Here is a 42,713-nt window from a genome sequence, read left to right as displayed (position 1 = left end):
CACCCCCCCCCCCCCCCCCCTAACCCCCCGCCGCCCCCCCCCCGCGGGGCGCCGCGGCTTCTGCAGTGGTACCCCCCAATGACCCCACACGCCCCCGCTGTCACCCGGCTGGCGGTCGCGCTCGCCCTTGCGCTGGCTACCCCTTCGGTAGCGGCCCACGGCGTCCCCGCTGGCTTTGAGGATCTGGTTGAAGGCCAGACCGAACAACTCGACATCCAGCTGTTCGGCCGCTCGGCCGGGCTGTCACCGGTGCGCGTGACCCTGGAGCACGTGCAGCTGGAAGATCCCGCGCGCGTGCTGCAGGCGTTGGACCTGCCTGCAGAAGCGCAGGCGGCGTTGCTGCCGGCGCTGTCGCAACCGCTGCCGCGCAACAGCCACCTGGCCTGCCGCTTTGGTGGCGCCACCGCCGGCTGCGGCTATCTCGACCCACCCGAAGACCCCGCCGTCGCGCGCGCGCTGTACGACGAAGGCGAGGGCGCCGTGCGCCTGTTCGTGGCGCGGCAGTGGATTCCCGGTGAACCGGCGGCTGAGCGTTACCACAAGGTCACGCCCAATGCCGAGAACGCCTTTCTGCACCAACAGACACTCAACGTCAGCGGCGGCCGCGACTACCAGGCGCTGTCCGCGCGTGGTGTGGGCACGCTGGGCCTGTTCGATCGCGGCCATCTGTCCGCCGACTGGTACTACACCCAGCAGCGCTACCGCAGCCGTGGCAGTAACGACGACTTCCAGTTCGACAACGTCTATTACCGGCATGACATGGGGCCGGCGCATTACCTGCAGGCCGGGCGCATGGACCGCCGCAACCTGTCCAGCCCGCAGGGTGGCACCTTCAGCTTCAGCATGCTGCCGCTGGACCGCTTCCAGGGCGCGCGCGTGGGCACCACCCAGGCCTATGTGGACACCGATGCCGCCGTGCAGGCCACGCCGCTGACGGTACTGCTGGCGCGCGATGCCCGCGTCGATGTGTTCGACGGCGAGCGCCTGCTGCAGACGTTCTACCTGCAGGCGGGCATCAACCAGATCGACACCCGCAATTTCCCGTTCGGCAACTACCTGGTGCGCATGCGCATCTACGAGGACGGTGTGCTGGTGCGCACCGAGGAGGCGCCGTTCGACAAGGGCGGCGACTGGACCAACAGCCAGTGGCAGTGGTTCGTGCAGGGCGGCCGCCGCAACGAGCGCCGCAGCGACCGCTTCGATGGGGAGAGCGTGGCGATGGCCGGCGTGCGCGTGCCGCTGGGCCGCGATGCCGCCCTTACCGCCGGTGCCGCCAACCTCGGCGGCCACAGTTACGGCGAGCTGCGCGTGGACCTGCGTCGCGTGCTGGCCACGCATGAGATGCGCGCCTCGCTCAGCGGCATGCGGGGCAGTGATGGCAGCAATGGCCAGCAGCACCAGCTGTCGTACCGGCGCAAGGCGTCGTGGAATCTCTACCAGCAGCGCATGCGTGGCAAGGCCTGCCAGTTCGAGGCCGATGCGCGCGACCAGCTGGGCTGCACCAACTCGCTCAGCGGCTCGATGTCGCTGCCGTTGGCCGGTGGCAACGCCTACGTGGGCTACACCCGGCGCCAGACCTGGCGCACCGGCTGGCATCGACCCGGGCTCGAGCAGGATCCGTTCTTCGGGCTCGATCCGCTGCTGCCGCCCGGCCCGCTGGAGCCGCGCCGCGAGCCCGTGCTCAGCCGCACCTGGCAGGCCAGCTTCAGCCGCAGCCATCGCTGGCAGGACTTCAGCGTGTCCACGCGCGTGGGCCTGTGGCAGCAGCGCAGCACCGACAGCGTGCGCGGCAGCAACGAGCGCGATCGTGGCATCTACTTCAACCTGAGCCTGACCCGCCTGCAGCGCAACCATGACAGCAGTGGCCAGCGCCGCTATGCGGTGGACGTACGTCAGCCGCAGCATCAGCGTCCGGCCATCGATTACAGCGTTGGCCAGAGCCTGCGCCAGGAACGGGACACGCACTATCGGGAGCTGAACGCCGAACTGCGTGCCAACAACAATGACCGCTACAGCGCATCGCTGAGTGGCCAGCTGCAGAACAGCATCGGCAACACCACTGCCAGCATTGCGCATTATCAGCAGCGCGGGCGTGGTGAGACAGGGTACAGCGGCAGCCACAGTTCCGGCTTTGCACTGGGCCGCCGCGGATTCTACTGGAGCGGTGCCAACGGCGCCGAGGCCGGCCTGGCCGTGCACGTGGACGGCACGGACGACATCGACCTGCGTGGCGTGGCCGCCGAACTGCAGGTGGGCGGGCTGCGCCGACAGCGCCTGCAGATCGGCGAGCGTCGGCTGCTGCCGTTGTCGTCGTACCAGTCGCATCGCGCCGAAGTGCAGGACGCCAGCACGCTGGACAGCATCGCCGCGATCCGCGTGACCGGCGTGGGCGGCGCACGGCCGATGTTCCTCACGCCCGGCAAGCTGATGCGCATGCCGGTGCCGATCGAAGTGACCTACACCTTCATCGGCAGCGCCAAGGATCTTGCGGGGTCTCCATTGGGCGGCGCCCGCATCCTCAACGCGCCTGTGCCCGGCACCAGCGCCAACGGCAGCTTCGTTGCCGATTTCCCGCGTCGCGAAACAACGCTGTACCTGCTGCAGGACGACCGCCTGCTGCATTGCCCGTTGCAGGTGCGCGAGCGCCGCCAGGTAGTGCTGCTGGTCGGCGCCGTGCACTGCGAGCCGCTGGCCGTGGCCCAGCTGCCGCCCGAAATCCGCCAGCAGGCCCGCGTGACCCGCCTGCTGCAGGAACGCGCGTTGATTGCCCCCACGCCCCAGACCGCTGCTGCAGGAGGTACGCCATGAGCCGGCGTTGGATGTGTGTGTTGATGCTGGTGTGTGCGCTGGTGCTGGTGATGCCACGGGCGTGGGCGCAGTGGCCGCCGGAGACGCATCCGACGGACCAGAGCAGGGACATCGTGATGAGCTGGGATCGCTCGGCGGTGCCGGGTGACGTGGAGCTGTGGGCGCCGCGGACGGTGCTGGGGTTCAGTCACGATCTGGCGATGAAGTATGGGCAGATCCATGTGGTTTGCGGGTCTGCTTCTGATAGTGAGTTTGGGCGGTGCCCGATGGACGCTGATCTGAGCTCATCAGGGGGGGCGACAGAGATAACGTTGCGTCTCGTTGAACTCAGAACTGGCCTGCGTACCGAGATTCGTGCAGTAGGAAACCTACAGCGAGCTATGTCGGGGTACCGCTGCACTTTAGATTACTGGGACTCAGTACCGCGTGTTCTGAATTCAGCATTCTGGTACACATGCGGCATAGGGAGTGGGGCAGATCAGCCGCTCGGAACCGGCATCCAGATGATCCTGCCTCAACGCGAGATCTCGCGACTCGTGGCAGGCCACTGGAAGGCCACGATGCGCCTGAACATCAAGGCCGATCCCGCTGCAGCACCCGTCGCCACGGCCACTTTCAACTTCGACTTCACCGTCACCGACTACGACGCGATCTCGATCTACTTCCCCGGCTTCGATGGCATCTCACCGCTGGTCAACATGGACCTGCGCTACGACCCCATCCGCAAGATGGTCGGCGGGCGCAAGGAGGTGGACATGTGCCTGTACGACGGCGTGGGCTCGCAGAGCGAGTTCCTCGGCGTCACCGTGCGCGACAGCGGTCCACGACCACCTCCAGGGCGTGACTATGCGGTCTGGCACGGAGATGGCGGCAGTGACGACACCCAGCGCCTCGACTACCAGGTCGGCCTGAAGTACGGCGGAAACCTGCTGGCCATGAAGCACGGGGAGGAACAGCTGCTGCGCGGTATCGACAGCGCGCAGCTACGCCTGGTGATGCTGCCGGGCATCAGTCAGCCCGTGTACTGCGTGCCCACGCCGTTGACGCTGGAAACGCCGCCTACGCCCATCGCCAGCAAACGGCCCGGCCTCTACGACGGCGAGCTGACGGTAGAGCTGCGCGTGCCGACCGCCAAACCCTGATTCCACGGAGCCTGATCATGAAGAAGCTGCTTTTCTGTCTGTTGCCGTTAAGCGCGCTGCTGGCCCCACCGGCACATGCCAACCTCTCCATCCATCCGATGCGCGCGGCCGTCGATGGCAAGCGCGGTACGCAGATCCGCGTCTACTCGCACTCCACCCAGCCGCAGTACGTGCAGGCGCGCCTGCTGCGCATCTCGAATCCCGCGCAGGTTGGCGAGGAAGAGGTGGAAATGGAGGCGGCCGATGCCGCGGTCGCCATCACGCCTGGAAAGTTCGCACTCAGTGGTGGTGGCAATCGCCTGATCCGGGTCATTCCGCTGCGTACTGTCGAGAAGGAAGCGGCGTACCGAGTCTATTTCGAGGGGGTAAGGGGCCCGGATGGAACCCTTCTCGAAGATGACGAGCAGGCTGCCCAAGCCAACGTCGGCGTCAGTCTGGTATGGGGCGCGCTGGTGAACGTGCTGCCCACCAACGGCAGCGTGGATCTGCAATTGCAGGGCGACACCCTGCGCAACGTGGGGACCCTGCGGGTCGGCATCACAGGGCTGGCCGAATGCAGCGCCAGTGGTGCCTGTACGACCCACGACTTTGCCAAAAGCCTATACCCCGACGCGGAGTTGAAGCTGCCGTTCCTGCCTCAGCCGGGCAACACCATGCAGCTGCATTACCGCCTGTCAAAGGACGGCTACCGCGAGCACACAACCACCCTGGCGCCGAGCGCCTGAGTGTTCTGGCCCTGCGCCATGCGCAGGGCCTCATTTCAATGTCCTGTTAAGGAGGGAGAGCATGAACCACGTCTACCGTCGTATCTGGAGTGCCGCCAAGCGTTGCTGGGTGGTTGGAAGTGAGTTGACCAAGCGCGGACCGGCCGCGAGACGCTCTGTCAGCGTGGCGATGAGTGCCGCAATGCTGGCGCTGTCTGCAAATGCCATGGCGATAGAAGGTGCCGAGAAGGAGAATCCAGGCGAGGAGACTGAAACGATTTGGAATGAGCAGGAGGACTCCAGGTACTCAGGCATGCCTATGGATCTCTTTGCGATGACTGGCGGACTGAATGCAGGGCTCTCGTTGACGTCGATTGCCCCTCAGTCCACGCATTACCAATTGGCGATTGTGAACGATGTGGCCTATCGGGATTCCACCGCGACCGGTGATGACACGGTCGTGGTGGGTTCGCGCTCCACCATCTCGGGTAAACGATCAGTTGGCTATGGCAACGGCATCCGTTCAACGGGAGAGCGCAACGTTGCGATCGGCACGAACGTGAAGATCGAACATTGGTACGCCACCGCTGTGGGTGACGGCGCGTATGCCGGCGGCGGCTGGGGTGCCACGGCTTACGGGAATGATTCACGAGCCGACGGCGGCAACGCGATTGCCATTGGCAGCGGCTCGCGGGTGGCTACCGGCGGTGGTATCGGTGGAATTGCGTTGGGTGGTGATGCCCGTGCCGGCACCAGCGGCTATTCGGGAGCCATCGCTGTAGGCAACAAGTCCAATGCATCATATGACGCGATGGCGATAGGTTATGAGTCAAGCGCTTCCGCATCGGGGGCGGTGGCATTGGGCAGGGGCTCAGTTGCCAGCGAAGCGAACAGCGTTTCTGTGGGAAACAGCAGCACCAAGCGTCGAGTCGTCAATGTGGCGGACGCGCGGCTCAACAGCACGAGTTCAGACGCGGTAACGGGCAAGCAGCTGAATGCCACCAATAGCAATGTAACGGCCGCACGCTCCGTCGCCGACTCAGCCAAGACAAACGCTGACAGTGCGTTGGCGAAGGCCAATACGCTCTCCGGCCTTCTGAGCCAGACGTCTGCTTCGGGAAATGTCCGTATAGGTGCAAGCAACAGCGGGACCGTACTGGACGTCCGCAACAGCGCCAGCGCGAATCGCAAGGTCACGGGCGTGGCGGATGGCACACTGAGCACGACCAGCACGGACGCTGTGTCAGGAAAGCAGCTGAACGCGACAAACAGCAATGTCACGGCCGCGCGATCCGTCGCCGACTCGGCCAAGACAAGCGCTGACAGTGCGTTGGCGAAGGCCAATACGCTCTCGGGCCTTCTGAGCCAGACGTCAGCTTCGGGAAATGTCCGTATAGGTGCAAGCAACAGCGGCACAGTACTGGACGTCCGCAACAGCGCCAGCGCCAATCGCAAGATCACGGGCGTGGCAGATGCCACACTGAGCACGGCCAGCACAGATGCGGTGTCAGGCAAGCAGCTGAATTCCACCAACAGCAATGTTGCGGCCGCGCGCGCCGTCGCCGACTCCGCGAAGACCAATGCTGACAGCGCACTGGCAAAGGCCAACACGCTTTCGGGCCTCTTGAGTGAGACGTCTGCTTCAGGAAGCGTCCGTCTGGGCGCGTCCAACAGTGGCACTGTCCTGGACGTGCGGAACAGTGCCAGTGCCAACCGCAGGATCACGGGTGTTGCGGACGCGACGTTGTCCTCGACGAGTACCGATGCGGTGACCGGTCGGCAGCTCAACGCCACCAACAGCAACGTCAGCACCGCGATGAGCGATGCGAGTTCCGCCAAGACCGCAGCGAATACCGCGCTGACCCAGGTGGGGACGCTCAACGGACTGCTGAATCAGGTCAGTGCCAGTGGCAATGTGCGGGTCGGTGAGAAGAACAGCGGCACCGTACTGGATGTGCGCAATAGTGCGAATGCGAACCGGAAGCTGACCGGCGTGGCCGATGGCGTGGTCAGCGCCAGCAGCTACGAGGCGGTCAATGGCAGGCAGCTCAGTGCCACCAATGACAAGGTGACCACGGTGGAGGGTATGGCCAGGTCTGCGGGCGCAGATGCTGCCGTGGCGAAGACGGATGCGACCAAGGCGCTGGCCGAAACAGCGGCGCTGGGCGGGCTGGTGGAGCAGGTTTCCGCGTCCGGCGATGTGCGCCTGGGCGGGAAGAATAGCGGTGCGACGTTGGATGTGCGCAACAGCGCCAATGCCAATCGGAAGATCAGTGGTGTGGCAGATGGGATCTTGAGCGCCAGCAGTGCTGAGGCTGTGTCTGGTAGGCAGCTGCATTCAACCAATTCACGCGTCTCAGATCTTGAGGATATCGCGCAGTTTGTGAATATAGGCTCAGCGCCCTTCAGTGAACGCGCCGAAGCAGGTGTGGCAGGTGTTGCGGTGGGGAATTCAGCAAAGACGGGACTGGAGGGAGGAACTGCGGTAGGGACATTTGCGGAGGCCATGGGAAAGAACTCGACCGCAATTGGTAGAGCGGCGACTGTCTCTGTGGATTCCGAGAATGGGTTCGCATTGGGAGTCGGTGCACAGGTAGGCGGAGACACTGGCGGTGCACGTGGAGGTGTAGCGATTGGTGCTGGCGCAAGCGTTGAAGGTGGAGCTCTCAACTCGCTAGCACTTGGAATGGGTTCCCAAGCTGATGAAGTTGGGGTTGCGTCATTCGGGAGTGTCGGCATCCAGCGCCGCCTTGTAAACATCGCCCGTGGCACTGCCGACCACAACGCCACCACTGTCTCTCAGCTTAAGGATTCCCTCGCCACCCTCGGCGGCGGCGCAGGCATGGATGCCAATGGCAACATCATCGCTCCGACCTACGCGATGCAGGGCGGAACGCAGAGCAACGTCGAGGACGCGCTGATGGCACTCGATGGCGCTGTCGTCACCGCAGGCCGTCGCGCGGACAAGGTGGAAGTTCAGCTCAGCTCGATCTTCCAGGACTCACCGTCGGCCCGCGCCGACGGCATGAGCCAGATCGCGCTGAATGGCGTGAATGGCATGGTGCTGACCAACCTGGCTGACGGACGAGTGGCGCCAGGAAGCCGTGATGCCGTAACCGGCAGTCAGTTGTACGCCGCCGAGCAGAAGATCTCGCAGAATCGGAATGATCTGGAGGGGATGCGCAAGGAGCGGGAGATGGGCGAGCAGGTAATTCGTGGATTGGATGCGAGCGTCATCGACTACGGCGGTGCGCGTTTGACTGGTGTAGCAGAGGCGATGCTGTCGGCCGATAGCTCGGACGTTGTGCGCGGAAGTCAGCTCTATAGGACCAACAGCCGTGTTTCGGAACTTGAGGATGTCGCACAGTTTGTGAGTATCGGGTCAGCCCCTTTCAGTGAACGCGCAGAAGCAGGTGTTGCAGGCGTTGCGGTGGGAAATTCAGCAAAGACGGGACTGGAGGGAGGAACTGCGGTAGGCACGTTTGCGGAGGCCATGGGGAAGAACTCCACCGCAATTGGTAGAGCGGCGGCTGTCTCTGTGGACTCTGCGAATGGATTCGCAATGGGGGTCGGTGCACAGGTCGGTGGAGGCGCGGGCGGTGCGAATGAAGGTATCGCGATTGGTGCTGCCGCAAGAGTTGAAGGCGGAGCTCATGGCTCCCTGGCACTTGGAAACGGTTCCCTGGCAGATGAAGAAGGAGTTGTGTCATTTGGCGGTGTGGGCATCAAGCGCCGCCTCGTAAACATCGCCAACGGCACCGCCGACCACAACGCTGCCACCGTCGGCCAGCTGCGCGGTGCACTTTCCGCTCTCGGCGGCGAAGTCGATGCAAACGGCAACATCGTTGGCCCCAGCTTCAACGTGCAGGGCCAGTCCCAATCCACCCTCAATGGTGCATTGGAAGCGCTCGACGGCGCAGTCGTCAGCACCACCTCGCGGGTGAACCAGGTCGAATCCCAGCTCCGCTCCGTGTTCCAGGAAACCCCCTCGGTGCGCGCAGACGGTACCCACCAGCTCACTCTGGCCGGTGCCAACGGTATGGTCATCTCCAACGTGGCCAATGGCCTGATCGCGGCCGGCAGCCGCGATGCGGTCAACGGTGGCCAGCTGCACTCGATGCAGCAGCAGCTCAATGGCCGCATGGATGGGCTGGAGCAGCGCATTGACGATCAGCCGCAGGCCCGCGCCATGGCGGCAGCATCCACGCCTTCGCCATCCACCGAAGAGATCGCGCCGATGCCGGAAACCAGCGGTTCGCCGCAGATCGCCTCTACCGGTGAAGGTGACAAGCCGACGCCGCAGCCGAAGTCGAAGCAGGACGACACCCCCAAGCCGCAGGTCGACACCGCGGACCTGGAAAAGATGCTGGCCCGTGCCAACGAGTACACCGATGGTGCGATCAGCACTTTCGAGCGCCGCCTGGACAAGATGGACAAGCGTTTCAACCGCATGGCTGCGATGAGCAGTGCGCAGGCGGCGATGGCGATGAACACCGCCGGCCTGGCCACCTACAACCGCCTGGGTGCGGGCGTGGGTTACAGCGAGGGCGAGTCGGCGATGGCCGTGGGCTACCAGCGCGTGCTCAACGAGAAGGGCTCGGCCACCTTCAGCCTCAATGGTGCGTTCACCAACAGCGGTGAGCGCAGCATGGGCGTCGGCGTGGGCATCGGCTGGTAAGCCATGCAGCCCCGGCGTGGTGCGCGTAATGAACCCCGCCGCGCCGGGGTCCTTGCCGAGGAGATGGCAATGTACAGATGGGTACGCGGAATTATCAGCTATCGCACGTTCTATATCTGGCGGGCGCGCTTTCGCTACTACACCCGGAATCTGGACCTGTGGACGCTGATGAGCGGGCTGTGCATTGCAGGTCTGTTGCTGGTGCTGTGGTACCTGTGGCAGATGCTGGGCGTGCCGCCGCCGCGCGTGCACCCTCAGGCGGCGGCGCTGCGCATCGACGGCGTCACCAGCGAGGCGATCCATCGCATCGTGCTGGTGCGCCACGCGGGGAGCACGCCGGGGGCCCCGTTCACTACGCCGGAAGAGGTGCGGGCAAGCACGTTACGCACGATGCGGGTACGCCAGGTGATGGACAGCGAAGTGGTGTGGCGGCTGAAAGCCGACATGCTGGCGGATATTGCTGACTACATCACCGCCACGGGCGGGTGCTTCCCGTACAACTGCCGGCGGGTCCTCGACCGATTGGACTACGTGCGCCAGGCGGGGGTTGAGAACGCGCAGATCAACGCGGCACTGTCGACAGTCCTGGAGGTGCCGCTGGACCAGATGCCGCCGTTGGAGGCAGACGAGCATGAGCGTGTGAAGAGCGGGTGGTCGGATGGATTCGACGACATCTACTACCAGTCCTGGTTGCTGCGGGATCTGCAGGTCATGCACGCGCAGATGATGCGGGAGTATCCGCGGCGAGCTCCTGCCCCGTGGTTGCCGCGGTTGTTCAGCGATCCGCTGCGCGATACCCGTTTTGTCTGGTAGCGGGAGCATGATCGGCATCATCTGCCAGGGCAGGTAACACCGCTTTTGTAGAGGCGAGCTTGCTCGACTGCTCTCCGCTCAGCCATCGAAATGCCCGAAGCACAGTGCGGACCAACGGTCCGCACCCACCCAAGGCAGGCACCGCTGCGCTACCGTCACCCGCCGATATACGCGGTGATCTCCGCTTCGGCCAGCACCTGCCGCAACTGCGCCACCGACGCGCGCCGCATGGGCTTCTCATCCACCGGCGACAGCGGTGCCTGGCGCAGGGCATCGTAGGGCAGCACGGCCAGGTCAAAGGTCAGTTCCTCGGCACTGAACACCCACACCGGCACATCCAGGCTGCGCTCGCGATCCATGCGCAGGCGACGCGTCCGCGATTCGGCGGGAATGCCGTGTTCGTCCAGGAAGCGGTGCACGGCTTCCGGGTCGTCGCTGTGCAGGTGCAGCTGCACGGGGCTGTTGGCGTCGGCGGTGCCCTCCAGCACCGGGCCGGCCAGGCGCGGCGCGAAGCCGTGCAGGAACTCCAGCGCACGCATGGCGGCCTCGCGGCGGCGCTGCAGTTCGTTGCCGTGTTGGGGTCCGGAGAACAGCCGCTGGTACTCGCGTAGGGCGTCTTCGATCTCGGTGTTGCGGGGCAGGGAGGCATCGTCGTGGATGCCGAGCCGGCTGGCGGCCTTCAACTTGGCCTGGTGGTAGTCGCGGATGCCGCCTTCGGCCATCAGGCGGGCGGCTTCGTGGGCGAGGCGGTGGCGCCGCTCGCGGGTCTGGCTGGCAGCATGCTGACGGGCGCGGTGCATGCGATGACTCCCTGTTGCGACCTGGCTACAGATTAGCGCACGGATGTGACATCTGCGTGGGTATGGCGCGGAGATGCCAACCAACGGTTGGCACCCACCGATGCTTTGGCAGGTGCCGACCTTGGTCGGCACGGGGCGCCAACCAAGGTTGGCAGCTACCAGAGCAGCGCGGGGCTGTGCCCGGCGGATGCATCGATGCCAATCAACGGTTGGCACCCACCGACGCTTTGGTAGGTGCCGACCTTGGTCGGCACGAGGCGCCAACCAAGGTTGGCCTCTACCAGGGTCGCATCGGTGCCAACCAACGGTTGGCACCCACCCATACCTGCCTCTTAGAAGATATCGAACGCGGCGGCGTCGGCCTGCGGCGTATTGAGGTTCAGGTCGTAGTCGGTCAGGCGGTCCATGTCTTCCACCTTCACCCACTCGGTCGCGCCGTTGAGCGTGGCCTGGACCATGCCGCTGGGCGGCTCGTTCTGCGCGATCGGGGTGTCCTTCAGCGCGGTGCGCATGTAGTCGATCCAGATCGGCAGGGCCGCCTTGCCACCGTACTCGCGGTAGCCCAGCGAGCGGAAGTCGTCGCGGCCCACCCACACGGTGGTCACGTACGGGCCGCCGAAGCCGGAGAACCAGGCGTCGCGGTGGTCGTTGGTGGAGCCGGTCTTGCCGCCCACGTCCTCGCGGCCGAGCACCTTGGCCTGCACGCCGGTACCGCGCTGGACGACGTCGCGCATCATCGATACCAGCTGGTAGGCGGTGCGGGCGTCGATCGCACGCGGAGCGGTGCGGGCATCGGGGTTGGCCGGCGCGGCCGGGGTTTCGGTCTTGGCTTCGGCCTTGGCCGCAGCGGCCGGGTCCACCTTCGGGGCCGGGGCGCCGAAGTTGAAGCCGTCCACCACCTGGTTCACCGGCTGGTCGCTGCTGCCGGCGCAGTCGCGGCAGGCCAGCGCCGGGTTTTCCTTGAACACCAGGTTGCCGTCGCGGTCATTGACCTGGTCGATCAGCCAGGTGTCCACGCGCGAGCCGCCGTTGGCGAACACCGCGTAGCCACGGGCCACCGACAGCGGGGTCAGCGAGGCGGTACCCAGCGACATCGACAGGTTCGGCGGCAGTTCGGATTCGGCGAAACCAAATTCGCTGATGTACTTGCGCGCGTAGTCCACGCCCATGCCATCGAGCAGGCGCACCGAGACCAGGTTGCGTGACTGCACCAGCGCTTCGCGCAGGCGCATCGGGCCGCGGAAGCCGCCACCGTCGTTCTGCGGGGCCCAGGTCTTGCCGCGGCGGTCGCGGAACACGACGGGCGCGTCGAGCACGATCGAGGCCGGGTTGTAGCCCTTGTCGAAGGCCGCGGCGTAGATGAAGGGCTTGAAGCTGGAACCCGGCTGGCGTCGGGCCTGGGTGGCACGGTTGAACTTGTTGCCGGAGAAGCTGAAGCCACCGACCAGCGCCTTCAGGGCGCCGTTGTGGGCGTCCAGCGAGACCAGCGCGGACTGGCCGCGCGGGATCTGGTCCAGCAGCCACTCACCTTCCTTGGCACCGGCACGCACGCGCACGATGTCGCCGCGCTGCACCAGCTTGCCCGGGGTCTTGTTGGTCCACTTGGCGGCACCGGCCGGCAGCACGATCTCGCTGCGGTTGGCCAGCACCACGGTGGCGCTGCCATCGGCGCCGGTGCTGGCGACGATCGCCGGCAGCAGGCCGGCCTGGCCGTACATGCCGCGCAGGTGCTCGGCCAGGGCGGCGGCGTCTTCGCCGGCACCCACCTGCACCTGCTTCTCCACGCCGTGCCAGCCGTGGCGGTGGTCGTACAGCAGCAGGCCGTCGCGCACCGACTGGTTGGCGGCGGTCTGCAGGGTGGAGTCGATGGTGGTGGTGACGTGGTAACCCTTGTTGACCACATCCCCGCCGAAGCGGGCGATCATTTCCTGGCGCACCAGCTCGGCCACGTACGGCGCGTCGACCTGCACCGGCGGCTCATGGGCGGTGGCGTGCATCGGCACGGCCTTGGCCGCGTCGGCCTCGGCCTGGCTGACGAACTTCAGGTCGGCCATGCGCTGCAGCACGTAATTGTCGCGGCGCTGGCGGGCGCGCTCCGGATTGGAGATCGGATTGCCCGAGGACGGGAACTTGGGGATGCCGGCCAGCGAGGCCATCTCGTCCAGGTCCAGCTCGTTCAGCTTCTTGCCGTAGTAGAACTCGGCGGCGGCGGCCACGCCGTAGGCGCGGTTGCCGAAGAAACTCTTGTTCAGGTACAGCTCGAAGATCTCGTCCTTGCTCAGCTCGGACTCGATCTTCCGTGCCAGCAGGATCTCGGCCAGCTTGCGGGTGTAGCTGTACTCGGAGCTGAGGAAGAACTGGCGGGCCACCTGCTGGGTGATGGTGGAACCACCCGGCACGCGCTTGTCGTTGGTGGTGGCCAGCAGCCACACCGCACGGCCGATGCCCATGTAGTCCACGCCGCCATGCTCGTAGAAGCGGGCGTCCTCGGTGGCCAGGAAGGCCTGCTTCAGGCGCTCGGGCACGTCCTTCATGGTGATCGGGGTGCGCCGGGTCTCGCCGAACACCGCCATCAGCTTGCCGTCGGCAGCATAGACGTACATCGGCTCCTGCATTTCCACGTCGCGCAGGGTCTGCACGTCGGGAAGCTTGGAGGACACAGCGTAGTACAGACCGCCCACGGCGGCCGCGCCGATCAGCGCCAGGACCAGGACAATCAGGAAGATCCAGCGCAGCCAGCGGCGGAGTCGAGTCATCGGGTTCAGATTCCGATTGCGAATTTCGTGGTCGCAGAGTATAGATTACGCAAGGTGGCGGCTGGGGTCGGCACCGGGGAGCGCAAGGGGAACAGTCAGGGGCTGCATCGTGAATCCGTGAGGAACTTCACAGCAGGGCCGTTGCCATTTGCTAAGAATACGTTATTAATGCTCGGGCGCAGGTCTTGCGTCCAAGTGCCCGTCGGCAGGGGAGAAACCGTGGGGCTCATCCCAAAAAGTCAGTCGCCGCTTGTAGGCGTCGATATCAGTTCGACTGCGGTAAAGCTTTTGCAGCTGTCCCGCAGCGGCAATCGTTTCCGTGTGGAACATTACGCTGTGGAACCTCTTCCGCCGAATGCGGTGGTAGAGAAGAACATCGTGGAAGTGGAGGCCGTGGGTGAGGCCATCCGCCGTGCCATGAACCGTTCAGGCAGCAAGGCCAAGCTGGCCGCTGCCGCCGTCGCCGGGTCGGCGGTGATCACCAAGGTGATCCCGATGCCGGCCGAGCTCGACGAGAACGACATGGAAGCCCAGATCGAGCTGGAAGCGGTCAACTACATTCCGTACCCGATCGAGGAAGTGAACCTGGACTTCGAGGTGATCGGGGCGATCCCGAACAACCCGGAGATGGTCCAGGTGCTGCTGGCCGCGTCGCGTTCGGAGAACGTGGAACTGCGCCAGTCGGCCCTGGAACTGGGTGGCCTGCAGGCCAAGGTGATGGACGTGGAGGCCTTCGCGGTCGAGAACGCCTACGCCCTGGTCGCCAGCGAGCTGCCGGTGTCCATCGACGGCGTGGTCGCGCTGGTCGATATCGGCGCCACCATGACCACCCTCAACGTCCTGCGCGGCGGCCGCAGCCTGTACAGCCGCGAACAGGTGTTCGGTGGCAAGCAGCTGACCGACGAGATCATGCGCCGTTACGGCCTGAGCTACGAGGAGGCCGGCCTGGCCAAGCGCCAGGGCGGGCTGCCGGAAAGCTACGAGATGGAAGTGCTGGAGCCGTTCAAGGAAGCCACGGTCCAGCAGATCAGCCGCCTGCTGCAGTTCTTCTATGCAGGCAGTGAGTTCAACCGCGTTGATCACATCGTGCTGGCCGGCGGCTGCGCCGTGCTGGGCGGGCTGCCGGAAATGGTCGAGGAACAGCTGGGCGTGCCGACCGTGGTCGCCAACCCGCTGGCACAGATGACGTTGGGCCCGAAGGTGAACGCGCATGCGCTGGCCCAGGATGCCCCCGCGCTGATGATCGCCACCGGTCTGGCGCTGAGGAGCTTCGACTGATGGCACGCATCAATCTATTGCCCTGGCGCGCCGAGCGGCGCAAGCAACGCCAGCGCGAGTTCTACGCAATGCTGGGCATGGCCGCGATCGGTGGCCTGCTGCTGTCGCTGCTGATCTGGTTCTATTACGACCGGCAGGTGAGCGGCCAGATGGACCGCAATGCCTATCTGGAAGCCGAGATCGAGAAGGTCAAGGAACAGAACAAGGAGATCGATCGCCTCGATGCGCAGAAGGACCGCCTGCTGGCCCGCAAGAAGGTGATCGAGGAACTGCAGGCCAAGCGCTCGCAGATGGTCCACCTGTTCGACGCGTTGGTGCGCACGATTCCTGACGGCGTGGTGCTGACCGCCCTGCAGCAGGAGGGGGACATGCTCACCCTCGAGGGACGCACCCAGTCCAATGCACGCGTGTCGGCTTACATGCGCAACCTGGAAACCTCCGGCTGGATGACCAACCCGGAGCTGTCGATCATCCAGGCCAGTGCCGGCGACAAGAGTGCAGCCGGTCCGGTATCGGACATCAAGGCGCTGCCGTACATGTTCAAGGTCACGGTGAAGCTGCCGGCGCAGAGTGAAGAGACAGGCACTGCCGGTTTGAACGCGGATGGCAGCGTGGCGGCCGCCCCGGCTGCGACGCCCGCCGTGGCGCCGCTTGCCGCCGGCCCCGATGCTGCGGCCCCGGCTGCTGCACCAGCACCGGCCCCGGCCCAACCGGCGGCGGCCCCGGCCGCAGCACCCGCCAGCGCACCGGCGCCTGCACCGGCCAAGCCGAACCAGCCCGCCGCACCGGCTCCGGCCGCCAGGCCTGAGGGCAGCCGCCTGGCGCAGCCGCCGCAGGCCTCTTACGCCCCGCTGCAGGGGGACCGCGCATGAGCCAGAAAATCGATCTGAAGAACCTGGATTTCAACGACATCGGCAACTGGCCGCAGAAGGCCAAGATCGTCTTCTGTTCGTTGCTGGCCCTGGTCATCATGTTCGTTGCATGGATGCTGCTGATCAGCGGCAAGCGCGATGAACTGGCCAGCCTGGAATCGAAGGAAAGCGATCTGCGTACCGAGTTCTCCAAGCAGCAGGAACGCGCGGTGAACCTGGGGCCGCTGAAGCAGCAGCTGGCGCAGATGGAGCAGGTGCTGCAGCAGATGCTGCGGCAGCTGCCCAGCAAGACCGAAATGCCGGACCTGATCATCGACATCTCGCAGACCGCGCTGTCCAGCGGCCTGACCAGCCAGCTGTTCGAACCGGAACAGGAGCAGGTCAAGGAGTTCTACGCCGAGAAGCCGATCAAGCTGAAGATGGTGGGCAGCTACCACCAGTTCGGTGCGTTCGTCAGTGGCGTGGCCTCGCTGCCGCGCGTGGTGATCCTGACCATGCACGACATCAATCTGAAGCCGGCGGACAAGGCCGGCGGTGGTTCGCGTGCCGGTGCGCTGGAATTGTCCGGCACGGTCAAGACCTACCGGTATCTCGACGAGACCGAGGTGCAGGAACAGCAGAAGGCTGAAGCCGGCAAGGAGGGCAGCAAGTGATCCGTTCCTTCTTTGCACGCTGCGGGATGGCCGCTGCCGTGTTGCTGCTGGCCGCCTGCGGCCGTGGCGTGACCAGCACGCCGGGCGATGCGCCGAATCTCGAGAAGTGGGTGGAAGGCGAACGTGCCCGGCCGGCGCAGCCGCTGGAACCGTTGCCTGTGATGCAGCAGTTCGAGACCTTCGAATACTCCGCGCAGGGCCTGCGTGATCCGTTCACCGATGCCTGGACCAATCCGCAGGGGAATGGCGGATTGCGGCCGGATCCGAACCGGCGCAAGGAGCCCCTGGAGGGCTTCCCGCTGGACGCACTGGACATGGTCGGTACCATCGGCACCGGCGGCGGCACCGTCGCACTGGTGATGGGGCCGGACAAGGTGACCTACCGGGTGCGCCCGGGCGGTTACCTGGGGCAGAGCGACGGGCGGGTCACTGCGGTCTTCGAAGACCGTGTGGAGCTGATCGAACTGGTGCCGGATGGCGCGGGTGGCTGGCTGGAACGGCCGGCAACGCTCTCGCTTGAAGATCAATGATCGTTTACTGGGGATAGCACGATGACCTTTCACCAAGCCAAGGGGCTGCGTCCCAACCGGCGCTCTACCTTGAACCGTGTCAGCGCGTTGGGAGTCGCGCTGATGCTGGCCTGCGCTCCGGCGCTGGCCGCCGCACCGGCGGAGAAGCCGGTGGGCACCACCGTCGCACCGGCCGCGGCACCGGCCGGCCTGTCGGTGGCCAAGATCGATTTCAAGCGCGGCGATGATGGCGCGGGCCGCCTGATCGTGCAGTTTGACGGCCAGGGCGCGATCCCGGACCTGCGCACGCAGGGCAACAGCGTGGTGGTCGACGTGGGCAATGCCCGCCTGCCGGCCAACCTGCAGAAGCCGTTGAACGTCGTCGACTTCGCCACGCCGGTGCAGCGCATCGACGCCAAGCCGTCCGGCGCCGGCACCCAGCTGGTGCTGAGCACCGGCGGTGCGGTGGAGTCGCTGGCCTACCAGAGCGGCAACGAATACGTGGTGGAGATCAGCGCGCGGCAGGCTCCGGCCGCCGTCGGTGCAGTGACCGCCGGCAGCGTCACCCAGGCCGCAAAGGCCGTCGGCCAACGTGGCTTCACCGGCAAGCCGGTGACCTTCAACTTCCAGGACGTGCCAGTGCGCACCGTGCTGCAGTTGATCGCCGAAGAGTCCAACCTCAACGTGGTGGCCTCCGACTCGGTGCAGGGCAATGTGACCCTGCGCCTGGTCAACGTGCCGTGGGACCAGGCACTGGACATCGTGCTGCGTGCCAAGGGCCTGGACAAGCGACGCGATGGCAGCGTGATCTGGGTCGGCCCGCAGGCAGAGCTGGCCAAGTTCGAGCAGGAGAAGGAAGACGCGCGCATCGCCATCGAGAACCGCGAAGACCTGGTGACCGATTACGTCCAGATCAACTACCACAGCGCCACCCAGATCTTCAAAGCCCTGACCGAAGCCAAGGGCATCGGCGGGGGTGGCGGTGGTGGCGCAGGTGGCGGTGGTGGTGGGTCGTCGCAGGAGGAGAGTGGCTTCCTGTCCGGCCGTGGCCGCATCGTTGCCGACGAGCGCACCAACACGCTGATGATCAGCGACATTCCGAAGAAGATCGCGCGCATGCGTGAGCTGATCAACGTGATCGACCGCCCGGTCGACCAGGTGCTGATCGAAAGCCGCATCGTGATCGCCACCGATACGTTCGCGCGTGAGCTGGGCGCGCGGTTCGGCATCAGTGGCAGCCGCGACAACGCCTACTTCAGCGGCAATCTGGAAGCCAACGAGGCAACCCGCAAATCGCAGGTCGAAGCCAATGCGACCAACGCCAAGGCCTACCGCGACTGGCTGGCCGGTGGCAGTACGGGCCCGGCGCCGGTGCCGGTCGGCTCGGCAATCACCCGTGGCCTGAACTGGGCCATGCCGGCGGCGTCCACCAACCCGGCAGGCTCGCTTGCGCTGTCGATCCTCAATGCCGGCTACCTGCTGGACGTCGAGCTGTCGGCCATGCAAGAGGAGTCGCGTGGTGAAGTGATCTCCAACCCGCGCGTGGTCACCACCAACCAGCGCGAGGCCCTGATCAAGCAGGGTAAGGAAATCGGCTATGTGACCATCAGCGCCGGTGCGGGCGGTGTCGCTACGCCGAACGTGCAGTTCAAGGAAGTGGTGCTGGAACTGAAGGTCACCCCGACTATCACCAACGACAACCGCGTGTTCCTCAACATGCAGGTGAAGAAGGATGAAGTGGACCGGCTGATCCAGCTGGAAGGCTATGGCACCGTGCCGTCGATCAACCGCCGCGAAGTGAACACCGCAGTGCTGGTCGAGGACGGGCAGACCGTGGTCATCGGTGGTGTGTACGAGTTCACCGACCGCAACAGCATCAGCAAGGTTCCGTTCCTGGGCGATGTACCGTTCCTGGGCAACCTGTTCAAGAAGCGTGGCCGCAGCAAGGACAAGGCCGAGCTGCTGGTGTTCGTTACCCCGAAGGTGCTGCGCGTAGCCAGGCAGAACTGAGCCAGCGCACCCGCGACACGAAGAAGGGCCGCCATGTGCGGCCCTTCTTCGTTCATGCCGGACGTAATCCGCGGATGATCCGGTAGATCCACGCCCTGCGTGGAGGAGAGGCCCGTTCAGCCGTTCTTGATGCCAATCGCAGGGCACCCTGCGATGATGTGGGGAACCCGTGCCGTCCCGCGCCGGTCAAAGGCCCCCATGAACCTGCCACCGCCGATGCCCGAAACCGCCTCGCCGCCGCCCGCGCCGGCCGCCTCCCGCCTGCATGGCGCCTTCAACCAGTTGCGCGACGCGCTGTCGGCCGAAATCGTCGGCCAGGCGGCTTTGGTCGAACGCCTGTTGATCGCATTGCTGGCCGACGGGCACCTGCTGGTGGAGGGCGCCCCGGGACTGGCCAAGACCACGGCCATCCGCGCACTGGCCTCGCGCCTGGAGGCGGATTTCGCCCGCGTGCAGTTCACCCCCGACCTGCTGCCGGCCGACCTGACCGGCACCGAGATCTGGCGCCCGCAGGAAGGGCGCTTCGAATTCGTACCCGGCCCGATCTTCCACCCGATCCTGCTGGCCGATGAAATCAATCGCGCGCCAGCCAAGGTGCAGTCGGCACTGCTGGAAGCGATGGGCGAGCGCCAGGTCACCGTTGGCCGCCACACCTATGCGTTGCCGCCGCTGTTCCTGGTGATGGCCACGCAGAACCCGATCGAGCAGGAAGGTACCTTCCCGCTGCCGGAAGCGCAGCTGGACCGTTTCCTGATGCACGTACGCATCGGCTATCCGGACCAGGCCGCCGAATCGGAGATCCTGCGGCTCGCCCGCGAGCGTGCCCGTGGCGCACTGGGCGAAGCGGCACCCGCACCGGCGAAGCTGCCGATGCAGGATGTGTTCGACGCCCGCCGCGAAGTGCTGGACCTGCACATGGCGCCGGCGCTGGAACGCTACCTGATCGAGCTGGTGCTGGCTTCGCGTGATCCGGCGCGCTATGACGCTGGCCTGGGCCGCCGCATTGCCTGGGGCGCCAGCCCGCGCGGTTCCATCGCACTGGAACGCTGCGCGCGTGCGCGCGCCTGGCTGGCCGGCCGCGATTTCGTCACCCCTGATGATGTGCGTGCGGTCGCTGCCGACGTGCTGCGCCATCGCGTGCTGCCCAGCTACGAAGCCACTGCCGAAGGCTGGGATGGCGAACGCCTGGTGCAGGAGCTGCTGGCCCGGGTGCCGGCGCCCTGAGCCTGCGCATGACCGATCCATCCCTGGAAGCCGCATCCACCGTCAGTGATGGCGACGGACTGCGCCCGCACCTGTCCGAACTGGTGGCCCTGCGCCGGCTGGCACAGCGGCCGCCGCCGCCACGCCGTGGCCGTGCCGGCAACGCCGGGCAGGCGCCGTCGCCGCTGCGTGGGCGTGGCATGGAGTACGCCGAGTCACGCGAGTACGTGGCCGGTGATGATGCACGGCATATCGACTGGCGCGTGACCGCGCGGACCGGCCGTGCCCATACCAAGCTGTTCCAGGCCGAGCGCGAGCGGGTCAGCCTGATCGTGGCCGATACGTCGCCGGCGCTGTATTTCGGCACCCGCGTGCGATTCAAGTCGGTGCAGGCGGCCCGCGCGGGCGCCGTCGCCGCGTGGTCGGCGCAGCGCCGCGGTGATCGCGTGGGTGCCCTGCGCGGCAGCGACCGCGAAGCGCCGATTGCACCCGCGGGTGGGCCGCGTGGTGTACTGCGCGTGCTCGACGCACTCACCCGCTGGTACACACAGCCGCCCGCCGACGATCTCGGCCTGGAACGCGCGCTGGACCATGCCGCCCGCGTGCTGCGCCCCGGGGCGCGCATGCTGGTGCTGGCCGATCCGCAGCAGGCCGCGCGGATTCCCGTCGTGCGCTGGAGCGCGCTGGCCCAGCACCATGACCTCAGCCTGGTGCTGCTGGTCGATCCCCTCGAACTGCAACCGCCCTCGGCGGCCCTGCAGTTCCAGACCGCGCAGCAGCGCATTGGCCTCGACCTGCGTCGCAGCGAGGTGCAGGCGCACTGGCAGGCGCATTTTGTCGAACCACTGCAGGCGCTGCGCCGCCAGCTCGGCGCACGCCGCGTTGACGTGCAGGTGTTGTCCACCGATGCGCCCAGCGACGCCTGGTTGGCACCACCGGTAACCGAGGTGCCGGCATGAGCGCCAACCTTCCGCTGCGCGATGTGCAGTTGCCGCCGGCACCGTCGTGGTGGCCGCCGGCCCCCGGCTATCTGATGGTCGGGGGCGCGGTGTTGCTGGTGATCCTGGCGCTGGCCCTGCTGTGGTGGAAACGCCGCCGTCGTCGCCAACGCTGGTTGCAGGCGTTCGACCAGGAGCTGACCACCACCGCCGATGCCACCGCGGAACTGGCGGCGATCGCCGGCCTGCTGCGTCGCGCCGCGCGACAGGCACAGCCCGGCAGTGAATCCCTGCGTGACGATGCCTGGTGGCAGCGCGTGGATCCGAAGGGCACGTTGCCGGATGCGCGCCGCAACCTCCTGGCCGAAGGTGCCTATCGTCCCCGCGTGGACGCCAGCGAAGTGGCGGCCGTGCGTAGCTGGGCGCGCGGGCGCTACCTGGCGATGCTGCTGGAGCGCCGCCGATGAACCTGCTGGCAAGTTACTGGCCGTGGCCTGACCTGCAGCTGGCGTGGCCGCTGGCCCTGCTGGCGTTGCCGCTGCCACTGCTGATGCGCTGGTGGAAGCGTCGTGCCGATCCCGGTGCTGCGCTGCGCGTGCCCTATGCGGCGACGGAACTGGAAGCGCTGGCCGGTGGCGGCCGCGTTGATGTTTCGTGGCTGCGTACGCTGCTGTTGTGGCTGGGCTGGTGCGCGCTGTGCGTCGCACTGGCTCGCCCGCAACAGCTGGGTGAAGCGATCACGCCACCGCAGCAGGGCCGGCAGATGATGCTGGCGATGGACGTGTCCGGCAGCATGGGCGAGGGCGACATGGTGCTGGGGGGGCAGGCGGTGGATCGCCTCACCGCAGCCAAGGCCGTGCTGGCCGATTTCCTGGATCGTCGTGCCGGCGATCGCATCGGCCTGCTGATCTTCGGGGACCGCGCTTATACGCTCACGCCACTCACTGCGGACCTGGCCAGTGTGCGCGACCAGCTGCGCGACAGCGTGGTCGGCCTGGCCGGGCGCGAGACGGCCATCGGTGATGCCATCGGCCTGGCGGTGAAGCGCCTGCGCAGCCAGCCGGAAGGGCAACGTGTACTGATCCTGCTGACCGACGGCGTCAGCAATGCCGGCGTGCTGGAACCGCTGCGTGCGGCCGAAGTCGCGCAGGCTGAAGGGGTGCGCATCCACACCGTCGCGTTTGGTGGCGATGGCAGCATGCGCTTCCTCGGTATTCCGATTTCCGCTGACCAGGACCCGGTCGACGAGGCCACGTTGAAGAAGATTGCCAGTCTGACCGGTGGCCAGTTCTTCCGCGCACGCGATACCGCGCAGCTGGCCGGCATCTACGCCGAACTGGATCGTCTGGAGCCGATCGCTGCGAAGGGGCCGAGCCTGCGCCCGCGCGAGGAGCGCTATGCGTGGCCATTGGTCCTGGCCTTGCTGCTGGGGGCATTGGCATGGGTGTGGCCGGAGCGCCGTCGATGATCGCGTTGGCATCCCATCTTCCCGACTGGAATGCACTGCACTTCCTGCGCCCGGAATGGCTGTGGGCCTTGCTGGCCTTGCCGGTGATTCTCGCCGTGGCACTGTACCGGCAGCGGCGCAGCGATGCGTGGCGGCAGGCGGTGGATGCGCACCTGTTGCCGCATCTGCTGGCAGCCGGTGCTCGCCGTCGCGTGCGGCTGCCATTGGCAGTGCTGCTGGGGTGGACGCTGGCAGCACTGGCGATGGCGGGGCCGAGCTGGCGGCAGCAGGCACAGCCGATGTTCCAGCCCAGCGCACCGCTGCTGATCGTGCTGGATCTGTCCAGCCGCATCACTGCCACCGACCTGCCACCGTCGCGCCTGCTGCAGGCAAGGGCCAAGGTCGGCGAGCTCCTGCGTGCACGCAAGGGTGGGCAGGTGGGGCTGGTGGTGTACGCCGAAGATGCCTACACCGTCGCGCCGCTGACCGATGACGGCAGCAACGTCGCGCTGTATCTGGATGCCTTGTCGCCGGATGTGATGCCGCGTGATGGCCAGCGTGCCGACCGTGGCATCGACTGGGCCACGCGGCTGATGCGGCAGATCGCTGCAGCGCAGGGACAGATCCTGCTGGTCACCGATCAAGCCGATGGTGAAGCTGCATTGGCGGCCGCGCAGGCACGTGGGCTCGGCCTGCAGGTGTCGGTGCTGGGGCTCGGTACACCGGCGGGTGCGGCGTATCGTGACGACAGCGGACAGATCCGCCAGGCTGCGCTGGACGAAGGTCGCCTGCGTGCGGTGGCCACGGCAGGTGGCGGTCGCTATGCGCGCATCACCGCCGATGGCAGTGACCTGCGCGCACTGGGTGTGCTTGATGCACGCGAAGGTACTGCGGCGCAGCGGCCCGACGAGGGCAGGCAATGGCGCGATGAAGGATTCTGGCTGCTGCCACCGGTGATGCTGCTGGCGCTGCTCGCCTTCCGCCGCCGCGCGCTGCTGGCCGCAGTGCTGGCGGTGGGCCTGCTGCCATGGATGGGGGATGTGCAGGCGCAGGCAGCTCCAGCGCCCGCTTCGCCGCCATCGCAGGGCACGCTGTGGAAGCGCGCCGACCAGTTGCAGCACCAGCGCCTGGCCGACGGCGTGCAGGCCTATCGCGCGGGCGACTTCGCCACTGCGCGCAAGCAGTTCGAGGGCATCGACAGTGATGCGGGCTGGTACAACCTGGCCAACACGCTGGCGCGCCAGGGCAGCTACGACGAAGCCATCGCCGCCTACGACCGCGCGCTGGCGCTGCATCCCGGCATGGCCGATGCGGTCGCCAACCGTGCCGTGGTTGATGCCGCACGCAAGCGCAAGCAGTCGGGGGGGCGGGGCCAGGACCAGCAGAAACCGCAGCAGAACGGGCAGCAGAAGCAGCAGAACAATTCACAGGGCCAGCGGAACCCGCAGGGCCAGCAACCGCAGCAGGGCCAGAAGGATCCAGGACAGGGTCAGCCACCATCTCAGCAGGGCCAGCAGGGGCAGCCCCAGGCGGGTAACGACGACGCGCAGTCGGCGCCTCAGCCCGGTGAGCGTGGCCGCGATGGACAGCAGGCGCCACCACAGGTGGAGGATGCCAAGGCGCAGGCCCAGGCTGATGAGCAGCAGCGCCAGCGCATGCAGCAGGCGATGCAGCAGGCACGTGAGGGCAAGGGCGAACAGGATGGCAAACCCGTGCCAGGCAGTGACGGCACTACTCCGCGCCAACGCGAGGAGCAACAGGCGGTGGAGGCGTGGATGCGGCGCGTGCCGGATGATCCGGGCGCATTGCTGCGGGCCAAGTTCCAGCTGGAAAACGAGCGCAGGAAGAGGGAAGGGCGATGACGCGGGCGATCAACATGCACGGGCATTGGCCCCGACAGGTACTGGCGGCGCTGCTGCTGTGGCTGCCGCTGCTGGCCTGGGCGCAGCCGCGCGCGTGGCTGGACCGCGACCGCATCGCGATGGGCGACACGGTCACGCTCAATGTCGAGAGCGACCAGGGCGCCCCTGACTTCACACCGTTGCGTACCGACTTCGACCTCAGCGGGCAGACCAGCAGCCGCCAGGTGGAGTGGAGCAACGGCAGCATGCAGCAGCGCAACCTGTATGGCGTGGCGCTGACGCCACGGCGTAGTGGTGCACTGGTGGTGCCGGGCCTGCAGGTGGGCAGCGTCCGTACCGCGCCGCTGACCCTGCAGGTGGATGCCGCTGCCGTGGCCGGCCCCGACAGCAATGCGGTGGCATTCATCGAAACCGTTGTCGATGACGAAACGCCGTATGTGCAGCAGAGCGTAGGCGTGGTGGTGAGGCTGTTCTTCGCCTCTCAGCTGGCCTCTGGCGAACTGGTGCTGGATACCCCGGCGGGTGCGTCGCTACAGCGGGTAGGCGATGACCGCACCGATGTGCGGCAGGTCAACGGCCGCCGCTACAACGTGGTCGAGCGCCGCTTCCTGCTGATCCCCGAGCGCAGCGGTGCACTTCGGCTGGCCGGTGCGCGCTTCAGTGGGCGCAGTGCCGGTGGCTTCTTCGACGACTTCTTCGGCGGCGGCGACGGCCGCATGAATGCCACCGGCGCCGATCGCACGCTGAAGGTGCAGGCGCAACCGGCACAGGCGCCGCAGCCATGGCTTCCGCTGCAAAGCCTCCAGCTGCGCTACACCAGTGCGCCGACCAGCGCCCGTACCGGTGAGGCCGCCACTGTGGTGGTCGAGGCGATTGCCGAAGGGGCAACCCGCGCACAGTTCACCGACCTGCCGGTGCCGGATCTGGGCACCCATGCGCAGGTATTCGCCGAACCTGCGCAGTACGAAGAATCGTTCAATGGCAGCACGCCGCGGCTGAAGATCACCCGCCGCTACTCGATCGTGCCGCGCCAGCCAGGCTCGCTGGTGGTGCCGGGGCCGCGCCTGCCGTGGTGGGATGTGCGCGCAGGCAAGGCGCAGGAAGCGAAGCTGCCGGGCCTGACACTGGCTGTCGCAGCCGGCAATGGCGGTGGCAGTGCTTCACCTGCGCCGCTGCCGCCGATCGACACCGATGCTGCGCTGCCGGGTGGCGATGGCCAGGACAGCCGTATCGCCGCGACCGATCCGCGCGCCAGCGGCCTGGCCGAACGCCCGTGGCCGTGGATGGGCGCGGCCATCGGCCTGGCGCTGCTGTGGCTGCTGACCCTGTTGTGGGGCTGGCAGCGAGGCCGCCGACCGCGTGCGGCGACGCCTGCAGTCGGCAGGCCCTCTGTGCCGACTGTGGCGCGCGGACGTGCCGGCCTGACCGAGCTGCGCCGCACGCTGGATGGCGAAGGCTTCGATCAGGTGGAAGCGCAGCTGTGCGCGATGGCCGGGGTTGAGCGCATCGAGCAGGTCATCGCGCGGTTGGATGACCCTGGCCAGCGCCAGGTGCTGCAGGACCTGCAGCAGGCACGCTGGGGCGGGCAGGGCGATCTGGCATCGCTACGCGCGCGTCTGCGCGAGGTCTTCCGTGACGGACCGCACTGGTCGGCGGCTACCGGCGCCGCTGACACTGGCCTGGCGCCGCTGTATCCAACGCGGCGAACCTGAACCGGCGCCGCTTGCGCGCTTTGTTAGAGTGCATTCATTTTTCGAGGAAACCCGCGCATGACAGCAGCTGCTGCCGACAAGAAGAAGTTGCCCCTGCATTGGAAGATGGGCATCGGCTTTGCGATCGGCCTGATCCTGGGACTGATCGTGCACGCCCTGGGCGGCAGCGTCGATGGTCTGCAGGCCGGTGCCAAGTGGGTAATGGACTACATCACCACCCCGGCGTCGGGCCTGTTCCTCAACCTGATCTTCATGCTGATCGTGCCGCTGATCTTCTCGGCGCTGATCATGGGCGTGTCGGAGATGGGCGACATCCGCGCCCTTGGCCGCATCGGCTGGAAGACCCTGGCGTATACCGTGCTGCTGTCCGGCATTGCCGTGGGCATCGGCCTGGTGCTGGTCAACCTGCTCAAGCCGGGTGCCGGCGTCGACCCGCAGGTCGCTGCGATGATGCTCTCGGAGAACGCCGAGCGCAGCAAGGAAATCGTTGCTGGCATCCATGGCACGCCGAAGGGCATGGACATGCTGCTGTCGATCGTGCCGAGCAACGTGCTGCAGGCCGCGTCCGACAACGGCGCGATCCTGTCGCTGATGTTCTTCGCGCTGATGTTCGGCATCGGCATGGTGCTGACCGACAATGAGAAGGTCGCGCCGCTGCGCCGCGCCATTGAAGGCGTGTTCGAAATCTCGATGACCCTGATCAACCTGGTCATCCGCCTGGCCCCGTATGCGGTGGCCTGCTTCATGTTCAACCTGGCCGCGCTGTTCGGCTTCGAGCTGATCATCCGCCTCGGTGCCTACGTGGGCGTGGTGGTGCTGGCACTCGGCCTGCACATGATCGTGACCTACGGTACCGCCGTGTGGCTGTCCGGCCGTTCGCCGCTGTCGTTCTTCCGCGATACCCAGGAAGCGACGGTGATGGCGTTCTCCACCGCCTCCAGCAACGCCACCCTGCCGACCGCGCTGCGCGTGGCCGACCAGATGGGCCTGCCGCAGCGCGTGTCGCGCTTCGTGCTGACCGTGGGCGCCACCGCCAACCAGAACGGCACCGCGCTGTTCGAGGGCGTGACGGTGATCTTCCTGGCCCAGTTCTTCGGCGTGGACCTGAGCATCGGCCAGCAGATCATGGTGATGGCGGTCTGCATCCTCGGTGGCATCGGCACCGCCGGCGTGCCGTCGGGCTCGCTGCCGGTGGTGGCGATGATCTGTGCGATGGTGGGCGTGAACCCGCTGGGCATTGGCCTGATCCTGGGCGTGAACCACTTCCTGGACATGTGCCGTACGGCGCTGAACGTGACCGGCGACCTGGCCCTGACCACCCTGGTGGCCAAGGGCGAATCGCACGACGGCCCGGCGCTGGGCCCGCAGCAGGACTGAGTCCAACGCCACCGCTGGCGACCTGATCGGGGTCGGATTCCTTTCCGCAAGGAAAGGGCTCCGACCCCGCTTCACATGCGGAATCCGGGGGAGATGACGACGTTGCCGGCCAGCGGCCGGCACGACCGGGCAAGGTGAACCGACCCCCCGCCCGGCGACTATGGGACAATAGGCCGCCCGCACGTCCGCGGCCGCCTCCCGATTCCGACAGAACCATGACGCAGCCTACCCGTCGCCAGTTGGCCAACGCCATCCGCTTCCTTGCCGCCGATGCGGTTGAAACCGCAAAGTCCGGCCACCCCGGCATGCCCATGGGCATGGCCGACATCGCCGAAGTCCTCTGGAACGACTATCTCCGCCATAACCCGAGCAACCCGCACTGGTTCAACCGCGACCGTTTCGTGCTGTCCAACGGCCACGGTTCGATGCTGCAGTACGCGCTGCTGCACCTGAGTGGTTACGACCTGCCGATCGAGCAGCTGAAGCTGTTCCGCCAGCTGGGCAGCCACACCGCCGGTCACCCGGAGCGCCACGAGACCCCGGGCGTGGAAACCACCACCGGCCCGCTGGGCCAGGGTTTCGCCAATGCCGTGGGCTTCGCCCTGGCCGAGAAGCTGCTGGCACAGCGCTTCAACCGCCCGGAGCTGGAAGTGGTCGACCACCGCACCTGGGTGTTCATGGGCGATGGCTGCCTGATGGAAGGTGTGTCGCATGAAGCGGCGTCGCTGGCCGGTACCTGGGGCCTGCACAAGCTGGTCTGCTTCTGGGACAACAACCACATCTCCATCGACGGCAATGTCGAGGGCTGGTTCACCGACAACACCCCGGAGCGTTTCGAGGCCTATGGTTGGAACGTCGTGCGCGATGTCGATGGCCATGACCCGGAGAGCATCAAGGCCGGCATCGAGGCCGCGCTGTCGCAGAGCGACAAGCCGACCCTGATCTGCTGCCGCACCACCATTGGCTTTGGTTCGCCGAACAAGGCGGGCAAGGAATCCAGCCACGGCGCACCGCTGGGCAAGGACGAACTGGAAGCCACCCGCAAGCAGCTGGGCTGGGAATACGGTCCGTTCGAGATCCCGCAGGCGATCTACGACGGCTGGCGCGCCAACGGCGCCGGCACGCTGCGCCAGGCCGAATGGGAACAGCTGTTCGACAAGTACGCCAGCCAGTACCCGGCTGAAGCGGCCGAACTGACCCGCCGCTCGCATGGCGAACTGCCGGCCGACTTCGTTGCCAAGGCCGATGCCTACATCGCCCAGGTGGCCGCCGAAGGCCCGACGATCGCCTCGCGCAAGGCGTCGCAGCTGGCCATCGAAGCCTATGCACCGCTGCTGCCGGAAATCGTCGGCGGCTCGGCTGACCTGGCGCACTCCAACCTGACCCTGTGGAAGGGCAGCAAATCGGTTGCCAGCGACGACGCCAACGCCAACTACGTGTACTACGGCGTGCGCGAGTTCGGCATGACCGCCATTGCCAACGGCCTGGCCCTGCACGGTGGCTTCATTCCGTTCGACGCCACCTTCCTGGTGTTCAGCGACTACGCCCGCAACGGCGTGCGCATGAGCGCGCTGATCCCGGCCCACGCCATCCACGTCTACACCCACGACTCGATCGGCCTGGGCGAAGACGGTCCGACCCACCAGCCGGTGGAGCACCTGGCCTCGCTGCGCTACATCCCGAACAACGACGTGTGGCGTCCGTGCGATGCGGTCGAGTCGGCGGTGAGCTGGAAGGCCGCGATCACCCGCCAGGACGGCCCGAGCTGCCTGGTGTTCAGCCGCCAGAACCTGCCGCACCAGCCGCGCAACGCCGAGCAGATCGCCCAGATCGAGCGCGGTGGCTACGTGCTGGCCGATGCCGACGGTACCCCGGACGTGATCCTGATCGCCACCGGTTCGGAAGTCTCGCTGGCCACCGAAGCCAAGGCCCAGCTGGACGCGGCCGGCCTCAAGACCCGCGTGGTCTCGATGCCGTCCACCGACGTGTTCCTGCGCCAGGATGCGGCCTACCGTGAATCGGTGCTGCCGAACGCCGTGCGCAAGCGCGTGGCGGTGGAAGCCGGCGTCACCGGTTTCTGGCGCCAGTTCGTCGGCCTGGACGGTGCCGTGATCGGTATCGACACCTTCGGTGCCTCGGCCCCGGCCGACCAGCTGTACAAGCACTTCGGCATCACCACTGCCCACGTGGTGGAAGCGGCCAAGTCGCTGTAAGCAGCTTCGCGACGTAATGAGGAAAGGCCGGCGCACGCCGGCCTTTTCTTTGCCGCAGGAAAAAGGGACGGAGGGGATTAAGTCGTTTGTGCACATGCGACTTAATCCCCTCCGTCCCCTTTTCTCAGGCGGTGCGCGCCAGTGCCAGCCGCAGGAGGCGCGCGTCCAGGCGCTCGGCGAAGTCCTTCGGTGCCTGCAGGCCCATGCGCTGCAGGTACACCGCATCGCCGTCGCCGGCCGGTTGCCGCAGAGCCGCCCAGACCGTGCGCAGCTTGTCGCCGCGGGTCTGCGTGTTGGCCTTCAGCCAACCCAGCGCCTTCACCAGCACCTGCTCGATCTCGTTGAAGTCGCTGCCCAGCGGATAGTCCGGCAGGCTGCCGTCGGCGCGGAACGGTGCCAGTGCCGCGGCCAGTGCCTGCGGCGTATTGCGCTGCAGGCGCTGCGGGTCGGGCTGGGACGCCGCCAACAGCTTGCGCGAGGCCTGTGCCTGCTGCAGCAGGCCACCCTGGAACGGGGCCTCGGTGATCGCGGTCATCGCATGCACGCAGTCCTCGTCGGTCAGGCCGCGCAGATCGGCGATGCCGTATTCGTTGAGGTAGATGTCGCGCAGGTGGCGGGGGATGGTGGTGTGCCCGTAGTTCCAGCGCACGTTGGATGCGCGCTGGCCCTTGTCATCGCGCGCCGCGCGGAACATCAAGACGCTGCGCGCTTCCGGCAGGGCATGTGCCATCGCCACGAAGTTGTACTGGCCACCCACGCCGGACACCACACGTCCGTCGTCCAGCGCATCCGACACGGCCGCGCCCAGTGCAGTGGCCATCATGCAGGAGTTGAAGAAGCGCGCATGGCGGCGTTGCAGGCGCTCCAGCGTCTCGTTGCCGCCATACAGCTGGTTGATTTCGCTGATGCGGCGCATGCCGATCGCACGACATTCGTCTTCCGGCAGCGTGCGCAGCCACTCGTAGAACTCCGGCGAGCCCAGGTAGAACGCGCCGTGCAGGTACTCGCCCTCGGCCGCCAGGGTGGCGTGGTCGATGGACAGCGTGCTGCCGTTCTCGATGCGCTGCATCAGCGCCAGGTCGTCGTGCACCTTGCGCTTGATCACCCCGGTCTGCACCAGCCGGCGGAAGCCTTCGTTGAGCATCTCGCTGCAGCCGTACAGGCCCACCTCGAACGGATCCAGTCCGCCGATCTCCTGCACCAGCGGGTGGCTGGCCAGGTGTGGATCCAGCGCATGCAGCACGCGGCGGTAGCGCGCGTTGTCGGTGTGGCGCAGCACCAGCGCATGGCTGAGCGCGTCGGCCAGCGTGCCGATGCCGATCTGCAGGGTGCCGCCGTCGCGCACCAGCGTGCTGGCGTACAGGCCGATGGCGTAGTCGGCATCGCCTACCGGCTGCCGCGGCAGCCCGAACAGCGCCGGGTACGGCGGCGGCGGGGTGATCACCAGATCGAAGAACGACACATCGACCGTGGCCGAGCCGCCCATGTAAGGCAGCTGCGGATCGATCTCGGCGATCAGCAACGGTCGCGGCAGCCCGCGCGCGGTCATCGCATCCAGCGTGTCCTGGGTGATGTCGTTGTTGCACGACAGCGAAAGCCGGCGATCGTTCGGCCGCATCGCCACCTTCTGCACGATCACCTGCGGCGCGCGCTGCGCGACCGCATCGGCGGCGTGGGTGTAGTTCAGGCTGGTATAGCTGGATTGCGCCTGCCGCGAACCGAGCAGGGCGCCGGACTGCATGTAGAACTCTTCCACCTGCACATGTGCCGGCAGCGCATCGCGCGCGATCGCATCGGCATAGGCCAGGCGCGGGAAATCGTCGCCGAAATGGCGCTGCGCGAACGGCGCCATGAAGCGCGCTTCCAGGCCGTTGCCGCGCGCCTTCGGCGGGTTCAGCGACAGCGCGGTATACAGCTGCAGCGGTCGCGACGGATCGTGCTCGACGCGTGCATAAAGGGCATTGAGCAGCCGATGCGGCTTGCCCAGTGCCAGCGGTGCCCCGATCCGCAGCGGCCCGTCCACGCGCGCAAACAACCAGTCGACGGCGGCGTCCAGGTCGGTGAGGTGTTCGGTCATGCGCGGCGGTCCTGCGTGTGGGGGAGTGCTGGCATTACAGCATGTCGGGCTTGAACCGCCGTCGACGCGAGACTTCGGCGCCGGAAACCATGAACTGGCCATCGCCCCGGTAATGCACCGTGCGCGGCAGTTTCGGCCGGGGCGCGACGTGGGCGCGCACGATTTCCCAGATGAACAGGTTGCTCGATTGCACCTGGCTGTCGTCGTAGAGTCGGCATTCGAAGCTCGAATGACATTGGCCGACCAGCGGCGCGCCGACATCGCGCGCGGGCAGCGCATCGAGCTCGAAACGGGCGAACTTGTCGACCTCGCGGCCGCTGCAGTTGCCGATGTCCACCACGGTGTCGAGCAGCTCCACGCCGGGCACGTTGATCACGCATTCGCCGCTGCCACGAGCCAGCGCATGGCTGTGGTTCGCGTCCCAGAGGTAGGTGGCGACCAGCGAGGGCGAGAAGTCCATCACCATGTGCCAGCCCATCGTCATCAGGTTGCGCTGGCCACGCCAAGCGGTACTGACCAGCACGATCGGGCCAGGTTCGAGGAAGCGGCGGGCCTGCTCGACCGGGAAATCCTTCTTGCGCAGCGCTTTCATCCGAATCCCGGGGCGGGTGGAATCGATGCTGGCGCAGCCGGGATGAACCCGGAGTCGAGGGGCTTGACAGATGATTCGATTACGCGCGTAATCGCGGTGTCGATTACGGATGTAAACCATGACCCCGATCAGCGAAGCCGAAGCTGTTGTGATGGAGGTGCTGTGGCAGCAGGCACCGCGTAGCGCCGATGAAGTGGTCGCCGCACTGGCCCACCGCGACTGGGCCGAACCGACCATCAAGACCCTGCTCAATCGTCTGCTGACCAAGGGCGCGATCGCCGCCGAGCGTGATGGCCGGCGCTACCTGTACCGCCCGCTGCTGCAGCGCCAGGCGTGGGTGGAGGCGCAGAGCCAGGACTTCATCGGCCGTGTCTTTGAAGGGCGCGTTGCGCCGTTGGTCGCGCACTTCAGCGAACGCGGCCAGTTGAGTGCGCAGGACATCGCCGAACTGAAGAAACTGATCCAGGAGCTGGACCATGACTGAGCTGCTCAACGGAGTGTGGCAGGGCAGCCTGTGGTTGGCGGTGGGCGCGGTCCTGCTGGCGGTGATGCGGCCGCTGCTGGTGCGATTGGGGGGCGCTGGTCTGGCATACCGCAGCTGGTGGCTGCTGCCGATGCTGCTGGTGGCACTGATGCTGCCGTTGCCGCAGGTTGCGTTGTTGCAGCAGGTACCCACGCTGCCGCTGAAAGTGCTGCCCGGTGCCATTGATGGCGCGGCCGGCCAGTCCTTGCCATGGGCCGGGTTGTTGCTGGCATTCTGGGCCGTGGGCACGGGCCTCTGCCTGCTGCGCGACCTGCGTGCGCAGCGCCGTTTCGAACGGAGCATGGGTCCACTGACGCCGCGCACCGATGGTAGCTGGCAGGCGAGCGGCGACCCGGGCCTGCCAGCGCTGGTTGGCCTGTGGCGGCCGCGCATCGTGGTTGGCCCTGACTTCGACCAGCACTTCAGTGCACAGGAACAGCACCTGATCCTGCAGCACGAACGCAGCCACCGTCGCAATGGCGACCACTGGGCCAACGGCGCGCTGCTGCTGGTGCGCGCGCTGTTCTGGTTCCACCCGCTGCTGCCCTGGGCCGCACGCCGCTTCCTGCGCGACCAGGAACTGGCCTGCGATGCCCGCACCATCGGCCCGCAGCCTGCGCTGCGCGGCCTCTACGCCAGCACGCTGCTGAAGGCGCAGCTGGCCCACCCGGTTGCGCCCGCGGTCTGCCATTGGCGCAGCCAACCCGTGTTGAAGGAGCGCATCGCCATGTTGAAGCAGTCCAAGCGGAAGGCATTGCCGTGGGTGTCGGGACAGGTACTGGTGGTCGGGTTGTGCCTGGGAATGGGAGCGGTGGCGTGGGCCAGCCAGGGCGGAGGCGCGGGAGGCCCGGCAGGGTCCGTCATGGATCGGGAGATCCAGGTCGACAAGATGCCGCCGCCGTCCTATCCGAAATCTGCGGTCGAGCAGCGCCAGGTGGGCGTGGTGAACCTGCGCGTGGAAGTGGATGCCCAAGGCCGTCCCACCGACGTCCAGGTGCTCAGCGCCACCAATCCGGGGGTGTTCGATGCTGTCTCGATTGCTGCGGCGCGCAGCTGGACCTATCGGCCCGCAGTGAAGAACGGCAAGCCGGTGGCCGGTGCCGTGCGCGTCCCGATTACCTACGCCATGGATGACACCGAGGACACGAAGTGAAGCGAGCGCCGCTGCTGATGATGGCGGTGCTGCTGGCGGGATGTGCAACCCAGGATCGCCTGACCACGGCCGATACCCGCAGCGAGAATGTGGGTCACCAGCGCCTGCGACCCGATGCGGGGGGAGGGACCGGCCAGATCCAGCCCTACGCGCTGGCCGCCAGCGAAGGCTACCGCATGCCACAACTGCATACGGCACCGGACCCGGTAGTGGGCGAGCGTGATCCACGCACCTCGCTGCCGCCGACTACGGTCTGCCTGCAGGTGGTGGTGGATGCGCAGGGCAGCGTTGAGCGCAGCATCCCGCTGACCGACCGCAGCGAATGCAGTGCGGGTGAGGCACCGGAGAATGCGCCCTTGCTGCAGGCAGCGCAGGAGGCGGTTGCCATGTGGAAGTACTCCTCCGCCGCAGTCTGTCACTTCGCGGCAGGCAAAGTGCCGGCTGATCGCGGCGACTGCCGCAGTGCCGAGCGGGTCGAACCGGTGGCCGTCACCCTGCAGTACGCCTTCACCTTCGAGGTCGTGAAGGGCCGGCAGACGGTCCGCACGCAGGGAAAATGATCGCGCGTGATGCCGGGTGGCGCCGGGCCATGCCCGGCCAGTACAGCGGCGTCGATCAGGCCCCGCCCTGGATGTTGGCCTTCACCGCTGGCTGCATCAGCTTCGGTTCTTCCAGCGTCGCATCGCGGGCCTGCCGCACGCTGACGAACTCCGCCTCGGCTACGCCCTCATGCACGTGGATGTTGTGCGCGCGCTGTTCGCCGATGGTGGTTTCGTTGGCGAAATCACGACCACCCGGGCCGTAGTCGTGGCAGACGAACACGCGCGTTGCATCGGGCAGGGCCAGCAGGCGCTGGATCGAGCGGTACAGCTGCGCGGCATCACCACCGGGGAAGTCACAGCGGGCGGTGCCACCATCGGGCATGAACAGCGAGTCGCCGGTGAACAGCGCATCGTCGATCAGGTAGGCGATGCTGTCGCTGGTATGGCCGGGCACGGCGATCACCTGGCAGCGCAGTTCGCCCAGAGCGAAGGTTTCGCCGTCGCTGAACAGGTGATCGAAGATCTCATCTGCGGCAGGAAGCTGCAGGCCATAGCGTGGTGCAAACGTTGCCTGTACCGCGCGGATGCCTTCGCCGATGGCCAGCGTGGCTTGCGGGAAACGGTGCTTCAGGCGGTGCCCGGCCGACACATGGTCAGCGTGGGCATGGGTTTCCAGCAGCCAGCGCAGCTGCAGGCCGTGTTGCTCGATGGCCTGCAACGCGGCATGCAGCGGCGCTTCACTGCTGGCGTCGGTATCCGGGTCGTAGTCCAGGACCGGGTCGATCAGCGCTGCCTCGCTACTGGCCGGGTCGCTGACCAGGTAGCTGAAGGTATTGCTGTCACGGTGGAAGAACGACTGCACCTGGACCGACATTGGAACCCTCCTCAGCGCGCGCCGAGCACGCGGTTCAGCAACTGCGCCAGGTTTTCACCGGCCAGCCGCAACTGCGCTTCGGCCAGCGGCCGGTAGCGCTCGGTGTATTCGTCACCGATTTTACGCGTGGCCGGATAAACGCCAGCTTGCATGGAAATGCGGCAGCTGGCCTCGGCCCACGTCTGCGGGTCGCGCTGCGGGTTGGACTGGCGCGCCAGCTTCGGCGCGCGCTGGCTCTGCAGCAGCGGCAGGTAGCCCGCGTCGTCCAGCTTGCGGGTGTTGAGCATGCCGCTGTCCCACAGCGAGTGCAGGTTGGTACCGCGGTTGCCGAACTGCAGCTGGAAATCGTTGCCGCCCTTGTCGTGCGCGTAACCGGCGTGCATCGGCTGATGGATGTCGCCGACCAGGTGCACGACGAACTTCAGCGCCTGCAGACGCTCGCCATCGGTCAGGCTGCGGTCGCCGAGGATGGTGCTCTGTGCCTTCAGGGCCTCGACGATGCAGTTGCCGTTCCTGCAGTGCTTCGGTGCTTCGTAATGGCAATTGTCTTCGGCGATGTTGACGTAGTGCCAGCCGGCCGAACGACGACCCAGGCCCGGGTCCTTGGCGCGCAACTGGTCGGCCCAGGGCGCGATGCTGGCCAGCGTGGCGTCCGGTTCGGTGGCCAGCAGGCGATCCACTTCGGCACGGGCGGTGGGATTGAGGCGGGCGTCGGCGACTTCGGCGACAAGGCGGTGGCCTTGCGCGCCCCAGGCATGGGCCGGGGCGGAAGCGGACAGCAGGGCCGGCGCCAGGGCGGCGGCGAGGAACAGGGAATGCAGGGCTTTCATGTGCACATTCTAGCGGGGTAGGTGGATTGAAGAGCGGCGCGTTCCTGTTCCGAAGCGGGAGCGCAGCGGGAGGCGCGGCGTGTCCCGGCTCTGCTCCCCGCCTCGCCCCAGCTCCGGAACCGCTTCAGTCCCAGGCACAAAAAAGCCCCGGCAATCACCGGGGCAACATGCTGCGAGGGTTTTGCGTATGGCGGGGGAGCGGGGGCGCCGCCCCCGCGCCCCCCCCCCCCCCCCCCCCCCCCCCCCCCCCCCCCGCCCAACACACCGCTTAGAACTTGAAGACGTACGAAGCGCCGTAGACCAGCGGATCGATGTTGACCGTGCCGATCTTCTCGCCGTTCAACTTCACCTTGCTGTCGATGTCGATCCAGCGCATGTCCACACGCAGGGCGCCCTTCTCGCCGATCGCGAAGTCGATGCCCGCATGCGCGGCCAGGCCCCACGAATCCTGCAGCTTCAGCTTGCTGCCGGCCAGCGCACCGGTGGTGTCTTCGCTGAAGAAGGTCGTGTAGTTCACGCCCGCGCCGACGAACGGCGAGACCTTGCCCTTGCTGTTGAAGTGGTACTGCAGGGTCACCACCGGCGGCAACTGCTTGGTGCTGCCGACGCGGCCGAGGCCATTGATGTTGATGTCGTGCTTGAACGGCAGCGCGGCCAGCACTTCGATGCCCAGGTTGTCGGCAATGAAGTACTCGCCGGTGATGGTCGGCTTGACGTCGTTGTCGACGTCGACCTTCAGCGTGTGGCCGGCCAGCCAGCCGTTGTTCGACTTCGGCGCCACCTGGTGGACGCCGGCCGAGACGGTCCAGTCGCCCTTGGACTGGGCCATGGCCGGGGCGGCGGCGAGGGACAGGGCGGCGGCCAGGCCGGCCAGGATCAGGGGGGAGGTCTTGCGCATGGGGGTGATCTCGTTGCTGGGTGGATGGCGACAGTCTCGGCCTCACGCCGTGCTAACGCTTTGATCCGGATCAAATCCTGTCCGCCGGCCCTCTGGCCCGGGCGCTGGCCCACGGTGGCCAGCCCCGGTTTGCTAGACTTGTGGGCCCTATCCATCCCGCCGCACCCGTAGCGGCCGCAGGAGCTTGAGAAATGGCAATCAAGGTTGGTATCAACGGTTTCGGTCGCATCGGGCGTAACGTCCTGCGCTCGGCGGTGCTGAACTTCGGCGACGACATCGAAATCGTGGCCATCAACGATCTGCTGGAGCCGGACTACCTGGCGTACATGCTCAAGTACGACTCCGTGCACGGCCGCTTCAAGGCCGACGTGGCGGTGCAGGGCAACGACCTGCTGGTCAACGGCAAGAAGATCCGCCTGACCCAGGAACGCGACCCGGCCAACCTGAAGTGGGATGAAGTCGGTGCCGACGTGGTGCTGGAAGCCACCGGCCTGTTCCTGACCAAGGAAACCGCGCAGAAGCACATCGATGCCGGCGCCAAGAAGGTCATCATGTCGGCGCCGTCGAAGGACGACACGCCGATGTTCGTCTACGGCGTGAACGACAAGACCTACGCCGGCCAGGCGATCATTTCCAACGCCTCGTGCACCACCAACTGCCTGGCCCCGCTGGCCAAGGTCATCAATGACAAGTGGGGCATCAAGCGCGGCCTGATGACCACCGTGCATGCGGCAACCGCCACCCAGAAGACCGTCGATGGCCCGTCCAACAAGGACTGGCGCGGTGGCCGTGGCATCCTGGAGAACATCATCCCGTCGTCCACCGGTGCGGCCAAGGCCGTCGGCGTGGTCATCCCGGAACTGAACAAGAAGCTGACCGGCATGAGCTTCCGCGTCCCGACCTCGGACGTGTCGGTGGTCGACCTGACCGTCGAACTGGAAAAGGAAGCCACCTACGCCGAGATCTGCGCGGAAGTGAAGGCACAGAGCGAAGGCCCGCTGAAGGGCATCCTGGGCTACACCGAAGACAAGGTGGTGGCCACCGATTTCCGCGGCGAAACCTGCACTTCGGTGTTCGACGCCGACGCTGGCATCGCCCTGGACGGCACCTTCGTCAAGCTGGTCACCTGGTACGACAACGAGTGGGGCTACTCGAACAAGTGCCTGGAAATGGCCAAGGTCATCGCCGCCAAGTAAGGCCGGCGAAGATCGCACACGAACCCCGGCCTGGCCGGGGTTCGTCGTTTATGGGGCCGGCCCTGTCGTAGCATGGGCCGGTCGACCGCTGCCGCTGGGGCGCGGGAACGCTATGGAAGCACGCAATGGAAGCACTGATTGCCCTGGTCGTACTGGTCCTGCTGGCCATCCCGCTGCTGCTGGTGGTGGCGCTGGTGATGATTGCCGGCCTGCGCCGCCGCGTCGCCGCGCTGGAAAGCGCCATGGCTGCCGCGCCGGTCGCCGCCATGCACGCGCCTGAACGGCCTGCGGCCCCCCCTGTGGCCAGTGCCGATCCACCGTTCCTGCGGCCGGTGGCGGCTGCTGCACCGCCTCCGCCTCCGCCCCCGCCTCAGCCAACGCCGGTGCGCGAAGCGGTGCCTGCGGCAACGGAGGCGCCGCGCCCGATCGCACCACCGCCGGTGCCACCCGCGCCGATGCAGCCACCGTTGCCTTCCGGACCGGCGCTGCCGAACTTCATCGAGCGCGGCATTGGCGCGGTCAAGCGCTGGTTCACCGAGGGCAACGTGCCGGTGAAGATCGGCATGCTGGTGCTGCTGGCCGGTGTCGCTGCGCTGCTGAAGTACGTCAGCGACCAGGGCTGGCTGGTGCTGCCGATCGAGCTGCGCCTGGCCGGTGTTACCGTCGGTGCACTGGGCCTGCTGGCGTTCGGCTGGCACCAGCGCGAGCGTCGGCGCCTGTTTGCGCTGGCCTTGCAGGGTGGTGCCATCGGCGTGCTGCTGCTGACCATCTTCGCGGCCTTCAAGCGTTTCGAGCTGATTCCGCCGGGCTTCGCCTTCGTCAGCTCCATTGCACTGGTGGCCGCGCTGTGCGTGCTGGCGGTGGTGCAGAACTCGCGCACGCTGGCGGTGCTGGGCATCCTCGCCGGCTTCATGGCACCGCTGTGGCTGTCCACCGGCAGCGGCAACCACGTGGGGTTGTTCAGCTACTACGCCGTGCTCAACGCCGGCATCTTCGCCATTGCCTGGTTCCGACCGTGGCGCGCGCTGAACCTGCTGGGCTTCGCCTTCACCTTCGGTATCGGCACGTTCTGGGGCGTGCTGCAGTACGCGCCTGACAAGTTCAGCAGCACCGAGCCGTTCCTGCTGCTGTTCTTCGCCTTCTACCTGCTGATCCCATTGCTCTACGCACGCCGGCAGCCCGCCGGGCAGCGTGACCTGGTCGATGGCAGCCTGGTGTTCGGTACGCCGTTGGTCGCGTTCTCGTTGCAGGCGGGGATGCTGTACCAGCAGCCGATGACGCTGGCGCTGTGCGCACTGGGCCTGGCCGCGATCTACGCGGCGCTGGCGTGGGCGTTGATCAGGCGCGCGTCGTACACCGTGCTGGCGCAGTCGCACGCGGTGCTGGCGGTGGGCTTTGCCACGCTGGCGGTGCCGCTGGCCTTGTCGGCGCGGGCCACCGGCGCGGTCTTCGCGCTGGAAGGCGCCGGACTGGCCTGGTTGGGCCTGCGCCAGAAGCGCTGGCTGCCGCAGGTGTCCGGCGCGCTGCTGCAGATGGGCGCTGCGTTCGCCTTCGTGGCCGGTGGCGATCACTGGCATGAGGACCTGCGCTTCCTGATCAATCCGACTGCCATCGGGGCGCTGCTGCTGGCCCTGGCCGGCTTCGCGTCGGCCTGGAGCTACCAGCGCAGGTCACGCCGTGAGATCGCCCTGGTCTACTACCTGTGGGGCCTGCTGTGGTGGCTGGGCGGCATGGTGCATGAGATCACCCGCTTCTTCCCGTACCGCACCGAAGTGGACGCGTTGCTGGTGCTGGCCGCCGTCACTGCCTGGCTGGCCGCCGAAATGCAGCGCCGTCAGCCGGCACGCGCACTGGGCGTGACCGCGCTGGCCATGCTGGCGCTGGGCTTCCCGCTGGCGCTGATGCAGAGCGACGCGCACCATCAGCCGTTCGCCGGCTACGGTGCGCTGGCCTGGGCGGTGTTCGCGGTGATGGGCGTGCGCACGCTGCTCTGCCTGCGCCAGGGGGGCGACAGCGTGGCGCGCATCGCGCAGTTCCTGTGGTGGCTGTTGTGGCCGTCTCTGCTTTCGCTGCTGGCCCTGTGGGGCGGTGGCGAGGCCGGGTTGGCACAGGGCTGGACCACATTGCTGGTGACGGTGCCGTGGCTGCTGATGGCGGCGCTGTCGCTGTGGCGCTGGAATGCGCTGCGCTGGCCGCTGGGTGCAGCGTTCGATCGCGTGCGCCAGCCGCTGCAGTGTGTGCTGTTCGGCCTGTTGTCGATCGGCTGGCTGTTCGGACAGCTGCTGCCGGGCGATGCTGCGCCGCTGCTCTGGCTGCCGGTATTGAATCCGGCCGATCTCGGACAGTGGCTGAGCCTGTTGCTGCTTGCACGCTGGCTGTACAGCGATCAGGCGCCGAAGACCCTGTCGGGAATCCGCATGCCGCTGCTGTCACTGGCAACGTTCGTCGCGCTGACCAGCGTGGTGCTGCATGGCGTGCATCAGTGGGGTGGCCTGTCGTGGAGTGCGTCGATGATGCGTTCCAGCCTCGCGCAGACCAGCCTGACCGTGCTGTGGAGCGTGCTCGGCGTGATTGCCTGGGTGTGGGGATCGCGCCGTGGCCAGCGCGTGTTGTGGATGGTCGGTGCCGTGCTGATGGGCGTGGTGCTGGCCAAGCTGGTCATCGTCGATCGCCAGCACCTGGGCAACCTGCTGGGCATCGCATCGTTCATCGCCTACGGCCTGCTGTGCACGGTCGTGGGTTATCTGGCACCGGCACCGCCCAGCGCGGCGCCGTCCGTGGAGGAAAAACAATGAGGAAGTGGAGCAGGGCGCTGCTGCCGGCGATGTTCGGCATGCTGGCCGCCGTCGCGGTGCAGGCCGCCGACTACCGCACGCAGTACGCCGAGCAGTGGCCGCTGACGCTGTCCAGCGCACAGTCCGGTGCGTACAGGGTGGTTCTGGAGCCGGCGATCTATCGCCGTGCAGGTGCCGCAGACCTGGGTGACCTGCAGGTGTTCAACGCCGCCGGCCAATCGTTGCCATCGGCGCTGCTGGCGCCCGACCAGCCGCTGGCACAGCCGCCGGTGCAGCGTGAGCTGCCGTGGTTCGCGCTGCCGCCGCTGGCCGAAGCACAGCGCAACGATCTGCAGTTGCTGACCGAGCGCGATACCGATGGCCGTGTCCGTCGCGTCGAAGCACGCGTGAGCGGCGGTGCGGCAGCGAACGGGCAGGGTGGTTGGCTGATCGATGCCAGCGTGCTCGGCCAGCAACCGTTGGCGGCACTGGTGCTGGACTGGGCTGACAGCGGACAGCCGTTGCAGGCGCAGGTGCAGCTGGATGCCAGCGACGACCTGCAGCACTGGCGTCCGATCGGGCGTGACATCCCGCTGGTCGACCTGCAGCGTGCTGGCAAGCGCCTGCTGCAGCGCCGCCTGCAGGTGGACGGCGAGGCGCGCTATCTGCGCGTGCTGGCGCAGGGCGATGCACGGTTGCCAACGCTGCGCAGCGTACTGGCCGAGTTACCGCCGGCACCGGCCACATTGCCGTGGGAGTGGTTGTCGCTGGAACCGACCTCGAAGGGCAAGGGCGAGTACACCTTCGAGATGGATGGCCGCTTCCCGGTAGCGCGCGCGGATGTGGCCAGCACCGACAACAGCCTGGTGCAGTGGACGTTGTTCAGCCGCGATGACGAGAGTGCGGAATGGCAGCGCCGCAGTGCGCCATGGATTGCGTACCAACTGCAGCAGGGCGCGCAGGGCCAGCGCCAGCAATCAGCGGCCCAGCCGCTGGGGGGCGTGCATCGTGACCGCTACTGGAAGCTGGTGGCGAATCCGGCGGAAACTGCGACCGCGCCGACCCTGCGCTTGGGCTACCAGCCGGAAGTACTGGTGTTCCTCAGCCAGGGGGCAGCGCCGTATGCATTGGCAGTGGGCAGCGCGACCGCGCGCCGCATGGAAGCGCCGATCGGTGTGTTGATCGAGGAACTGCGGCAGCGCAATGATCCTTCGTGGCAGCCGACGCTGGCGCGCCTGGAGGGCAGCCCGGAGCCGCTGGCCGGTGACGCGGCGCTGAAGCCGCAGCACGATTGGAAGGCGTGGTTGCTGTGGGCGTTGCTGGGGCTGGGTGTGTTGGTTGTTGGCGGCCTGGCGGTCAGCCTGCTTCGGCAGAAGCCGGCGCCTTCGGAATAGGTTCCAGCGAACGGCGCAGCCCCTCGTGGGTGGTCGTTCTTCGAGCAAAAGCCGCGCTTGGCCGGGCGGGTGGGTTGTCTGGGGG

Annotated in this window: 31 protein-coding genes; 24 read left to right on the top strand and 7 right to left on the bottom strand. The window is 66.9% G+C overall.

Annotated elements, in window-relative coordinates; genetic code table 11:
• The first annotated feature begins 78 nt into the window (after positions 1–78).
• From O0K41_RS12730 to O0K41_RS12710, 5 genes are all read left to right on the top strand, one after another.
• A complete protein-coding gene (locus O0K41_RS12730; protein ID WP_164222733.1) occupies positions 79–2,808 on the top strand; it encodes a TcfC E-set like domain-containing protein in 2,730 nt (909 codons plus the stop codon).
• Positions 2,805–3,950 carry a CfaE/CblD family pilus tip adhesin gene (locus O0K41_RS12725; protein ID WP_164222736.1) on the top strand — a complete coding sequence of 382 codons (1,146 nt, stop codon included), beginning with the start codon at positions 2,805–2,807 and terminating at the stop codon, positions 3,948–3,950. Before O0K41_RS12730 ends, O0K41_RS12725 begins: the two co-directional genes overlap by 4 nt.
• A gap of 17 nt (positions 3,951–3,967) precedes the next feature.
• Entirely contained in the window at positions 3,968–4,675 is a 708-nt protein-coding gene (locus O0K41_RS12720; protein ID WP_164222739.1) for a pilus assembly protein, read from the top strand.
• A 61-nt stretch (positions 4,676–4,736) separates the two neighbouring features.
• Entirely contained in the window at positions 4,737–9,332 is a 4,596-nt protein-coding gene (locus tag O0K41_RS12715; RefSeq protein WP_197592420.1) for an ESPR-type extended signal peptide-containing protein, read from the top strand.
• 69 nt (positions 9,333–9,401) lie between these two features.
• Entirely contained in the window at positions 9,402–10,145 is a 744-nt protein-coding gene (locus O0K41_RS12710) for a hypothetical protein (protein WP_099479979.1), read from the top strand.
• 155 nt (positions 10,146–10,300) lie between these two features.
• Here O0K41_RS12710 and O0K41_RS12705 read toward each other — a convergent pair whose 3' ends face one another.
• Both O0K41_RS12705 and O0K41_RS12700 read right to left on the bottom strand, forming a co-directional pair.
• On the bottom strand, positions 10,301–10,945 hold the full coding sequence (locus O0K41_RS12705) for a hypothetical protein (RefSeq protein ID WP_006466035.1): 645 nt from the start codon (positions 10,943–10,945) through the stop codon (positions 10,301–10,303).
• Positions 10,946–11,277: 332 nt separating this feature from the next.
• Complete coding sequence (locus tag O0K41_RS12700) at positions 11,278–13,701, bottom strand: penicillin-binding protein 1A (RefSeq protein WP_005410861.1); 2,424 nt, start codon at positions 13,699–13,701, stop codon at positions 11,278–11,280.
• 219 nt (positions 13,702–13,920) lie between these two features.
• On the opposite strand from O0K41_RS12700, the gene O0K41_RS12695 reads away from it, so the two are divergent.
• The 13 genes from O0K41_RS12695 to tkt all read left to right on the top strand — a co-directional run bounded on the left by O0K41_RS12695 (position 13,921) and on the right by tkt (position 29,775).
• The gene (locus O0K41_RS12695; protein WP_005410860.1) at positions 13,921–14,979 is read left to right on the top strand and encodes a pilus assembly protein PilM; all 1,059 of its coding nucleotides are present in this window, start codon (positions 13,921–13,923) and stop codon (positions 14,977–14,979) included.
• Positions 14,979–15,851, top strand: coding sequence for a PilN domain-containing protein (locus O0K41_RS12690; protein ID WP_005414347.1), 873 nt, complete (start codon positions 14,979–14,981; stop codon positions 15,849–15,851). Before O0K41_RS12695 ends, O0K41_RS12690 begins: the two co-directional genes overlap by 1 nt.
• Positions 15,848–16,504 (top strand): type 4a pilus biogenesis protein PilO, encoded by a 657-nt coding sequence (gene pilO / locus O0K41_RS12685; protein ID WP_005410857.1) that lies wholly within the window; start codon positions 15,848–15,850, stop codon positions 16,502–16,504. The genes O0K41_RS12690 and pilO overlap by 4 nt, the downstream gene beginning before the upstream one ends.
• Before the next feature lie 26 nt (positions 16,505–16,530).
• Complete coding sequence (locus tag O0K41_RS12680) at positions 16,531–17,034, top strand: pilus assembly protein PilP (protein ID WP_044571441.1); 504 nt, start codon at positions 16,531–16,533, stop codon at positions 17,032–17,034.
• Positions 17,035–17,055: 21 nt separating this feature from the next.
• A complete protein-coding gene (locus O0K41_RS12675) occupies positions 17,056–19,023 on the top strand; it encodes a type IV pilus secretin PilQ (protein WP_005410855.1) in 1,968 nt (655 codons plus the stop codon).
• Positions 19,024–19,221: 198 nt separating this feature from the next.
• On the top strand, positions 19,222–20,247 hold the full coding sequence (locus O0K41_RS12670) for a MoxR family ATPase (RefSeq protein WP_099604839.1): 1,026 nt from the start codon (positions 19,222–19,224) through the stop codon (positions 20,245–20,247).
• Positions 20,248–20,255: 8 nt separating this feature from the next.
• Complete coding sequence (locus O0K41_RS12665; RefSeq protein WP_005414346.1) at positions 20,256–21,185, top strand: DUF58 domain-containing protein; 930 nt, start codon at positions 20,256–20,258, stop codon at positions 21,183–21,185.
• Entirely contained in the window at positions 21,182–21,631 is a 450-nt protein-coding gene (locus O0K41_RS12660) for a DUF4381 family protein (protein ID WP_099604841.1), read from the top strand. The genes O0K41_RS12665 and O0K41_RS12660 overlap by 4 nt, the downstream gene beginning before the upstream one ends.
• Positions 21,628–22,632 (top strand): VWA domain-containing protein, encoded by a 1,005-nt coding sequence (locus O0K41_RS12655; protein WP_164222742.1) that lies wholly within the window; start codon positions 21,628–21,630, stop codon positions 22,630–22,632. Before O0K41_RS12660 ends, O0K41_RS12655 begins: the two co-directional genes overlap by 4 nt.
• Positions 22,629–24,473 carry a VWA domain-containing protein gene (locus O0K41_RS12650; RefSeq protein WP_164222745.1) on the top strand — a complete coding sequence of 615 codons (1,845 nt, stop codon included), beginning with the start codon at positions 22,629–22,631 and terminating at the stop codon, positions 24,471–24,473. Before O0K41_RS12655 ends, O0K41_RS12650 begins: the two co-directional genes overlap by 4 nt.
• On the top strand, positions 24,470–26,185 hold the full coding sequence (locus O0K41_RS12645; protein ID WP_164222748.1) for a BatD family protein: 1,716 nt from the start codon (positions 24,470–24,472) through the stop codon (positions 26,183–26,185). The genes O0K41_RS12650 and O0K41_RS12645 overlap by 4 nt, the downstream gene beginning before the upstream one ends.
• Before the next feature lie 57 nt (positions 26,186–26,242).
• A complete protein-coding gene (locus tag O0K41_RS12640; protein WP_005410848.1) occupies positions 26,243–27,562 on the top strand; it encodes a dicarboxylate/amino acid:cation symporter in 1,320 nt (439 codons plus the stop codon).
• Positions 27,563–27,777: 215 nt separating this feature from the next.
• A complete protein-coding gene (gene tkt, locus O0K41_RS12635) occupies positions 27,778–29,775 on the top strand; it encodes a transketolase (protein WP_005414341.1) in 1,998 nt (665 codons plus the stop codon).
• 124 nt (positions 29,776–29,899) lie between these two features.
• Here tkt and O0K41_RS12630 read toward each other — a convergent pair whose 3' ends face one another.
• Positions 29,900–31,852, bottom strand: coding sequence for an acetyl-CoA hydrolase/transferase C-terminal domain-containing protein (locus O0K41_RS12630; protein WP_088436871.1), 1,953 nt, complete (start codon positions 31,850–31,852; stop codon positions 29,900–29,902).
• A 34-nt stretch (positions 31,853–31,886) separates the two neighbouring features.
• On the bottom strand, positions 31,887–32,444 hold the full coding sequence (locus tag O0K41_RS12625; RefSeq protein WP_099604843.1) for a flavin reductase family protein: 558 nt from the start codon (positions 32,442–32,444) through the stop codon (positions 31,887–31,889).
• A 118-nt stretch (positions 32,445–32,562) separates the two neighbouring features.
• Between O0K41_RS12625 and O0K41_RS12620 the strand changes: the two genes are divergently transcribed.
• Genes O0K41_RS12620 through O0K41_RS12610 form a run of 3 tightly spaced genes read left to right on the top strand, consistent with a single transcriptional unit; the run spans position 32,563 to position 34,680 of the window.
• Positions 32,563–32,928 carry a BlaI/MecI/CopY family transcriptional regulator gene (locus O0K41_RS12620; protein WP_012481135.1) on the top strand — a complete coding sequence of 122 codons (366 nt, stop codon included), beginning with the start codon at positions 32,563–32,565 and terminating at the stop codon, positions 32,926–32,928.
• On the top strand, positions 32,921–34,120 hold the full coding sequence (locus tag O0K41_RS12615; protein ID WP_164222751.1) for a TonB family protein: 1,200 nt from the start codon (positions 32,921–32,923) through the stop codon (positions 34,118–34,120). Before O0K41_RS12620 ends, O0K41_RS12615 begins: the two co-directional genes overlap by 8 nt.
• Positions 34,117–34,680, top strand: coding sequence for a hypothetical protein (locus tag O0K41_RS12610; RefSeq protein WP_024958475.1), 564 nt, complete (start codon positions 34,117–34,119; stop codon positions 34,678–34,680). Before O0K41_RS12615 ends, O0K41_RS12610 begins: the two co-directional genes overlap by 4 nt.
• A gap of 55 nt (positions 34,681–34,735) precedes the next feature.
• Here the strand turns inward: O0K41_RS12610 and O0K41_RS12605 are convergent, their stop codons facing one another.
• From O0K41_RS12605 to O0K41_RS12595, 3 genes are all read right to left on the bottom strand, one after another.
• On the bottom strand, positions 34,736–35,536 hold the full coding sequence (locus O0K41_RS12605; protein ID WP_164222754.1) for an MBL fold metallo-hydrolase: 801 nt from the start codon (positions 35,534–35,536) through the stop codon (positions 34,736–34,738).
• A gap of 11 nt (positions 35,537–35,547) precedes the next feature.
• Positions 35,548–36,366 (bottom strand): S1/P1 nuclease, encoded by an 819-nt coding sequence (locus O0K41_RS12600; protein WP_005410840.1) that lies wholly within the window; start codon positions 36,364–36,366, stop codon positions 35,548–35,550.
• 268 nt (positions 36,367–36,634) lie between these two features.
• Positions 36,635–37,264, bottom strand: a complete 630-nt coding sequence (locus O0K41_RS12595) for an OmpW family outer membrane protein (RefSeq protein WP_005410839.1) — start codon at positions 37,262–37,264, stop codon at positions 36,635–36,637.
• Between the two features lie 191 nt (positions 37,265–37,455).
• Between O0K41_RS12595 and gap the strand changes: the two genes are divergently transcribed.
• From gap to O0K41_RS12580, 3 genes are all read left to right on the top strand, one after another.
• Complete coding sequence (gap, locus tag O0K41_RS12590) at positions 37,456–38,460, top strand: type I glyceraldehyde-3-phosphate dehydrogenase (protein ID WP_005414333.1); 1,005 nt, start codon at positions 37,456–37,458, stop codon at positions 38,458–38,460.
• Positions 38,461–38,585: 125 nt separating this feature from the next.
• Positions 38,586–41,255, top strand: coding sequence for a DUF2339 domain-containing protein (locus O0K41_RS12585; RefSeq protein WP_049448770.1), 2,670 nt, complete (start codon positions 38,586–38,588; stop codon positions 41,253–41,255).
• Entirely contained in the window at positions 41,252–42,628 is a 1,377-nt protein-coding gene (locus O0K41_RS12580; protein WP_049448768.1) for a DUF3999 domain-containing protein, read from the top strand. Before O0K41_RS12585 ends, O0K41_RS12580 begins: the two co-directional genes overlap by 4 nt.
• Positions 42,629–42,713 lie beyond the last annotated feature (85 nt).

Source organism: Stenotrophomonas sp. Sm2128 (assembly GCF_030985535.1).
GTDB classification, from domain to species: Bacteria; Pseudomonadota; Gammaproteobacteria; order Xanthomonadales; family Xanthomonadaceae; genus Stenotrophomonas; species Stenotrophomonas maltophilia.
Note: the sequence above shows the minus strand (reverse complement) of the source record. Positions and strands in the feature narration are given on the sequence as shown.

Coding starts and splice junctions, on each gene's coding strand:
- O0K41_RS12700 (WP_005410861.1), bottom strand. CDS start 13,701: ATGACTCGACTCCGCCGCTGGCTGCGCTGGATCTTCCTGATTGTCCTG.
- O0K41_RS12710 (WP_099479979.1), top strand. CDS start 9,402: ATGTACAGATGGGTACGCGGAATTATCAGCTATCGCACGTTCTATATC.
- O0K41_RS12730 (WP_164222733.1), top strand. CDS start 79: ATGACCCCACACGCCCCCGCTGTCACCCGGCTGGCGGTCGCGCTCGCC.
- O0K41_RS12725 (WP_164222736.1), top strand. CDS start 2,805: ATGAGCCGGCGTTGGATGTGTGTGTTGATGCTGGTGTGTGCGCTGGTG.
- O0K41_RS12665 (WP_005414346.1), top strand. CDS start 20,256: ATGACCGATCCATCCCTGGAAGCCGCATCCACCGTCAGTGATGGCGAC.
- O0K41_RS12645 (WP_164222748.1), top strand. CDS start 24,470: ATGACGCGGGCGATCAACATGCACGGGCATTGGCCCCGACAGGTACTG.
- gap (WP_005414333.1), top strand. CDS start 37,456: ATGGCAATCAAGGTTGGTATCAACGGTTTCGGTCGCATCGGGCGTAAC.
- tkt (WP_005414341.1), top strand. CDS start 27,778: ATGACGCAGCCTACCCGTCGCCAGTTGGCCAACGCCATCCGCTTCCTT.
- O0K41_RS12630 (WP_088436871.1), bottom strand. CDS start 31,852: ATGACCGAACACCTCACCGACCTGGACGCCGCCGTCGACTGGTTGTTT.
- O0K41_RS12615 (WP_164222751.1), top strand. CDS start 32,921: ATGACTGAGCTGCTCAACGGAGTGTGGCAGGGCAGCCTGTGGTTGGCG.
- O0K41_RS12670 (WP_099604839.1), top strand. CDS start 19,222: ATGAACCTGCCACCGCCGATGCCCGAAACCGCCTCGCCGCCGCCCGCG.
- O0K41_RS12705 (WP_006466035.1), bottom strand. CDS start 10,945: ATGCACCGCGCCCGTCAGCATGCTGCCAGCCAGACCCGCGAGCGGCGC.
- O0K41_RS12660 (WP_099604841.1), top strand. CDS start 21,182: ATGAGCGCCAACCTTCCGCTGCGCGATGTGCAGTTGCCGCCGGCACCG.
- O0K41_RS12675 (WP_005410855.1), top strand. CDS start 17,056: ATGACCTTTCACCAAGCCAAGGGGCTGCGTCCCAACCGGCGCTCTACC.
- O0K41_RS12605 (WP_164222754.1), bottom strand. CDS start 35,536: ATGTCGGTCCAGGTGCAGTCGTTCTTCCACCGTGACAGCAATACCTTC.
- O0K41_RS12580 (WP_049448768.1), top strand. CDS start 41,252: ATGAGGAAGTGGAGCAGGGCGCTGCTGCCGGCGATGTTCGGCATGCTG.
- O0K41_RS12715 (WP_197592420.1), top strand. CDS start 4,737: ATGAACCACGTCTACCGTCGTATCTGGAGTGCCGCCAAGCGTTGCTGG.
- O0K41_RS12655 (WP_164222742.1), top strand. CDS start 21,628: ATGAACCTGCTGGCAAGTTACTGGCCGTGGCCTGACCTGCAGCTGGCG.
- O0K41_RS12640 (WP_005410848.1), top strand. CDS start 26,243: ATGACAGCAGCTGCTGCCGACAAGAAGAAGTTGCCCCTGCATTGGAAG.
- O0K41_RS12600 (WP_005410840.1), bottom strand. CDS start 36,366: ATGAAAGCCCTGCATTCCCTGTTCCTCGCCGCCGCCCTGGCGCCGGCC.
- O0K41_RS12650 (WP_164222745.1), top strand. CDS start 22,629: ATGATCGCGTTGGCATCCCATCTTCCCGACTGGAATGCACTGCACTTC.
- O0K41_RS12620 (WP_012481135.1), top strand. CDS start 32,563: ATGACCCCGATCAGCGAAGCCGAAGCTGTTGTGATGGAGGTGCTGTGG.
- O0K41_RS12595 (WP_005410839.1), bottom strand. CDS start 37,264: ATGCGCAAGACCTCCCCCCTGATCCTGGCCGGCCTGGCCGCCGCCCTG.
- O0K41_RS12680 (WP_044571441.1), top strand. CDS start 16,531: ATGGCCGCTGCCGTGTTGCTGCTGGCCGCCTGCGGCCGTGGCGTGACC.
- O0K41_RS12585 (WP_049448770.1), top strand. CDS start 38,586: ATGGAAGCACTGATTGCCCTGGTCGTACTGGTCCTGCTGGCCATCCCG.
- pilO (WP_005410857.1), top strand. CDS start 15,848: ATGAGCCAGAAAATCGATCTGAAGAACCTGGATTTCAACGACATCGGC.
- O0K41_RS12690 (WP_005414347.1), top strand. CDS start 14,979: ATGGCACGCATCAATCTATTGCCCTGGCGCGCCGAGCGGCGCAAGCAA.
- O0K41_RS12720 (WP_164222739.1), top strand. CDS start 3,968: ATGAAGAAGCTGCTTTTCTGTCTGTTGCCGTTAAGCGCGCTGCTGGCC.
- O0K41_RS12625 (WP_099604843.1), bottom strand. CDS start 32,444: ATGAAAGCGCTGCGCAAGAAGGATTTCCCGGTCGAGCAGGCCCGCCGC.